This is a genomic window from Actinocrinis sp. (genome assembly GCF_035605935.1).
Lineage (GTDB): Bacteria > Actinomycetota > Actinomycetes > Streptomycetales > Catenulisporaceae > Actinocrinis.
Window position 1 is genome coordinate 1 of sequence record NZ_DATNGK010000322.1, and the last position, 41,685, is coordinate 41,685.

The window sequence follows — 41,685 nt, forward strand, 5'->3', positions numbered from 1 at the left end:
GAATGAGGAGCGCGAAGATGCTCCGGCGCCTTGCCAGGCCCGCCGCTTGGCCGATTCGCTGTGCCGTACCCGACAATTGCGGCAATCCGCCGCTGATAGTGCGTGACGTTAGACCCCAAAATGGGATCAGACGCCCTCTTAGGCGGCAAGGGCGTCTATGGCACCTACGTGCGGTGCGGCGGAGCAGTGCGCTCGAAGGAGCTGAGCAGCTGCAGCGTGTGCAGCGAGAGCTGGTCACGCACCCAGCCGACGGACGTGTCCCACTGCCGGCTGAACCCGGGTCGCCGCTCGAACCCCTCCCACACCTCTTCCAGCTCCGGTGGCACCCGTGCGGCGGGCATCCAGAGGTGAAGCAGGTTGCTGACGGTCGGATTCAGCTCACTGATCGATCGCGTCAGATCACCGGAGACGGAGCGGATCCGCTCGATGCGCTGGGTGAGCGTGGTGAGCACCCAGTCGTGCAGCGCGAGGTCGCGGACGAGTTCGAGCACTGCGTCGGCGCGATACGCCTCGCGCAGCTCGTAGGGCACGAGCAGACTGATCGCGCGGATGTTGTCATGGCGCAGCTCGAAGTTGGCCTGCGGGGTCTTGCGGTCATCGTTTTCCGCGACATACAGCGCGGTCCAGCGGGTGCGCGTCCACTGCGACTTGATCGGCGGGCGGCCGTCAAGCAACGGGGAGGACTGAAGCCGCCGGGCCAGTCGCTCGCACACCGCGCCCACGTCCAGGCATCCGGCCGGGCTTTCGGTCAGCCCGGCGAATCCCGCCGCTAGGTCACCGGCGTCCGCGCGGCCCAGGGTCTCGAGCCGGCCCGGATGAGCGGTGTAGTGCGACCACGGCTGGCGGCGTTGCGAACCGGTCGCGTCGATCCGGGTGAACGTCGAGGTCTGCAGGATGCGGCCGCCGGTGACCGCGGCGTGTGTGAGCAGCGTGCCCACCGCGCGCACCCGCGCCCCTTTCGACGTCAGGACATTGCAGTCCACGCCGTTGACGACGTCGGGGGAGAGCGCGTGGTCGATCGGCCGCTGCGACTCGAGCACCGGCTCGCCGGGCAGCAGATCGAGCAGCCGGGCCGTCGCGTCGCGGGTCAGGCTGGCGCCGTGGCGCAGCAGTCCGGTGCGGACCTCGCCGACCGCCACGGTCACCCGCGCCGCGGTATCGCCCGGCGCCGCGGGGTAACTGGGGCTAGCCTGCGTGCGCATGATCAGAAATCCGTCATGAACGTGTACGCGATCCGGCCGGTCACTTCCGGTGCGAGCTGCATGCCCTCCTGGTCCGCGCGTTGCAGCACCCGCTCCATCACCTCGTCGTCCTGGCCGACCTGGTCCAGGATCACCCGTACCGCGTGCTCGATGCCGAGGAAGCGGTTGTCCAGCAGGGAAAGCGTGCGGTAGCCGTGGAACGGCATCGCGCTCGGGTTGAGCTGCATCACCGCCGGCATCGCAGACCATTCACTCGGCAGTTCCTCCGGCAGCGGCCGCGGCTGGATGATCGTGCGGCCGTGATCGCGCAGCAGGCCGAGCCGGGAGAGCTGCCAGACCGCGGCCAGCATCGGACAGGACCACAGCCGCGAGCCGTCCTTCTCCTGCGACCACAGCTGCACGTCCACGAAGATCGAGTGCGTCCGCGCCTCGGCTTCGACCGGCGGCTGCCAGCGCTGAACGCGCAGCGCCTCGGCGGGACCGGCCGGGGAGCGCTGGCCGTTGGACAGCCAACCCGACTCGGCCACGGGCGGACGCGAGCCGTCGGTGCCCTCAACCGGAACCGAGACCAGCCGGCCCGCCACGATCGCCGCGACCTCGACCCCGTCGCTCACCGCGCAGGCCGATTCGCGCGCCACGTAGTCGACTCGCACCTCCTCCCGCGCCGCGGCCTCGCGCAGCATCGGAATCAGGTCGGCCGGTGGGATCAGCTCGCTGAAATAGTCGTCGACCAGGAAGCAGGTGCTGATGCGCGGGCGCTTGGTCAGGCCGCGCGAGGTGAAGGTGTGCACGGCGGTCTGGAACCACGGCGCGACCTGCGCTATCCGGGAGCGCAGATGCCGCTCGCCCAGTAGGAAGTCCTCCATGTAGAGGTGGTCGAGTTCGACGGACAGGTGCGAGTACGCGACGTCCTGCACCCGCCGCAGCGTCGTGGTCTCCCGGAAACTGGTGTCCATCGCGGTCAGATCGATTCCCAGACCGCGGGGTCGGTGATCGCCTGCGCCAGCGACTCGTACGCCTCGACGGTCTTCTTGTTCGCGATGCCCAGCGTGTTCACATCCCGATCGGTGATCAGCTGTTCGCGCCACTGGAGCACCGCGTCGAGGTTCACGCTGCCCAGCCGCACCGAGCGGCCCAGGTTCAGCCGCGCCGCCAGGCTCTCCAGGTCCCGGTCCATCTCGAACAGCCAGTTCTGCTGGGCCGGTTCCAGATAGGCGTTCGCGCTCGAATGCGGATCGATGTACGCCGTGCGCACGAACCGGATCAGGGTACGCATGACGTCTTTGTCATGGCCCGTGGACGTTGCCGAACTCAGCAGGCCGCGCTCGCCGTACACGAGGTCGGCCGCGGCCCGCACGTGCTGCCTGGTCCAGCGGTGGAAGACCAGCCAGCGGGCCGGGACCATGCTCAGCGCCGGCCGCGCGGTGCACTGCAGCGCCAGCTCCACGGCGAACGACCGGCCGGCGCTCAGGTCCACCAGGATCAGGTCGAACTCCTCGTCCAGTTTGATGAACAGCTGGGTGCACAGGTCCACCGTCGTCTTGTCCACGTTGAACTCGCCGCCGCCCCGGCTGCCCGGCAGCAGCACGAGCGAGCCCGCGCCTGGCGGCTGTCCCGAGCCGCCCACCTTCGACTCGGTCCAGACGTTGATGCGCTGCGCCTGGGCCGCGCGTCCGCCGAGGAAGTCGTGCAGCCCGTTGCCGATCACGCCGTCGATCGCGCTCTCCACGTCGAAGATGGTGCCGATCGTCGGGGAGCCGAAGTCGAAGTCGAGGTAGCAGGTGTTGTACCCGCGCAGTGCGGCACGGTAGGCGAGGTTCGTGCTGGTCACAGACCGGCCGGTCCCGCCTTTGTGCGACACGGAGAAGATGATCATCAGTTGGCTACTCCCGGCCGCCGCGGGCGTCGAGACGCGCTTGTGAGTTCTTATCCAGCTGTGCGACCGCGTTCACGCACAGCGCGATCGCCGTGGACGGCTGGGCGTCGATCAGGGCTCTGGCTCGTTGCAGCGAGGTGCGGATCTCTTCGAGGCCGCGCTGCATCGGCGAGGCGCTGAGCGCGGGCGTGCTCATCTGCTGCTGGTTGAGCAGGAACTCCGCCTCGCTGACCATTGCGGCGGCGGTATCGCTGAGCACCTCGCTGTGCGTCTGACGGGTGTTCAGCGCATTCGCCGAGGAGATCAGCGCGTCTACGATCCGCGCGTTCGTGGACCACAGCGGCTCGTCGTACCGCACGTTGATGCCGTCATAGGCCCGGCCGGGGTCGTCCCACAGCCCGGAAGCCTTACCGCCGTCGATCCGCCTGGAGGTCAGGTGGTTCCACAGCTGCGTGGCCAGGCCGAGGAGCCGGTCACGGGTCCTCGGGTCGATGGTCAGCTCGGCCAGCTGCGTGGTGCGCTTAAGCAGCACCGGCGCGAAGTCCGCGAGCTGATACGCCATCGGAGAGCCCATTTCCTCCGAGCCTTCGAGCTCGATCTTGAGGCCGGGCTCGTGCAGCGCGAGCGCCGGATCGTCACGCAGCGCGCGACGGGTGATCCGGGACCGGGTGGCCAGCTCGGCCAGCAGCGGTTCGACCCGCTGCAGATCCGCCTCGCTGGCGGTGCGCTGGCGCAGATCCTGGATCAGCAGGCCGGAGACCGCGAGGCTGTAGTAGTCGTTCTCGGTGTCGTCCACCGTGCGCCAGGGCAGGTCTTCCAGCGGCCAGCGGCCCTCGCCGAACCTGGCGAGCCGGGACCAGTAGATCTGGGTCAGGTCACGGCGCAGGCCGAGGGCCGTGGCCAGGCGGTCCTGCAGCGGATTCAGCAGGCCGAGCACGCGCACGCGGTCGCGGGTCAGCTGCTCGATCGCGTCCAGAGCCATCAACGTGAAGTAGAGGAAGGGCGCCGACAGCGCGATTCCATCGCGCTGAGTCGTCGCGATCCCGGCGGCCTCGTCCAGCTCGACCGGCGGCGCGTCCTTCGCGATGCCCCAGGTCCAGCCGAGCTCGAACAGCACGCTCGGGTCGTCGATCCCGGACTCGATGGTCACACCGAGCCGGGCCTCGCTCAGCCGGCCGCGCACCTCGTTCATCCGCCGGTTGAACCCGCTGATGACCAGCTGGGTGTCGCCGCTCTCGCCCTGATCGAGCATCCGGATCAGGTTGCGGCCTTCCGGCGTGTCCGGCTCGATCAGGTTGGTGGTGAAGCCTCGGGTCAAGCCGACCAGCGCGCCGGTCAGCCGCTCGTCGACCCGGCGGCGCAACTCCGTCGCGCGCTTGAGCCAGCTTCCGCGCGCGGTGGTGCGCTCGTAATCCTGCAGGAACTCCAGCGCGGACAGGCACAGGGTGATCGAGGTGGTGAACGAGACCAGCAGGTCCAGGTCGCGCTGCTCGGCGGAGAGCTTGTCGCCGGTCTTCCACGGGATGAACGCGCTGCCGCCGGCGAAGGAGGGCGGACCGTTGGGAACGGTGTAGCGGCCGAGGTAGTCCTCGAGGATCTCGATGATCGCGCGCGGGATCTGCGACTCGCTGCCGAAGCCGTGCAGCGCCGCCTTGGCGTCCTCGGAGGTCTCGTCCGGGTCCGCGAGCCGCAGCGCCGAGAGCGCCGTGGCCGGCTGGAGCACGCACAGCAGCTGTTCGGCGTCGGCGATCGAGTTCGGCTCCTGCCGGCCCTGCCAGCGCCATTTGCGATCCTGCATCGCGAAGTCGCCGACCGCGCTCCACACCTCAAGCAGCCGCCGGCGCGGTTCGATGTTCTCGACGTTCGCTCTCATCGGCGCTCCGAACGTGGCGTGGGCGGGAACGAAGTGCGGGTGAGCGTCCGGCCCGGCGGGTCCCTGCCCCGTCAGACCTCGAAGTCAGCGGCGAGAGTCTATCGGTTCGGCCCGGTCGGCTCGAAGCGCTCTGAATCATCGTACGTCGCGTGTCGGGGCGTCAGGTGGTCATTTGGATCAGGTCGTTATTCCCAGCGCCAGCAGCATTCCGCTGTAGCCGCGACGCAGCGGTTGGGCGCCGGTGGGGATCCGGTGGATGCACACCTCCGTCGCTCGGTTCGCGAGGCAGTCGCGCAACTCCGTTGCGCCGACGCCCACCGCGGGGAACGGGACGCCCGCTATCTCATAGCCCTGTGAATACTCCATGAAAGCGGCCGCGAACGGCGCGCCGGGACGCAGCGCCCGCAGGAATCGGGAGACCGCGCGGTCGAACTCGGCGTAGTCGGCCGTGATCGACTCGGCGACGAAGAACATCGTGCCCAGGTCCCAGGTCTGCGCTGGCAGGTCGAAGACGCTGCCGTGCTGTATCCGGCCGCGTTCGGCGAGCCAGCCGCGGGCCTGCTCGAAGCGGCCGCGGCAGTCCTGGGGGGAGATCCGCTCCCAGTAAGGCCGCCAGATCTCGCCGCAGTGCGCCAGGTGTGAGCGCAGCCAGGCGATGTTGCTGTGGGAGTAGTCGACGAGGGTGACGCTGCGGCACAGCGGCAGCATCGCGAGGCCGGGATACAAGTTAGGTCCGCAGCCGACGTCGATGCCGTGCGCTCCCGAGCCCTTCACTGCCGCCGCGCCGTTCACAGCGCCCGGGCGGCCGGCGTGTTCGGCGAACCAGGCCTGAGTCAGGGCCAGGATCTCCTCGTCGTCCGCGCGCAGGCGCGAATAGTTGTGTACGAGGTAGTCGAAGGGGTCGAACGCGTCCCACGGATATTCGGAGTTACGGGTCGGTGCCGCGCGCATCTGATCCATGGATGGTGGCCATCGCTCGCAGTCGCAGTGTCTGAGTGTGCGGTGTCGACGAGGATCGTGTCGACGAGTACTGATTGTCTCGGCACCATAGCAGATCTCGATCAGGCTCCGACGTCTCGCGCGGCGGGTCGGCAGGGTTGGGCCGCAGCTCAACGAGGTACATCGCTACCAGTACGAGCGCGGCGCCGAAGTACCCGCGCGCCGGTAAGTGCTCACCGGCGAGCCGGGCGGCCAACGCGCCGAACACCGGTTCCATCGTCATCACCACCGCGGTCCGGGTTGCCGAGATCCGCCGCTGCGCGAAGGTCTGCACGAAAAACGCGGCGGCTGTGCACAGCAGCGCGGTGTACCCGAGGGTGAGCCAATCTTGACCGCGGCTTGGCAACCCGATCGCGCCACGGCCGAGCGCCGACGGCAGCCCGACGAGGAGGCACACGGCCGTCGTCGTCGCGAGCTGCACGACGGCCAGCGCGTACGGATCGTGCTGCTCGGTCCACGCGCCGACCGCCGTGATGTGGGCGGCCCAGCCCACCGCGCAGAGCAGGGTGAGCAGCTCGCCGGTCCCGATCAGGCCGCTGCCCGGGAGATCGAGCGTCAGCAGGCCGAGGCCGATCGTGGCCAGCGCGGCCCCGGCCCAGGTGGCCGCCGCGATCCGGGTGCGCAGCACCAGCGCGCTGAGGGCCGGGGTGAAGACCACGAACAGGCCGGTGATGAATGCGGACACTGATGCCGGGGTGGTGCGCAGGCCATAGGTCTGGGTCAGGCAGCTGAACGCGAGGATCAGGCCGATGAGCACTCCGTGCCGCCAGCCGGTGCGGCCGAGTGCGCGCAGCGCGCGGGGCCGGATCGCGAGCAGCACGGCGGTCGCGAGCGCGAAGCGTTCGAACATCAGGTCCGCGACCGGCACCTCGGCGAGCGCGTCCTTGGTCAGCACGAAGGAGCCGCCCCAGACCAGCGTGACACCGAGCAGTCCGGCCGTGGCGGAAGCCGTTCCGCGCGATGGCGCGGAATACGGGTCTCGTCGCATCTAGAAGATGTACAGCGTGATCGTCGAGCCGTAGTCGACGCTGGAGCCGCCGCCTGGCGACTGCCGGCCGACGCTGTCGACGAACGGGAGCAGCCGCGTGGTCTGCACGCTGAAGCCCTGCGCCTCGAGCGCGGCAGTGGCGTCCTCGACCGTCATGCCGGTCACGTCACGCACCACGACCTGCTTCGGGCCGCTGGAGATGGTCAGCGTGATCGTGCTGCCCGCGGGCGCCGATCCCTTCGGCGTGTAGGAGACCACCGAGCCCTTCGGTACGGTGCCCGAGGAGGCTTGGTCCGTGGCCACGGCCACTGTGAAACCACGCTGCTTGAGCGCGTTGGTCGCGTCGTCCTGGTTCTGGCCGGACACGTTCGGGACCGTGATGTCCTGCTGCCCCTTCGACACGGTCAGCGTGATCACAGCGCCCTGCTTCACCGGCGTTCCGGGACTAGGCGAGACCGAGACCACGTCGCCGACCGCCACCTTGTCGCTGTACGTGGTGGCTATCGTGTACTTGAGCCCGTCGTTCGCCAGCGTGTTCGTAGCCTGAGACTGGGTGAGGCCGACCAGGTTCGGGGTGTTCTCGAACGCCAGGCGGCCGTACAGCCAGGCGCCTATTCCGGCCGCCGCGGCCAGGATCAGTATCACCACGAAGATGATCAGACCCTTGTGTGAGCGGCGCGGTGGTGCGTCATCCACGACATAACCCTGACGCGGCGATGTGCGCGGCCTGATATTCGGCTGGGCGGCGGCGAAGTTCCTCGTTGGCTCCGCGGTGCGGGTCGGTTCCGGGGGCAGCGGCAGCGTCGACTCGGGACCGGGGCGCGCGCCGAAGTTCAGCGCGGTGTCCGGCAGGTTCGCGTACACGGCGCGCACCTGCTCGCGGAACGCGGTCGCGTCGGCCGGCCGGACGTTCGGGTCGCGCGCGGTGGCCGAGGCGACCAGGGCGTCGAGCGCCGGGTCGAGACCCGGCAGCAGCAGGGAGGGCGCCGGGACCCGCTCGGTGACGTGCCGCCGCGCGATCTCCATCGGGCTGCCGCCGGTGAACGGCTTGCGCCCGGTGAGTAGCTCGAACAGCACGATCCCGGCCGAGTACACGTCGGAGCGCGCGTCGCAGGTCCCGCTCTGCACCAATTCCGGGGCGAGGTAGGAGACGGTGCCGATCAGGCCGCCGCCGGGTACTGCGCCGCCGAGCGAGGAAGCCAGGGTGGTCCCCGGCCCCTGGTCGGCGGTCGCGGTGCGGGCCAGGCCGAAGTCGGTGACCTTGACCGCTGCCGCGTAAGAGCCCTGCCGGCTGTTCAGCACCGCGTCGTTGAGCAGCACATTCTCCGGCTTGACGTCCCGGTGCACGATTCCGGCGCGGTGCGCCGCGGCCAGGCCGGCCAGCATCGCGTCCAGCACCTCAAGCGCCTCGCGCGGGGCCAGCCGGCCACGGCGGCCAAGCAGCTGGCGCAGCGTCTCGCCGGGGACGTACTCCATCGCCAGGTACGCCAGCGGCGGCTGACCGGACTGGTCGTAGACGGCGACAATGTTCGGGTGACTGAGCCGTGCGGCTGACTTCGCCTCGCGGATGAAGCGGGCGACGTACTCGGGGTGCCGGGCCAGCTCGGGGTCTATCACCTTGAGCGCGACGAGCCGGTCAAGCCGGTTGTCCCAGGCGCGATACACGGTCGCCATACCGCCTTGGGCAAGGCGGGACTGCACGGCGTACCGGCCGTCGAGCGTCCGCCCGATCAGCGCGCCGTCCAGCACCGATCCATGCCGCGAAGGAGCCTCCACGTTCACCGAGTGTAGGCGGTGCTTGCGACAGCGGGGTCTGCCGAAACGCGACTGTGTCGAAGCTGGTACGGCAGGGCTCGAACGCCCGCGGTCCGACGGGGGAAATGCCTGCTCAGAAGGCTGGAGTCTCGGCGAGGCCGGGGGAGGAGGCGCGGGCGTGGAAGCGCTGCGGGATGCGTCCGGCCAGGTGCGCGAGCCGCCCGGCGGTCACCGCGTGCCGCATCGCCGCCGCCATCCGGGCCGGGTTCTGGGCTCTGGTGACCGCCGAAGCCAGCAGCACGGCTGAGCAGCCCAGTTCCATCGCGAGCGCGGCGTCGGAGGCGGTACCGATTCCGGCGTCGAGGATCACCGGCACGCTCGCGCCGCGCACGATCAGTTCCAGGTTGTGCGGGTTGCGGATGCCCAGACCCGAGCCGATCGGTGCTCCGAGCGGCATCACAGCTACGCAGCCGGCCTGTTCGAGGCGGCGCGCGAGCACCGGATCGTCGTTCGTGTAGGGCAGCACGGTGAACCCATCGGCGACAAGGGTCTGTGCCGCGTCGAGCAGCTCGACGGGATCGGGTAGCAGCGTGTCCTCGTCGGCGACGACTTCGAGCTTCACCCAGTCGGTCTCCAGCGCCTCGCGCGCCATGCGTGCGGTACGCACAGCCTCGCGTGCGGTATGGCAACCGGCGGTGTTAGGCAGCACCTGGATTTTGAGCGCGGTGAGCAGATCAAGCACTGACCCGGCGGTACCCGGAGCTACGCGCCGTAGCGCGACGGTGGTCAGCTCGGTGCCTGAAGCGACGAGGGCATCCTCAAGAGCAACGAGGCTGGGAGCGCCGCCGGTGCCCATGATCAGCCGCGAGGCGAAGGACTTTCCGGCGAGCTCGAATGTGTCGGTGGCATGCGCGAGCGCTGCACTTTCAGGCACTGCTCCCCCTCGTTTTCGCCGCAGTTATCAACGCTGTCTTCATCCGCCCTGAACTGCCGTCAGGATTTCGATCTCGTCGCCGTCACGCAGGCGTCTGGAATCCCATTCGGTGCGCGGTACGACGGCGTCGCCGACCGCTACAGCGATACCTGTCCGGCTAGGGCGCAGTTGGCTGACGACCGCGCCGAGCGTGGTGTCCGCGGGATAGGACTCAGACTGTCCGTTCACCACGACACGTATGGGCGTCATGGTCATGCAAACGCGGCCTTCTTCGCGAACCGCCCGAGTTCCTTGCCGAAGCGCTGCGGTACGAAGGCGGCGGCCTCCTCAGGCAGCTGCCCGGTTACCAGGCACTCGGCGATCGCGTCAGCCGTGATTGGCGTGAGCAGCACGCCGTTGCGGAAGTGTCCAGTGGCCGCGATCAGGCCTGGCAGATCGGTGGCACCGAGAATCGGTGCGTTATCCGGTGAACCGGGCCGCAGGCCCGCACGTACTTCCGTGAGTGGCAGCTCACCGACATCAGGCACGAGACCGTGTGCGGCGCGCAGCAGTTCGTAGACGCCGCCCGCAGTCACCTGCGTGTCAAAGCCCTGCTCTTCAACGGTCGCGCCGATGACCAGTTCACCATGCTCGCGCGGCACCAAGTACACCTGCCGCCCGCGCACCACACCGCGTACCGCGTGGCTGAGGAAAGGCGCCGCGCTCGCGGGCACCGAGAGGCGCAGAATCTGGCCTTTGACCGGCCGGATCGGCGGCAGCACTCCGGAAGGCAGGCCCGGGATCGAGGTCGAGCGGCAACCGGCGGCCAGCACGACGCGCTGGGCGTGCAGGATCCGGCCGTCAGCCAGCCGCACACCGGCGGCCGCGTCGTGCTCGATCAGCAGTTCCGCGACGCGCTCGCGATGCAGTTGCACGTGCGCGCGGCCGATCGCGGTGAGCAGCGCCGCGATCAGCATCCGGTTGTCGATCTGATGATCACCCGAGACCAGCAGGCCCGACTGCACGTCCGGAGCCAGCAGCGGCTCATGGGCGCGGCACTCGCGGCCGGTCAGCGGCTCGGAGGCGAGCCCGAGGCGCTGGTGGAATTCGGCCAGATCGGCCAGGACCGCCCGGTCGCCGGAGTCGAACGCGACGGCGAGCGTGCCGCCGGCCGAAAAACCGGCCGAGGTGCCCGAGACCTCTTCCAGTTCGGCGACGAATTCGGGGTATCGGCGGGCCGAGGCGAGATTCAGCCGCAGCAGCTGTTCCTCGCCGTAATGGGCCTCGGTGACCGGGGCCAGCATTCCCGCCGCGGCATGCGAGGCGCCCGAACCGGGTTCGGGATCGACCAGCGCCACCCGAACTCCCCGTTGGGCAGCTCGCCAGGCGACCGCCAGTCCGATCACCCCGGCGCCGACGATCACCGCGTCGTAGTCGGTACGCGGCCGTGCGTGCGGGATGGCGATCTCAGGCGCATCCATCGTTCCGCTCCCTCCGCCCAGCTCCCAAAGGGCGCAGGGCCAGGTTCAAACGGTCGGGGGCCGCGTGCCCCCCTCTCAACCCGCCGCGGCGGGCTCCCGTGCTGCTGCTGTTCGTTACCGCAAGTCTATCCGGCGCCGCCCCGCGTAATCGGTCGCGTTGAAAAGCTCACGCGGGCAGGACGGCGCCGTGGACGTGCGGCATGGGTGCTCAGCCCGCGGCGGCCGGGGGTGCGGTCAGACCGGGGGCGATGATGTTGAACCAGGCCAGGATCGCCAGCAGCAGGCCGATCGCGCCGAGGATCAGGCCGCCGAGGGCGGTGGCGCGAGCCCAGCCGGGGGTCTTGCCGCTCAGCAGCAGCGCCGGGGAGGCCAGCACGCCGGCGCCGAACAGCAGCGCGGCGAGCGCGAAGATGCCGCCGAGCGCCGCCTGGCCGTGCCAGCTGCTGTGGAACGCGTCGAGCGAGGCCTGCGTGCTCTGCGTCTTGGTCTTGAGCTCGGCGACGTACTCGGCGCGCGCGCCGTACACGGTGCCGAGCCAGCCGCCGGTCAGCGAGACGATGGCGAGCACGAGAGAGGTGAGGCCGAAGGCTCCGGAGACGAAGCCGGAACCGACCGGCTCGTCGCCGTCGTCATCTCCCTCGTCGAACTCGGCGAGTTCCTCGGGCTGCTCCGGCTCCGCGATCTCGGGCTCGGAGACGGCGGTCGAGACGGTCTCCGTCTCGGACTCCTCGCCGTTCTGGGTCGTGGTGTTTTCCATAGGCCGACACCCTAGGGCTTTTTGCTGAGCGTGGGGTAAACCCGGGGCTGGAAGTTTCCGCCGATCGGCCGTCGTTGCGATTCCGGGCCGCGATCATCCCGTGGCGTGGCTATCCGTTGGGCTGTGTCGTATAGCCATGGCAATCTGGATACCGTGACATCCCTTTCCGCCGAGCTCGAAGAGCTCGTTCCCGCCTGGCTCACCCTGCCCGAGGTCGCCGAGCGCCTCTCCCTTCCGGTCAGCCGCGCCCGTCAGCTGCTCAAGGAGCGCCAGCTGCTGGCGGTGCGCCGGCCCGAATCGAAGGTCCTCTCGGTGCCTGCGGCCTTCCTCGACGGCCCGCAGATCCTCAAGGGGCTGCCCGGCACCCTCACCCTGCTGGCGGACAACCGCTTCTCCGAAGAGGAGGCGCTGCGCTGGCTGTTCACCCCGGATGAGTCGCTGCCCGGTACCCCGGTGGAGGCGCTGGCGCAGAATCGGGGCACCGAGGTGCGCCGCCGCGCGCACGCGCTCGGTTTCTGATCAGTGGCGATAGTTGACGGCGCCGCCCGCCTGTATCTGTGCACTGACGGCAGGCGGGCCCGCGGCGATCTGGCCGAATTCCTGGACGCGGTGCTCTCCCGGGGCGTCGACATCATCCAACTGCGCGAGAAGGGCCTGGAAGCGCGCCGCGAACTGGCCCTGCTCGAGCAGTTTGCCGAGGCCTGCGCGCGGCACGGCAAGCTGCTCGCGGTCAATGACCGGGCAGACGTGGCCGTCGCGGCGGGCGCACCGGTACTGCATCTCGGCCAGGACGACCTGCCGACGCCGTTCGCGCGCCGCATCGCCGGGCCGGGCGTCGTGCTCGGCCGCTCGACGCACAGCGAGCAGCAGGTCGACGCGGCGCTGGCTGACCCGCTGACCGGATATTTCTGCGTCGGCCCGTGCTGGCCGACACCGACCAAACCCGGTCGCGCGGCGCCCGGGCTGGGCCTAGTGCAATACGCAGCCAAGATGGCCCCGCCGCAAGACCCGTCGGCGCTGCCGTGGTTCGCGATCGGCGGCATCGACCTCGAGACGGTCGATCACGTCATCGCGGCGGGCGCGCGCAGGGTGGTCGTGGTCCGCGCGATCACCGAGGCGGCGGATCCCGGGGCCGCAGCGGCCGAACTCGCCGCCCGTGTCCGCGCCGCGGATCGGGTCGGTGGACCGTGACGGCTGCTAGGGCGCGTTTGAGAAGTATCGCCGGGGCCGCGGCGCCTGCCCCGCACGCTCGCTGTGTTGGCGAAGCACCCACAGACGACCCGGTATGAGGGTGCTCCGCCGCCTTGCGATCGCACGCGCCAGACGCCGCGGCCTTATCCGACGCTACTTCTCAAACGCGCCCTAGTCGCCGAGCGCCGGTCAGCCGCAGAAGATCAGGAAGCAGGTCCTGGTCGAGGAGGCACGCGGCGTCGGGCTTGGGCTGGCCGAGCGGGTAGCCGTCGCGCTGGCCGTGCCCGTCGCCGCCTTGGTCTGCGTCGCGCTCGGGGTGGGGGAGTGGCTCGGCGTAGCGGAGCGCGAAGGACTCGCGGTGACCGAGAGGCTGGTGCCGATAGTGCCGTTGGCTCGGCCGGTGGAGGTGGCGCCCGGCGAGGAAACCGGGATCACGTTGGCCGCCCCGCCCTTCGCCGTCGAGTCGCCGCCGCCCTGGAAAGTCATGAAACCGATCGCCCCGACGGCCACCGCCGCCGCGGTCGCGCCGCCGAGCAGGACGGAGCGCTTCTTGCGCCGCGCCGCCTTCGCGCGTGCCTGGCTCGCGGTGGACTGGCTCGCCCGGCCGGGCGAGCGGCGGTCCCGGCGACGCGCGCCCGGCCCAGTCGTCGCCGCGTGCGCCGGTGCCGGCTCCCAGACCGCCTTGATCGCAGGCCCCTGATCAGACGCTGCGTCAGGTCCGGCGGTCGGAATCAGTTCCGCCGAGCCCTGATAGTCCAGTCGGCGGCGGAATTCCGCGGCCTGGCCTGGATCGATTCCCAACTGCCGGGTACGCTGGCGCGGCTCAGAGCCCTGAGCCCACGGCTCGTCGTCCCGGTGTCTCTCGGATCGCCGGTATGCCTCGCTCACAGTGGGCGTGACCCTACCAAACCCCGTTGGCACGCAACACCAGCCCCACCCTTCATTGCCGACTCATTGCCTCGTCTTGAGCCGTCCGCTCCGCGCCCGGCTGCGTCGCCTTCGTGCAAAGATACGGAACGGTTGCGTATTGGAAAGTGGCAGGGTAGGCTCCCCGCATTACCGGGATTACGAAACGGAACGGTCCCGATTCATGCGGGGCCTGGGGAAACCTTGGAGGGGATCCCGTGGCACAGAACTCTCCCGCGGCGCGCGCCGCGGACGGGCCGCCCATCGCCGACGCCGGCCACCCGCGCCGCTGGCTGATCCTAGGCGTGCTGGTCTTCTCGCTACTCGTGGTCGTGCTCGACAACACGGTGCTCAACGTCGCGCTCAAGACCATCGCGCTGCCCAAGCCGGACGGCCTCGGCGCGAGCCAGTCCGACCTGGAATGGTCGATCAACTCCTACACGCTGATCTTCGCCGGACTGCTGTTCACCTGGGGCATCCTGGCCGACCGGCTGGGCCGCAAGCGGATCCTGATGCTCGGCATGGTGCTGTTCGGCATCACCTCGGTGCTGTGCGCCTATGCCGGCAGCCCCGGCGAACTGATCGCCGCGCGGGCCGCGATGGGCTTCGCCGGCGCCGCGATCATGCCCAGCACCCTCGCCGTGATCGCCAACGTCTTCCCCCGCCAGGAGCAGGGCAAGGCCATCGGCGTGTGGGCCGGCTCCGTCGGCCTCGCGGTCGCCATCGGCCCGGTGGTCGGCGGCGCGCTGCTGGACAGCTTCTGGTGGGGCTCGGTCTTCCTGATCAACGTGCCGATCATCATCATCGGCCTGATCGCGATGACCGTCATCGTCCCCGAGTCGCGCAATCCGAACCCGGGCAAGCTGGACCCGGCCGGCGTGCTGCTCTCCATGGCGGGCCTGGTCATCTTCGTCTACGGCGTCATCCACGGCGGCGACACCGGCGACTGGGGCAAGCCCGCGGTCTGGGGCCCGCTGGTGATCGGCGTGGCGCTGCTGGCGCTGTTCGTGGTCTGGGAACGCAACACCGACCACCCCGCGCTGGACGTGCGGTTGTTCAGCAACCGGCCGTTCTCCGCGGCCGTGATCTCCGTCGCGCTGTCCTTCTTCGCGATGATGGGCAGCCTGTTCTTCCTGACCTTCTACCTCCAGTCGGTGCGCGGATACACGCCGCTGCAGGCGGGCCTCTGGGTGCTGCCGTTCGCGGCCGCTCAGGTGATCTTCTCGCCACTGTCCGCGAATGTCGTCAACAGGTTCGGGGCGCGCTCGGTCTCCTTCAGCGGCCTGCTGCTGATCGCGGTCGCGCTGTCGCTGTATCAGTTCATCGGCGTGCACTCGGCGATGTGGGTCTACGGCGTGATCGCGGCGCTCCAAGGCGTCGCGATGGCGCTGGTCATGCCGCCGGCGACCACGACGGTCATGACCTCGCTGCCACGCGAGCGCGCCGGGATCGGCTCCTCGATCAACAACACGGTCCGTCAGGTCGGCGGCGCGCTCGGCGTCGCGGTCCTGGGCACGGTGCTCACCTCGGCGTACCGCAGCCGCATCGAGCCGGTGCTGACCGGATCCGGAGTGCCGTCGGGTGTCGCGCACAACGTCAGCAGCTCGATCGAGGCGACGCAGGGCTTTGTCGCGCAGTCCGCGGCGCAGCACCCGCAGGCCACCCAGCTGCTGGGCCCCGCCAACAACGCGTTCGTGCACGCGCTGCACGTCTCGACGCTGTGCGCCTCGGGGGTCGCCGTAGTGGCCGCGCTGCTGGTGCTCGCCTGGTTGCCGCGCCGCGGCGCGGGAAGTGGTTCCGGTGCCACTCATGGCGCGCCTCAGACCGCCCAAAGCGTGAGCGCATAGGGTCATGAGGTCAATCTTGGAGGACGGTTCCGAGCCGGATAGATGAGCACTCGACGATGAAGATGAAGGACGAGGTCCAGCCCGGTCCGCCCGCGCCCGCAGCAGCGGCGCGGCGGCCGGGTCGGCCGCGCAGCGACCAGGCCGAGGAGGCGATCCTCGACGCCGTGTTCACCCTGTTCTCCGAGGGCGCCACCTTCGACGCGCTCTCGATGGAGATGATCGCGGGCGAGGCGAAGGTCGGGAAGGCCACCATCTACCGGCGCTGGCCCAACAAGGAGGCGCTGGTCATCGACGCGATCTGCCGCCGCCTGCATCCGGACGCGGAGAAATTCGCGCCGCCCGGCGCCTCGGTGCGCGAGGATCTCATCTTCCTGCTCGAGAAGATGCGCCGGCACCTGCAGGAGGAGAGCAGTGGCTCGGCGTACAACGTGCTGACGAACGTGGGCAAGGCGAACCCGTTGCTGTACCGCCGGTACCACGAGGTGGTCATCGAGCCGCGCCGGGACCTGTATCGCAGGGTGCTGCAGCGCGGCATCGCGACCGGGGAACTGCGCGCCGACCTCGATGTCGAGCGCACGATGCTGATCCTGACCTCGACCATGCTGAACGTCACCCGCCACCCGCTGGGAGATCCGGTGGGCCGGGAGTTCAGCGTCGGCCTCACCGACGATCTGCTGCGCGGCGCGGCACCGAGGTCAACCGACGCGGACGCGGTACGCGTGGCAGGCGTCGACAAGCCGGTGAAGGTCAAGCGCGGCGGTACCGAGCCCGTCAGCGCGTAAGCACGGTGCCCAGACGCGCTTGAGCCGAACCTGACCAGAGGACCCGTCAGGCGCTCTCGCGCCACCGGGAGGTAATCGGCAGCCGCCGGTCCCGCCCGAAGGCCTTGGCCGAGATCTTGGTGCCCGGCGGGTACTGCCGGCGCTTGTACTCGGCCGTGTCGGTCAGTTTGAGCACCCGCTGCACCAGCTCCGGATCGAAGCCGCGCGCCTCGATCTCCTCGCGGCCGTGATCGCCGTTGACGTAAAGCTCCAGGATCTCGTCGAGCACCTCGTAGGGCGGCAGCGAGTCGGTGTCCCGCTGGCCCGGCCGTAGCTCGGCGCTCGGCTCCTTCTCGATCGAGTTGCGCGGGATCGGCGCAATCTCACCGCGCCGCTCCGCCTCCTCGTCGCGCCACCTGGCCAGCGCCCACACCAGCGTCTTCGACACGTCCTTGATCGGCCCGAACGCGCCGACCGCGTCCCCGTAAAGGGTCGAGTAGCCAACCGCGAGTTCCGACTTGTTGCCGGTCGCCAGCACCAGGTGCCCGCGTTGGTTCGAAAGCGCCATCAGCGCCGTGCCGCGCACCCGCGCCTGAAGGTTCTCCTCGGCGAGGCCGGTGAGCGCGGTGCCCGAGTCGGCGAGGGTCTTGAGGTACGCCTCGACCATCGGCGCGATCGGGACGGTCTCGTAGTGCAGGCCGGTGCGCCGGGCCATGTCCCCGGCGTCGTCCTTGGAGTGGTCCGAGGAGTAGCGGCTGGGCAGCGAGACGCCATACACGTTCTGCGGGCGGAGCGCGTCGCAGGCGATCGCCGCGACCAACGCCGAGTCGATGCCGCCGGAGAGCCCGAGCAACACAGTCGAGAAACCGTTCTTGCGCACGTAATCGCGCAGACCGGTGACGAGCGCCTGGTAGATCTCGCCGAGGTCGTCGAGGCGCGGGGCGATCACGGCCGGACGCGGCTCGTACGGTTCGGCGGGGCCGGTCGAGGCGACGACGCGGCGGATCGCCAGGCCATTGCTGGCGATCGCGTCCTGCGCCGGGCCTTCGGCCGCCGGGAGTTCGAGGTCGAGGACGAACAGCTCCTCAGTGAACTGACCCGCGCGGGCGAGCACCTGTCCGTCCGCCGCGACGACGAGGGTGTCACCGTCGAAGACCAGCTCGTCCTGGCCGCCGACCTGGTTCACGTAGACGACGGGGCAACCGGCCTCGGCGGCGCGCCTGGCCAGCAGGTCGTGCCGCACGTCGTCCTTGTTCAGTTCGTACGGCGAGGCGTTGATCGACAGCAGCAGCCCGGCGTTCGCCTCGGCCACCGCGGCGACCGGTCCGCCGTCCTGCCACAGGTCCTCGCAGATGACCAGCGCGACGTCGATCCCGCGCACGCGCACCACCGGCAGCACGTCGCCGGGCACGAAGTACCGGTACTCATCGAACACGCCGTAGTTCGGCAGGTGGTGCTTGGCCGAGCGCACCAGCACCGAGCCGCGGTGGATCACAGCGGCCGCGTCCAGCGGAGAGCCGGCGGGACGGCCGATGCGCGGCGCGTCGTCCGCGATGCCGTCGAGGTACCCGGCGATCACCACCAGCTCGCCGAGCCCTTCCTGCGCGAGCCGGGTAGCGAGCTGATCGAGGGCGGCGCGGGCGGCCTGCACGAACGAGGGGCGCAGCGCGAGGTCCTCGATCGGGTAGCCGGTGAGCGCCATCTCGGGCGCGGCCAGGATGTGCGCACCGTCCGCGGCCGCCTTGCGGGCCGAGTCGAGGATCAGTGCCGCGTTCCCGGCGAGGTCGCCGACGGTCGGGTTGATCTGTGCCAGAGCGATCCGCAGCTGCGCCATGACCCAAGCATACGCCCCTTCTCGTCGTACTGACGAGAAGGGGCGCTGTGCTCTGCGCCACGTGGCTGCGGATCTTAGCTGGCAATCAAGCGGAGCTCGCCGATGACGAGGTCGAACTCGAGGCGCCGCTGGCGGTGCATGCGTAGAGGCCTGATCCGGAGGTCGAAGTCGTCGTCGATGAGCCGCTGGACGAACCGCCGTACGCGCTGGCTGAGACCGCGGTGCAGTGCTGCGTCACCCAGGTCTGCACCTGGCTGGTCGCCGAGTTGCCGCCGCCGGGACCGCCGAAGCCGCCGCCTCCCATGCCGCCACCGAGCATCACGTACTTCAGCTCACCGGAGGCCACGAGCTGCTGAAGCTTGGCCGCGGTCATCGCCGGGTCGCTGCCGGTGAAGCCCCACATGGAGATCACGTCGCGCCCGGTCTGCAGCTCGATCGACGCGGCCGAGTTCGAGTTGGCCACCGCGATCAGCCACTTCGCCGAACCCTGATGCGCTTCGAGATAGCTGATCATCGCGGCGGAAAGCTGCGAGCCGCCGCCCGGCAGGCCACCCGAGAAGCCGCCGCTTCCGGCTCCTGAGCCGGATGACAGGCCGGGGAGGTCGCCGGGCAGGGCATCCTGGCTGCTTTGCCCGCCCTGGCTCTGTCCACTCTGCCCCGGTAGGCCGAACGGACCGCCGAAACCGCCTTGGCCGCTGCCGCTTCCGGGCGCGGAACCGGAGCCACCGCCGAACGACGGCAGCTCACCGGCCTGTCCGCCCGGCGCTCCTTGGCCGCCGAAGTCACCTCGTCCGAGGCCCGCGAACGCACCGCCGGGACCTCCCATCGAGCCGTTCGATGGACCGGCCAGTGGGTTGGTCCCGTTGACCGTGGAGTTCGCCGCGGAAGCCGCGAACGCCGCCGGCCCGGCAAGCCCGGCGACCAGCAGCGCCGCCAGACCCACCGCGCCGAGCCGCGCGCGCTGGCCTGGCCGCAGCCGCACGGCGATCAGCGCCGCGACCGCGACGATCGCCGCCAGCGCGATGATCGGCACCAGCCACGTCGCGTAGGAGGCTCGGTGCAGCAACGCGATCGACCACAGTGCACTGATACCGACCGCAATCGGGATCGCCAGCCATGCCCAGTTGCGTTCGTGCATCCGCTGCCAGACCACGGAGCCTCCGCCGCCGACGAGCGCACCGATCGCCGGAGCCAGCGTCGTGACGTAGTACGGGTGCATCGTGCCCTGTTGATATGAGAACACGACGAAGTGGACGGCCAGCCACAGCCCCCACAACAGCAGTGACGCACGAACCGGGTCCGTGCGCGGCGCCTTGCCGCGCAACACCAGCGCCGCGACGCCGAGGATCGCAGCCGCGGGCAGCAGCCAGGAGATCTGCGCGCCGAGGATGTCGTTGAACAGCCGGCCGAAGCCCGAGGTCCCGGAGAAGCTCGCGCCGCCGCCTGCGCCGCCGTTGCCGGACTCGTTCCCGGTGATGCGGCCCAAGCCGTTGTAGCCGATCACCAGGTCCCACACCGAGTTCGTCCACGAACCGCCGATGTACGGACGCGAACTCGCCGCAATGGCGTCGACGATCAACATCCACCAGAACGACGCGAGTGCGAGCACACCGGTGAAGATTGTCAGCTGCCTGATGCGGCGCCAGAACCCGCCCTCGGCCGCGAACAGGTACACCAGCACCAGCGCCGGCAGCACGATGTACGCCTGGAGCATCTTGGTGTTGAATGCGCAGCCGAGCATCACGGCCGCCCACAGCAAGGGGCGCAGCCGCTTGGTCCGCATCGCTTCCAGCGTGAACCACGCCCCGAGCGTCATCAACAGCACGAGCACCGGGTCCGGGTTGTTGTCCCGGTTGATCGCCACGGTGATCGGAGTCAGGGCCATGACGAGCGCGGCCACCGCGGCTGCGGCGTGCCCGAAGGTTCGGCGCACCGCCGAGTAGAGCACGCCGACTGCGGCAACGCCGCACACTGCGATAGGCGCCAGCATCGCGAAGCTGGAGAACCCGAAGATCCGGGTGGAGATCTCCATCACCCACAGCGCGAACGGCGGCTTGTCCACGGTGATGAAGTTCCCTGAGTCGAGCGAGCCGAAGAACATCGCGGACCAGCTCTTGGTCCCGCTCTGCACCGCGCCCGCGTAGAACTCGTTCGCGTATCCGTTGGCGGTCAGGCCCCAGAAGTACAGCATCGCGCTGAGCCCGAGGATCGCCAGCAATGCGGGTCTGGCCCATCGAGGGTCCTCGGGCCGGCCGAGGTAAGCGCGCCGCAACCGCGAGCGCTTGGCCTGCGGTCCTGGGATGGCAGCGAACGGCGCCGGCCAGGTGATTTCCTCCGGCACCACCGGAAGCTGGTCAGTCATCTGAGATACTCCGCTACGGGCGCTCGGGCTGACCGGTGCGCCGGGGATTGAATACCCAGGCCCGCATCAGCAGGAATCGGACGAGGGTGGCCATCGCGTTCGCCGCGATGAGAGTGGCCAGCTCGACCGCGTGGGACGTGGCCGGCGCGGCGGCGTGCAGCACCGCGAGCGCGCCATTGGTAAGGGCGAGACCGATGAGGAACGCGACGCCGCCTTCGACCTGGTGTCGCAGGGCGCTGGTACTGCCTCGCACGCCGAAGGTATAGCGCCGGTTGGCGGCCGTGTTGGCGATCGCGGTGAGCGCCAGCGCGAGGGTGTTGGCGAGGTAGGCCGGGCAGACGGCGCGCAGCACCCAATACAGCAGCAGGTAGGCGAGAGTGCTGGCGACGCCGATGACCGCGAAGCTCGGCAGCTGGTTTCGCATGCCCTGCGGCAGTTGTGCGGCCAGCACCCGCGCCTGGACCGGCGCCTTGACGCCGCCGCGAAGTGCCTGGCGGCCGACCCGCCACATGCCACGCAGGTCTTCGAGGGCGGTCTGCACGATGTCCACCCTGCTGTCCGGATCGTCAACCCAGTCCACCGGGACCTCATGGATGCGCAGCCCGCTGCGCTCGGCGAGCAGCAGCAGTTCGGTGTCGAAGAACCAGGCCTGATCCTGCACCTGCGGAAGCAGAGCCTTGATGATCTCGGTACGCCCGGCTTTGAAGCCGCACTGCGCGTCCGAGAAGCGGGCGGCCATCGCCGAGCGCAGCATCAGGTTGTAGGTGCGGGAGATGAACTCGCGCTTCGGCCCGCGCACCACGGCCGCGCCGCGCGCCAGCCGGGAGCCGATCGCCAGGTCTGAGTGCCCTGACATGAGTGGCGCGATCAGCGGGAGGAAGGCGTCAAGGCCGGTCGAGAGGTCGACGTCCATGTACGCGACGACTTCAGCGTCGCTGGCCTCCCAGACGGTGCGCAGCGCGCGGCCGCGGCCTTTCTGGTCGAGATGTACCGCGTCGACGTGCGGATAACGCTCCGACAGGTCGAGGGCTACCGCCCACGTTTCGTCTGTTGAGGCGTTGTCCGCGATCGTGATGCGAAAGGGGTAGGGCAGGCTCTCGGCAAGATAGGTGTGAAGGCGGTCGACGCTGTCGGCCAGCACCAGCTGCTCGTTGTAGACGGGGATCACGATCTCCACGAGGCGGGTGCGCTGCCGGGGCGGCAGGGCGCCGTCGTCGAGGCCGGGCGGTCGGTCGTAGATCACTTGGCTCATGTCGAACCACGGTTGTGCCGGCCCGTTCAGCTGCCGTGAGTCCTACCTGAGCCTTCGATGAAAATCGGCGCGCCGGCGGTGGACGGACCGCGCCGGAAAATGAGGCGGCCTCGTCGCACGGGGGAGCGACGAGGCCGCGGCGGAGAGTTGTCGAGGACTCTCCGCGGGCGTCGGAGGGGTTCGCCGCCACGGTCCCGGGGGAGGACACAACGGGCGGCGAGGGGCGGTTCCGACGCCGAGCGGTGCGGGGATCCCCACGGGGGGAGGGACCACGCACGCACCGTGGTTAGGCGTCTGACCCCCACGGGGGGAGGGGCCGACGCCCGGACGCGCTCCGGCATGATCCCCACGGGGGGAGGGACCCACCTGCACGCGTCACTCGGGGCGAGGCCCCATCGCACGGGGGGACGACGAGGCCTCGAAGAGGATTATTCATGGGCCTTCAGCGCTTGGCGACCCTTTCGACAAAACTTCTCGCTCGGGAGGCCGCCCTTCACCCAGCGTGACGGCAATTTGCCGGTTTTGCCGGATTTGAAGCTTTCAGACTTCAGCGGGGCGTGACTCTGAGTCGACGATTCGTCGGTAACCAAAAGTGGTCGAGTAGGCAGCGTATGTTCCCGGGCGAGTTTCCTTGCCGACCGCAATACCTCAGCTCGCGCAAGCAATCCAGTCGAACGTGGCGTAGTGGTCCGCGGTGTAGAAATCCTCGCCGCCGGCCCCGGTTACCACGCGGCGCGCGCCACGGGTACCGGAGCCTGGGGTCACGACGGTGAATTCGTGGTAGTAGCCGTAGCGCTCGCGGGGGAGCGCGCCGCTGTAGTTGCCGTAGACCGTGTCGTCTTCGGTGTAGGGGTAAGGGCCGCCCGCTGCGACCAGCCGCAGCGTCGCGATCGCCTGCGAAGGCAGCTGACTGACCGTGAGGACGGCCATCCCGGTGGGCGCAGTACCCGAGGCCGAACACGCGACGCCAGTTGGACCAGCCGATCCGACATGATGCGCCGGTGCAGCCCCGGCCGCGCTCGCACAGCCCGAGAGCACCAGCACGGCCGCAGCAACCGCGCCTGCGGCCACTTTCACCTGCGCTGCTGGTCCAACTCTCGACTCTCGCCAAGTATGTCCAGCTCCGGCGCCATCACTTCTCCGCAAACCCATACGCACGCGGACATTGTCGCCCGTCCGCGCGTCGCGTCACCCGTGCCGCGCCGTCGCCGCCACCGCCAGCTCGCCCAACACCTCGCGTGCTTCGGCGGTGACCGGTGCCTCGTCGAGCGCGGCCAGGGCGGTCTGTGTCAGTTCGCTGATCCTCGCCTCGACTTCGGCCAGCGCGCCCGTCTGCGCGATGACTGAGCGCAGGGTCTCGACGCCGGCTTCATCGAGCCGCGCATCGCCGAGCCCGGTGCGCAGCGCCTTGGTCTGTGCCCGCGTCGCTTGCTGCGCCGCGAGTGCGACCAGCACCGTCTGCTTGCCTTCGCGCAGGTCGTCGCCGGCTGGCTTCCCGGTCGCGGCCGGGTCGCCGAACACGCCGAGAACGTCGTCGCGCAGCTGGAACGCCTCGCCCAGCGGCAGTCCGTAGCGTGAGAGCGCGGCGGCGAGCGGGCTGTCCGCCGTGCCGGTCGCCAGCGCCGCGCCGAGCTGGAGCGGCCGCTCGATGGTGTACTTCGCCGACTTGAACCGCAGCACGGTACGCGCTCGCGCCAGCGACTCCTGCGGCGTCGAGACCGACAGCCCGCGCGCCTGCGCGAGCACGTCGAGGTACTGCCCCGCCATCACCTCGGAACGCATCAGATCGAACACGGGCCGGGCCGCCTGGATTCGGACCGCCTCGAGCCCGCACCGGGTGAACAGTTCGTCGCACCAGGTCAACGTGATATCCCCGAGGAGCACGGCCGCCGCGGCGCCGAATCGCTCCGGCTCACCCTCCCAGCCGCCGTCCCGATGCAAGCGCTCGAAGCGGCGGTGAATGGCAGGAGCACCGCGCCTGGTGTCTGAGCCGTCGATGTAGTCGTCGTGGATCAGCGCGGACGCCTGGAGCAGTTCCAGCGAGGCAGCGGCCCGCACCGCGGCAGCTTCAGCCGCCCCGGAGCCGGTGCCGAGCCGGTCGCCCTCGGCAACGCCGCCGTTGCCATCGCCGTAGTCACCGCCGTGGTCTCCGCCCGCCGCACGCCATCCCCAGTAGCAGAACGCCGGTCGCATCCGCTTTCCGCCCTCCAGGAACTCGCGCAGCGCCGCGATGACCGGAGCCAGGTCCGCGCTCACCTCGGCCAGCAGCGTCTCCTGGCGATCGAGGAAGACGGTCAGCTCGGCGCAGACCCGAGCGCGCAGGTCGTACCGGTCGAGCGCAGGAAGATCCTGGGGATCGCGCGGTCCGGCGGCAGGGGCGGGGGCAAGGCCGTTCACGTGCTCGTCTTTCACAAAACCCGAGCCTACGTCGTCTCATTCGCTGAAACGGCCCTGGTACCCCCTAGGCCGGCGGATACAGTGAACGTATGGCACTCGGCATCCCCAGCGTTCGTCCGGATCGGGCCGTGACCGTCCGCGAACTGCTTTCACGGGGCGCGCCGACGATGTCATTCGAATTCATGCCGGCCCGCACCCCCGAGCAGGAGCGGCAGCTGTGGAAGGCGCTGCGCCGGATCGAGTGCGTTGGCCCGGACTTCGTCTCGATCACCTATGGCGCCGGCGGCTCCACCAGGGAGAACACCGCGTCCGAGGCTGAGCGGGTCGCGACGGAGACCACGCTGACCCCGGTCGGCCACCTTACCGCGGTGAACCACTCGATCGGCGAGCTGCGCCGGATCATCGGCCGCTACGCCGATGCCGGGGTGCGCAACATCCTGGCGGTGCGCGGCGACCCGCCCGGCAACCCGCGAGGTGAGTGGGTCAAGCACCCGCAGGGCATCGAGTACGCGGCCGAGCTGGTGCGGCTGGTCAAGGAGTCCGGCGACTTCTGCGTCGGCGTGGCGGCGTTCCCGGAGAAGCATCCGCGCTCGGTGAACTGGGACGACGAGATCCGCAACTTCGTGGCCAAGTGCCGCGCCGGAGCCGATTTCGCGATCACCCAGATGGTCTTCGACGCGGAGCACTACCTGCGGCTGCGCGACCAGGTCGTCAAGGCCGGATGCGATATTCCGATCATCGCCGGGCTGATGCCGGTGACCCGGGCGGCGCAGATCGAGCGGATGGTCACGCTCAGCGGCGGCACGTTCCCGAAGCAGCTCGGCGAGCGCATCCACGCGGTAGCGGACGACAACGCCGCCGTGCGCCGCATCGGCATCGACCACGCGACGCAGCTGGGGGCGCGGCTCATCGCGGAGGGCGTGCCGGGCCTGCATTTCATCACGCTGAACACGTCCACGGCGACGCTTGAGGTACATCAGAATCTGCGCGAGGCACACGCTTCGGCGACTGGTCTCGCCGCTGTCTGAGGACCACGCGGCTAGCCATTAGGCCTCTAGCGCCGCGGCCGAATGAGTTCCGCGGCGTGCCAGCCTGACAGCGCAGTGAACGAGAGCCCGCTTCCCGGACGCGCCGAGGCGCCGACGTGGAAGAGTCCTGACACCGGCTGCCGTACCGGAGAGCGCAACAGCGCCGAACGCAGGCTGTTCACCGCCGGTCCATACGCCGCCCCGCCGGGCACACCAGTCGCCGCTGCTCGATCCGCTGCCCCGATCGTGTGCGCCACGCGCGCCTTTCCGCGCACGTCGATGCCACGAGCCGCCAGCAAGCCGAGGACCTCGTCGAACTCAGGCTGCTGATCGCTCGTCGCCGGGATGTGCACGGTCCAGGCCGACGGCTGCTCAGCGGCCACATGGACGCGCATCGCAGGACCGTTCTCCGCAAGCAGCACGGTCTCGTGCGGCATTGTCGGCGCATCGGCTTGGTCGACCACCAGGCACATCGTCGTCACCGCGGCCGAGTAAGAATGCTCACGCGCACTCCCGCCGAGCAGCCGCGCCAGCACTGCCTGGTCCACGCCCGCGACGACCACGTCCGCAGCGATCCGTTCGCCGCCCTCCAACACCACGCCGCTCGCCGCTCCGGACGCGGACCGCTCGATCCGCTCGACGCGCGCCCCGTAGCGGATCTCGGCGCCGCGATCCAGTACGCGCTGGCCCAGTTCCTCGGCGAGCGTGTGCATGCCGCCCACGATCCGCCACGCGCCGAACGCCTGCTCGAGGTAAACGCGGGCCGCGAGCGCTGCCGGGGCGCGACGAGGATCATCGGCTCCGGCCTGCCGCGCGTAGTCGTCGAGAAGGAGGAAGAGACCGGGCGTGGCGAACCAGCCGCTCGCCAACTGCCGCAGCGAGCGAAGGGGCGTCAGCGCGCGTCGCCCGGCCGTCGTGCGCAACAGGCGGACGAGCTCGCGCCCGCCCGCGCCGGGAGCCTCGATGAGCGCCGGCCGGATGGCGTCCCAGACCTGGCTTCCGTGATCGACGACTCGCAACCATGCCGCGCCGGCGCCGGCGCCGAGCGCTTCATCGAACGCCGCCACCAAGCGGCCGCGCGACGCGTTCGGCAGGTCGAGTCGGCTGCCCTCGGGGAAGAGGTAGCGCCGAACGGGATCGATCGGCCGCAGATCGAGCCGGTCTTCGAGCGTGGCCGCGGCGCTCTTCTTCCGCGAACCGGTCTTGATGAAGAGGTCGCGGTACGCGGCGGGCAGGGTCAGCGTGTAGGCGCCCGTGTCGAACACGAGGTCGTCGTCGTACCGCCACGAGCCGAGAGCGCCGCCGACTGTATCAGTGGCTTCACACACCAACACGCTGTTGTCGCGCGTTGCCAGGCGCGCTGCGGCCGCAAGCCCGGCCATTCCGGCCCCGACCACGATGATCCTTGCCACAGCGCACAGACTCTACCTGGCTGTGGCTGTCGTCCTACTCGCGGCCGCTGGCGGCGCGTCCGCTGCTGCCAGTGCAGACGGGCCGGGCGGTGCCTACGACCGCGCGCCGACCAGCGCCGCCAGGACACGCCGCGCGGTGCCGGTGATCGAGGCGCGGCTGCCGTGCTGGCTTTCCCACAGCGCCTCGGCCCTGGGATCCGGCGGCGGCAGGGGCTCCAACAACTGCGCAGGCGGGATGACCCGACGACCGTCGGCGACCGCGACACGACCGCTCGCGCGACGGACCGTGCGCAGCAGGGCGAGCGGATCGGGGTCCGTCGCCGCGGCGCGGTAGCCGCCGATCCGCCAGTAGGCGTCGGCGTCGACGGCCACAGTGAACCGGCCCGGGTGCGCGCGGCCTGCGCTGCCGTGTGGACGGCTGGAAAGGTGGGGAACGTGGTGACGGTGGCGCGCTACCGGCTGCGTGCGTGAGCCGCCGTCCTCTTTGGCAGCGTCTCGCCGACGCTCCGCCGGAGCCTGCGCTCGTGCGCTTGGCGACTGCGCCGCCTCCGCTTGTGACCGCGCCGCCGCGGTGGCGGTGACGGCGGCGCTACTTCGAGCGGATGGCGCGTCGGCCTGAGTCGGGGCTGGCCGGCCAGTGTCCAGCACGGCTAAGTCGAGCTGCGCGCCGCGCAGCAGCGCCGTCGCGGACGCGGCCGCGTGCGGTCCGAGCGGAGCGCAGGGCTCGGCAAAAATCAGCACTCTGCCACGGGCGGCAACCGCGAGCTGGTGGAACCGGTGCGCGTGCGGCGACCATCCGCGAGGCAGCGGCGCGGCGGCCAGCATTCGAACTCGCGGATCGTCGCCGTACTCCCGACGCAGGGCGGCTCTCGTCTCCTGTGGGCAGCCGTCATCGAGCACGACGATGTCGAGGTGGTCGACCCCGCGCTGACACAGCGCGGCGCGCACGGCCGCGACCGCGGTATCAGGCTTGTGCCGCATCGCGATCAGGACCGAGACGGGCTCACCGGCCTCGGGGGGTCGTGCGGGGGTGCTGCGCAGGTGAAGCGGAGCGGGACTGACGTGGACCTTGCGGCGGCGCGAGTCGCGCAGCATCGAGGCCGCAGCGGCAGATGTGGCGCTGACCAGGCCGGATGTGGCGACGGCAGTTGCTACGAGCCCCATCCCGACACCGATCGCGGACAGCGCCCACGGCGGCGTGGCGGGGAGTGAGGCCGCCCGGAAGCCGGATTCGAATGCTGAGACCCGCCGCCCCGAGATGGCCGGAGCGGACGCGCGCGCCATTCGGAAGGCCGACGCGTGCACCATTCGGGATAGCGGCCCGCGGGTCCGCTTAGCGGCCAAGCCCAGTGGTCCAGGGCTCGGTTCTCCGTCGAACAGTGCGATGGGGGTCACGTAAGGAGCATTACCCGGCCAAGTGCTAGACGCAGGATGAAGCACTCCATCTGGAGGATAAGCGGATAGTTAAACCGTATCGGCCCAACAAATCTGATGATCGGACAGGCGGGTTGCTCGGGACCGCCTGAGCCTGAGCCGGTGGGGCGCTGATGGGTGCTGGCGCCGCCTGGCGCGTTCGTGCGTGTGTGCGAAGGCTGGCATCCGGTGGTGCTGCTGCCAGCTTCCGGCGCGACGACACGGCGAGGCGGATCGCGCCGCGCGGGGCGGTCAGGTACCGCTTGGTTCCATGCTCGACGCGAGGTCGGGTCGAATGGAAATTGCGACGCGGCAATCACGCTCAGCACTCAGCGAAGCTTGTTCTGACAGCGAGTCGGAGTGCCTGTGACGCTCAGTAACGGGTGACGGGCGGGGTCCGAGCGCGCACCCCCACGACGCGCGCGCGGACCCCGCCGCACCCCCTCGGGCGCGCCGACACCACTCTCCCCTGCGGTGTCGGGCGGCGCCGACGTCCCCTCCCTGTGCACCCCACCCGGGCTAACCGGCGGCGCAAAGAGCTTGCAGCCAGCCGATCCACCAAGTAGGACCACCCGAGTCCCGGGATGGTTGTGGACGCAATTGGTCACGGTTTGGTAACCATCGGAGCCGAGACCGCATGATTTTTTGGTTTCGAACCCGGTTTTCCATGGTGGCGCAGGCTGAGCGCTAAGGGAAGAGCACGATCCGTAGTCGTTTCGACCGGATCGGCGCGACACGCCCGGGCCGCACGACTCGATCCGGGCCCTCATCGAGTAGCCGCGGCGTGGAGCTGCGATGACGTGGGCGCCGCACGAACGGTGTCACTGAATCGAGCGAATATTCGAGATTCGGCTGGATGGCGGGACCCGAGCGGGGTAGTGTTGGACTCGTTCGAACAAAGATTCGAACAGCGTCGCCGCCGTCCGCAGGGGGCGTCACCGCGCTCCCGCCCGAGTCGCACCGGGCTGGTCATCTGCTGTGAGCGCAGGGAGGCACCGGGGAAGCCTGCGGCCGGCGGCGACGTGGTCCCTCCCGGGGCCTGGGGGATTTGCCGGGACCCGCGTTCTTGTTCGCGGGTCCGCGACGGAACCTTCGGCGGTGCGCCGCACCTGGGCGGGTCCGCAACCGCCGTGTCCGTAACCACTGTGTCCGCACTCATACGGCAGGGGAGCCATGACGATCGCGATGTCAGAACAAGTCGACGCGGAACCCTGCGACGTCCTTCGCGGCGGCGATGGACCGGTGTATTTCCTGCTCGGTGGCCGGCTCTACGTGGTGCACGAAATCCTCGGCCGCTGGATCGAGCCCGATGTCGAACCACGGCGCGCGCGCCGCGTGGAGCCGCCAGAGGAGGCGGAAGGCGGGCAGCCCCGCGGGCGAGAACAACAGCAGCGGCAAGGGCACGGGCAGGGGATTGTCGGTCGAGGACCGAGCGAGGCCGCGGCGCCGACGCCTAGGCAACTCGAGCCGATCGAGCACGGCAAGGCGAATCGGGACCTGGAGCCGCTTGGGCAGGAGCAGAGCGCGCAGGTAGAGCACTGGCTCGTCATCGCTTCGGTCGGCCGGTTCGGCACGCCCGCCGTGTTCCGGCTGCAACGCCGTCCGGCACCGCCCTCGAACGGCCCGGATCGCTGGACGGTGCGCGCCGAGCGGCGGTGATGACTCAGGGAGCGGACGCGTCCGCCGCCGAAGGCCCTGGCCGTCGAAGCGCTGGCGATGGTTAGTGGCGCAGGCGCAATCCTTGCGGGGAGAGGGCGAACCCGGCTGCCGAGAGCGCCGCTACGACGGGAGTCGGCGCGGCGCTCGACCCGGCGGCGAGCACTGGAACGCCGTCCGTGGTGACGACAGTGAGCGCTCCGACGCGGCCATCCCGGACCGCTGCGGCAACCGCATTCGCAGCGCTGGCGAGGGTCTCCGGAGCGTGCGTCCAGGACAGTACCGTGCGGCCACCGCGCTCGATGTAGAGCACAAGTTCCCCGTCTACCAGCACCACCAGCGCGCCGGCCTTGCGACCGGGCTTGTGGCCCGGCGCGGCTGGTGCGGAGATGACCGGCGATGCTGGTGATGCAGAGGACGAGGCGGTGTCGGCGGTTGACGGGGGTGATGTGGGTGCGGGCCGGCCGTGGCTTAGCGGGCGGTCAGGCCACGGGACTGCCGCGCCGTACGGGTTCGCCGGATCGGCTGCCGCCAGCAGCAGGGTGCTTGGGGTGCGGCTTGAGGATGGCTGGTCGGAATCGCCGGACAGTGCGCGCAGGCGGTCCACCGCGCCGTCCGCCGCGAATTGCGCCGCGCCCAAGCCCTCCACGAAGTAGCCGCGGCGGCACTTGCCAGCCTCTTCGAACGCGGCCAGCACGCGGTACACCGCACTGAAACCGCCAGGCAACCGCTCCGCGGCAACCGATCCGCGGGTGACGATGCCGTATCGATCCAGCAGCACCTCACCGAGCACCTGGGCCGAGGCCGCTCTCGCTCGCGGGTCGGCCGACGGTATCGCGGTGCGCAGTCGAGACCAGCGGCCCACGGCGGTGGCCGCGACCGCGCTGGGTAGCACTGGCGTCGCGGCCGGGGCTGTCGCGGCAAAGCGCATCGCCGCGTACCGGCCGCGCGGGGTTGGGCGCTTCGCGCGGTGCGCCGTGCGGCCCGAGCCCAGCAGCGCGCGGACCGGGGCATAGGTGTCGTTGGTGACCCGGCCGGCCCAGACCAGATCCCAGAGCGCGGCGAGGACATCTGCGGGATCGGTGGGCGGGCTCGAGGAGTTGGGGCCGCTGCGCTGAACCGAGTCGGCGCCGTCCGCGCCCTGCACTTGCGCGCGGGCGGCCAGGCGTTGGGCTTCGGCCAGCGTCACCTGCTCAACCAGCGAACGGAAGAACAAACCGGCGTCCCGCTCCAACGCGGAGAGTAAGGCCCATTGAGCCGGTGAGGCGTCGTCGAGCGGCGTTGGCTCGGGCAGGACGAACGGGGCGATCGCGGCGGGAGCGAGCGCCACCCAACCGTCGTCCACGGCCAGCGCGCCGGCCCCGGCCCACACCACTTCGCCACCCGAGGTCAGCTCGTCCAGCATCGCGGGCTGATAGTCCGACACCCGGGAGGGCAGGACCAGTCGTTCGAGGGCCGATGCCGGTATCGGGACCCCGGCCAGCTGTTCGACGGCGCGCAGCACTCCGTCGACGCCGCGCATGCGCCGATCCGGTCGCTCGCCCGGTTGGCCGACCGACTGCCAGAGCGGCAGCATCCGGGCCAGCGCGGTGGGGCCGACCGGCTCGGCCTGCTGACGCAACGCAGCCACGGTCCGCCTGCGCAAGCGTCGCAGTACCCTGGCATCGCACCACTCGTCCCCGCTGCCGTCCGGCCGGAACGCGCCACGGATAACGCGCCGATCCGCGGCAAGTCGCTCCAGGACGCTGACGCATACTGCGACGCCGAGACCGAAGTGCTCGGCGGGCTGGCGGGCCGAGAACGGCGCGTGCGTGCGCGCGTAACGAGCCACCAGGTCGCCGAGCGGGTCGATGACCGGTTCGGTGAATGCCTCGGGAACGCCGACCGGCAGTGGCACGCCAAGCGCGTCGCGCAGCCGCCCAGCGTCCTCGATCGCGGCCCAGCGCTCCTCTCCGGCGATTCGAACTCGGATGACCCGGCGTGAGCGTTCCAGGCCGGAAAGCCAGGCGGCGTCTATGCCGCGCCGCGCTGCCTCCTCGGTGGACAGCGGGCCGAGCAGCCGCAGCAGGTCGGAGGCATCCTCGGCGTCGCGGGCCGGCCGGTCCGTGGTCAGATGTTGCAGTTCGGCCTCGAGCGCGGAAAGCACCTCCACGTCGAACAGGTCGCGCAGCTCCGGCTGGCCGAGCAGTTCGGCCAGCAGCGACGGGTCCACGCTCAGCGCGGCGGCCTGACGTTCGGCCAGCGGCGAGTCACCCTCGTAAAGGAACTGGGCGACGTAGCCGAACAGCAGCGACTTCGCGAACGGTGACGGGGCCGCGGTCTCGACCTGCACCACCTTGACTCGCCGTGCCTCGATGTCGCCGAGCAGTTCGACGAGCCCGGGCACGTCGAATACGTCTTGGAGGCACTCGCGCACCGTTTCCAGCACGATCGGGAACGAGGCGTACTTCGAGGCGACCGCGAGCAGGTGCGAGGCGCGCTGCCGCTGCTGCCACAGCGGCACCCGCTGGCCGGGGCGGCGGCGCGGAAGCAGCAACGCGCGGCCGGCGCACTCACGGAATCGCGCGGCGAACAGCGCCGAGCCGCCGACCTGGTCGGTCACCACCTGTTCGATTTCGTCGGCCGGGAAGCGCGCGCACGCATCGAACACGCTTTCGATATTTGCGCGACTGTCCGTGCCCGCGTTCACATCCCCGTCCAGTTCGGCCCACGGCTGCTCCCAGTCGGTCTCCGGCAGCCGCAGCACGATCCCGTCGTCGCCGTGCATCACCTGCGCGTCGAAGCCGAACTCCTCACGCAGCCTGGCGCCGATGGCCAGCGCCCACGGTGCGTGTACCTGCGCTCCGAAGGGCGAGTGGATGACCACGCGCCAATCGCCCAGCTCGTCGTGGAAACGCTCGACCACGATCGTGCGGTCATCCGGTACGTGCCGGGTGGCTTCGCGCTGCTCGGACACGTAAGCCAGCAGGTTGTCCGCCGCCCACTCGTCCAGCCCGGCAGCATGCAGCCGCTCGGTCGCCTGCTCTGGCTCCAGCGCGGTCAGCTCGCGGGTGAACGCACCAAGCGCCCGCCCCAGCTCCAGCGGTCGGCCGAGCGCGTCGCCCTTCCAGAAAGGCAGTCGGCCAGGCTGGCCCGGCGCCGGGGAGACCAGCACCTTCTCGTGCGTGATGTCCTCGATCCGCCAGGATGAGGTGCCGAGGGTGAACACGTCGCCGACCCGCGACTCGTACACCATCTCCTCGTCCAGTTCGCCAACCCGCCGCCCGCCGCGTTTCTCGTCCCCGCCGACCAGGAAGACCCCGAACAGGCCGCGGTCCGGAATCGTGCCGCCGGAGATGACGGCAAGCCGCTGCGCACCCGGTCGCCCGGAAATCGTGCCGGCCTGCCGATCCCACACGATGCGCGGCTTGAGTTCGGCGAATTCGTCGCTCGGATAGCGACCGGCCAGCATGTCGAGCACGGCTTCGAACACCGAGTCGGTGAGTGTGGCGAACGGCGCCGCCCGCCGCAGCAGGTCCAGCAACTCGCCGGTGTCCCAGCTGTCCACCGCGCACATCGCCACCAACTGTTGGGCCAGTACGTCCAAGGGGTTGCGCACCGGCGCGATCGCTTCGATCTTCCCGGCCCGCATCCTCTCGGCGACCACCGCCGCCTGAAGCAAATCGCCGCGGAACTTGGGGAAGATCACGCCGCGCGAGACTGCGCCCACCTGGTGCCCGGCTCGGCCGACCCGTTGCAGCCCGGAGGCCACCGAGGGCGGCGACTCGACCTGCACGACCAGGTCCACCGCGCCCATGTCGATGCCGAGTTCGAGGCTGGAGGTGGCGACCACCGCGGGCAACCGCCCGGCCTTCAGCGCCTCTTCCACCTCGGCCCGCTGTTCCTTGGACACCGAACCGTGGTGCGCTCGGGCCAGCAACGGCGGCGCTCCCGAGGCGGAACCGGACTGTCCCATGAGCTCGGCCGGAACGCGCGACGGCGCTGTGGCCGGACCGAAGTCGCGCGCTGGCGTCAGGTCGTCTGCGGACGCACCGGCGGGCACCAGCACGGGATCGGGCGCGAGCAGGTCGAGGCCGAGCCTCGCCGCGTGGATCTCGTTGAGCCGGTTGCACAGGCGTTCAGCTAGGCGCCGGGAGTTGGCGAAGACCAGGGTGGAGGTGTGCTGCTCGACCAGGTCGGCCACTCGGTTCTCCACGTGCGGCCAGATGGAGGCCTTGCGCCGACCCGCCTCGTCGGCCGGAACCGTCTCCGGGTCCGTGTCCACGGTTTCCAGCGCGGTCAGGTCCTCGACGGGGACCACGACGCGCAGGTCGAAGCTCTTGGTGCTCGGCGGTGCGACGATCGTGGCCGGCCGGGTGCCGCTGAGGAATCTGGCCACCTCTTCGGCCGGCCGCACCGTGGCGGACAGGCCGATCCGCTGCGCGGGCTTGGCCAGGATGTGGTCGAGCCGTTCCAGGCTCAGCGCCAGGTGCGCGCCACGCTTGGTCCCGGCGACCGCGTGCACCTCGTCCACGATCACCGTCTCGACCGAGCTCAGTGCCTCGCGCGCCTGCGAGGTGAGCAGCAGGAACAGTGATTCGGGGGTGGTGATGAGGATGTCTGCCGGGCTGGTTTGGAATTTTCGCCGCTGCTCTGACGGGGTGTCACCGGACCGCACGGCGATCCGTACGTCCGGTTCCGGCAGCCCGGAGCGCACCGCCGCCTGCCGCAACCCCGCCAGCGGTGCACGCAGGTTGCGCTCCACGTCCACGCCGAGCGCCTTGAGCGGTGATATGTACAGCACCCGGCAGCGCTGGCGGCCGCTTTCCGGCGGCGGCCCGAAGGCCAGCCGGTCGAGCGCGGCGAGGAAGGCAGCCAGGGTCTTACCCGAGCCGGTCGGTGCGATGACCAGCACGTTGTGACCCCCGCGAATCGCGTCCCAGGCGCCCGTCTGGGCGGCCGTGGGCTCGGCGAACGCGCCGTTGAACCATTGCCGCGTCGGCTCCGCGAACCCGTCTATAAGACCCATACAGACATCTTCCCTGCCCCCACTGACAGTTTGGCGCCGGATAGGCTTCCTGAGTGCGATTGACGGTGTTCTGGGAGCGGATGAGAGAGCAGTTCGGGTCCGCATATGTGGACTCGTTCGCGCGTGACCACGTGATGAGCGAGCTGGGTGGGCGCACCGTGGTGCAGGCTCTTGAGCAGGGTGTTTCGGCGAAAGAGGTATGGGCTGCGGTGCGCCGGTCGCTCGATTTGCACGATTGACGCGTGCGCGGCTGTTTACTTGGCCGCCTAGGCGGTTGACGGCGTCGGGCTTGGCCGCAATCCGGCGGCGAGGACGCGGCTGAGATAGGCGAAACTGGCGTCGGTGTCGGTCGGCGCTCGATATCCGAGGCCCTGTTCCAAGCTGACGAATCCGGTCACCGCGGCGCGCACGCTGCGAACCGCGTGTACGAGGTCTTCGCCTTCGAGCCCGAAGCCGCGCACGACCGCGTATGCGACATTGACCAGCCGTTCGGCGGCGGCGGCAAAAGTCGGATCGTCATAAGAAGCGCGCTCGGTCAGCGCATGCCGATGCGGGTACTGGCTGGCCAGCCTCCGATACTCAGTCAGATAAGCCTCCAGCGCGTCGTTTCCGGCGCGCCCCATGACCACAGAGCCCATCTGATCTGCCATCTCGTTGATGATGCGGATGGCGAGCAGCCGACGCAGTTCGGGTAGCCCGCGAACGTGCTTATAGAGCGACGGCGCGGCCACGCCGGTGGCGTCGGCGATCGCCTTGAGGGTCAAGCCGTCGGAGCCGCGCGCGTCGAGGATTTCGAGCGCCGCGTCGACGACCGCGTCAGGAGAGAGCCCCGCCCTCGGCATCCAGCCACCTCCGAACCCAGAATCGCCTACTAGCTGAAAAGCTAATTTGATTAGCCGAGGCGAGTCAAGGCGAGTCCCTATAGGCCCGCAAAAGGCGTTCGTCCCGGCGCGCGAGGCGGGCCGGGACGAACGGAGGGGGGAGGAACTGAACGGAAGCAGCGGCGCAGGAGGGACGGCGCCGCGCTCAGATCAGAGCGTGCCGCCTGAAGAGGTCAGGGCGCCGAGGCACTCATGCGAGCGGAGCCGTTAGTGCGAGCGGCTCGGGAAGCGCTTGCGCAGCAGGACGCCGCCGCCGATCAAGCCCGCACCGAGCGGCGCCACGACGAGCGCGCCCGAACCGGTGTGCGCGAGGACACCGGTCGGCGTGCCCGATGATCCGTTCCCGTTCGAGCCGCCGTTCGGCCCGCCGTGCGGGCTGGTGCTCGTCGGAGAGGCAGTGGACGACGAGGTGCTTGTGGAGGACGGGGTACCGGGCGCCGAACTGGTCGGCGTCGCGGTGCTCGTGCCGGACGGCGGGCACGGCGTGGTCGGCGGAGGCGGCGGGGGAGGAGTGCAGCCGCAGGTGGTCGGCGGGGGAGTCGGCTGAGTCGGGGTGGGGGTCGGCGGCGGCGGAGTGGTCGACCCGCCGCCGTTCGAGCAGGAGTTGCCGGTGACCGAGTCGAGGATGCCGATGACGTCGACCTGGTTGCCGCAGACGTTGACCGGCGCGTTGATCGGAACCTGGATCACATTGCCGGAACCGACACCAGGCGACCCCTTCGAGCTGCCTGACGCGGTGGTCGAGCCTGAGCCGCCGTTCGAGCAGGAGTTGCCGTGGTCGGTGTTTCCGACCCCGATCACGTCCACCTGGTTGCCGCACACGTTGATCGGCGCGTTGATCGGGATCTGAACCAGATTGCCGGATCCGATGCCGGGAGAGTGCTTGGCGCTGCCGGACGCCGATGTGCCGCCGTTCGGTCCGCCGGCCGCGCTCTCGCCGCCGTTTGAACAGGAGTTGCCGGTGACCGAGTCGAGGATGCCGATGACGTCGAGCTGGTTGCCACAGACATTGATCGGTGCGTTAACCGGCAGCTGGATCAGGTTGCCGGAGCCGATGCCAGGGGAGTGCGAAGTCTCCCCGCTCGCCGTCGTGTCGGCGTGCGCGCTGGCCATCCCCAGACCTGTCATGAGCAGGCCGCCTGTTGTCATCCCGAGCATGACGCGGCGTTTCGTCGAATAGTGCATACGTGAACCTCGTGTCTATCAATGCCAACCCGATTACCAAGGGAACGAGGTGTGACGATCGGGGTTACCGCAAATCCGACGAATCCTGCGGACGAGTGAATTCCGGTGCTGCGGTACAACCAACGGTCTTGTACGACAACCAAAAAACGGGCGGAGCCCGGCGCGCGCTAGGCGGGCCGGGCTCCAGTCGGCCGGGCTAAGCCGGCCGGCGGTCAGTTCTCGCTGTGGTTGTCGAAGACCGAGTCGAGCAGACCGATGATGTTGACCCCGTTGCCGGTCACGTTCACCGGGATGTGCACCGGAATCTGGGTGTTGTTGCCAGAGACGATGCCGGGGGAGTTGGTCGCCGAGCCGTCGGCCGAGGTGTCGGCCATGGCCGCGCCGGCGCCGGCCAGGACGACGCCGCTGGTGGCCGCGGTCAGCACGGCGAGCTTCTTGAGGTTCATCGGATTCCTCCTTGCCGCGGCCCGATTCCGGGACCCGCGGCGGCGGTTCGGTTTGTCACTACTCAGGGCACTGTGTCGTCCCGGTCAAGCCTGGCCCTCCGCGCAATGCCGTTCCCGGCAGTGCCTTCTTCGAACCCGGTCCCCCGGCGGCGTCACGTGCAGCCCAACGAGCCCTGTCCACGGGGAGGTACGGATGCGGTGTGTTGATCCTTCTTTCCGGCGAACCTACGATCAGCCAAATGTCCGTCGGTTGGACCTCCAGAGAACGCAACTCCCGCCGATCCGACTGGTCGACGGGAGTTCGTAGGCTGATCTGATTCAGTTCGATTTGCGGTCTCGCCGCTCGCGCGCGTGGCGTCCGCGTCAAAGCTGCGAGGCGCCGTCGCATTCGGCGCTCGGCGTGCCACTCGGCCGCGGACTGGCCGACACATCAGACTCCGTCGACTGCAGCAGCGGGTCGGAGGAGGCGTACGGGTCGACAGTCTTGCCTGGTATCCCCGCCCCAGCCGAGCCGAAGTCCGGATTGATGAAGCCGTTGTAGACGAAGCAGGTCGAGTTGGCGATGTTCACCGCGAAGCGGACGACCCAGCTGGTGCCAGGGGTGACGTTGTACTTGCCCGGTGTTGATATCGAGATCTGGTAGATCCGGTGGACGACCGAGCGGCTCGGCGAACCGTCGGTGGCGGCGGGGCCGACCGCGTACACGAAGCGATAGTCGCCGGTGATCTGTAGATCACCCTTCTTGTCGACGCTCGCCGACATTGTCCCGTTGACCTTGACGATGTGGCCGAGCAGGCGCGTGGTCTTCGGGTTGAAGCGGGTGACGAGGGAGACGGGATCGTCCTGGTAGCTCGGCGACCGCAGCCATTGCTCGAGTTCGCCGCCCAGCTTTTCCAGCGGGTCGATCAGCTTGGTGAAGTCGGTGACCGGGCCGCCGTCGAGGATCGTCGCGTCGAGGTTGCCGGCAGCGAGCAGCTTCGCCATCCGCGCGTAGCCGTCCGCGACCTGGGCGGCCGAGAAGGAGCCGACCTTTGCGGCGCTGGGCGTCACGATCCCGTTGGCGTTGTCGGCCCAGGCGAGCGACGGCGAGCCGCTGAAGTACTGGTCGTCGGGGTTCGTGAACGTCGCGGACGGCGTCGGGCCGGCGGACGCGCCCGATGCGCCAGCCCAGGGCTGTGCGGTGCCCGCGGGCGTTGTATTCAACGGAGCCGGGGCGTGGTGACGCGGATGGAACAAGAACACGGCTATGGCAACGGTGACGACGAATATCGCCGCGTTGCGGAGCATTATCCGCGACGAACCGCTCCCGCTTCGCTTGGTTTTGAGCTGCTTGGTCGCCTTCCGCGGCTCGCTTGGCGGCGGATTCGCAGCGCGGAAGGCAGACGGGCCGTCGGTGCGCCATCCGGTCTGCGTTGGCGGCTCCTTCGCCCATTTGGCCGCCAGTTCGCGGGTCCGCGCGCTCTGTTCTTTCGCGGCGGCCGCCTTGATGAAGTCCTCGTCGAGGACGATGTCGAACGGGTCTTCGGAGCCTGTCGCTGACGGCTGCTCCGGCTCAGACGTTCCCCCCGGGGTGTTATCCACCGGTGGATGCTAGCGGTTCGAAATCTTGTATGACAAACCTTTCGGCTTGCGCTTGACGCAGCGTCAGCGCCTAGCGTCTTGGGCGAAGGAGGAAAGACGGTGAGCTGGACTATTACGCAGGTCGCGCGGCTTTCGAGAATCACGCCGCGGACGCTGCGGCACTACGACGCGATCGGACTGCTGCGGCCGGCCGGCACCGCTGCGGGCGGCGTGCGCTTGTACGAGCGCGAACAGCTGCTGCGGCTGCAACGGATCCTGCTGCTGCGCGATCTCGGTCTCGGCCTCGACGCGATCGCGTCGGTGATCGACGACCAGGATCGGCGCGGTACCCGCGACGTGCTCGACCGGCACCGCACCTGGCTGCAGGCCGAGAGTGAGCGGCTCGCGCGGCTGGCGCGCACGGTCCAGCGAACGATCGATGGGATGTCGGGAGGAGAGGAAATGGACGTGGAGGAGTTGTTCGAGGGCTTTGACGCTTCGCGGTATGAGGCGGAGGCGCAGGAGCGGTGGCCGGAGGGTGTGGCCGAGTCGCGTAGGCGGACCGCGAACTGGAGCCGGGATGACTTCGCCGGCGCGGCGCAGCGTGGCGTCGACCTGGCGCAGCGGTTCGCGACGTTCGCGGCCGAGTCCGTGCCGGTCGACGACGAGCGCACGCAGGAAGCCGTGGCGGAGCACTACGAGTGGGTGTGCCTGTTCTGGACACCCAACGCCGCGGCGTACCGCGGGCTCGGCGAGATGTACGTGGCCGATGAGCGCTTTCGGCAGTACTACGACAAGCACGGCGAGGGCACGGCGCAGTACCTGAGCGATGCGATGGCGGCCTATGCCGCGGCGAACCTGGCGTAGCGCCAGGCGCGGCGAGCGGTCGAGGCGGCTGTCAGGCGTATACCACCTACCTCCGACAGATTCGGCGCGTCGCGAGTCGTCCAAGCGGAAAACCGGCTAGCGTAGACAGCTAAGAAGAGAAACACTCGAATGAGCGACCCGCTGACGGGGCATCACGCGCGTAATACGCCGTGATTCATGCACCGAAGGTGAGTGCTCGGCGTGGCAGATTGACAACTGGTCCAGAAGGGAGGCGTGCGATGGTTTCGAGCCGCAGGGCGACCGCCCCGCATTTGGTGCCGGTCGACGACGGCGAGCGGTGGTACGGCGAGGAGCTCGGAGCGCAGCCCGGCTACCGGATTGCGACCGTGCGCCCGCAGAGCTTCACCGACGCGAAGGTGATCGGCGAGTTCTTCCGGGACGGGATCCCGGTCATCATGAACCTCGCCGACTTGGAGGAGGCGGACGCGAAGCGGATCGTCGACTTCGCCTCGGGTCTGATCTTCTCCCTGCGCGGCGGAATAGAGCGGGTGGCATCCCGGGTCTTCCTGCTTTCGCCACAGGGCACTGAGCTGATGGACGGCGTGCACAGCCCGTCCGCCGACCCGGGCTTCTTCAACCAGGACTAACACCGGCTAACAAGCTTTAGGCCGCCGCCCACGGGATTGTGGGCGGCGGCCTACTGTTTCGGCTGCCACTACTGCTGCTAGGGCTGCGGCGGCTGCTGGTATGGATTCTGTTGCTGGTACGGGTTTTGCTGCTGGTACTGGTTCGGTTGCGAATAGGGCGGCTGGTATCCGCCGCCGCCGTACTGACCCGGCCCCGTAGGCGGCTTCGGCCCTCCCCGTCCGCGCCGGGAGAGCACGACGATGAGCAGAACGATGCCGATGAGGACGATCAAGCCGACCACCACGCCGATGATCAAGCCGGTGTGCGACGAGTTCGAGGAGGAAGCGGCGGCGGTAGGCGAGGCTGAGGCGTTTCCGTTCCCAGCCGAGCCGGAACTCGGAGTCGCGCTTGCGCCGGATGATGAGCCGAGCAGTGGGTTGGAGGTGTCGGACGGCGCGGCGGCTTGTAGTGCCTTGAGCGGGTCGATGATGCCGTAGCCGTACTGGTCGCTGCGTTGGCCGGCTGTCTGACCAGAGCCCGGGTCGGCTGTGCTGATCAGGGTACGAATCACCTGACCTGCGGTCCAGTCTGGATGCGCGCTGCGAATGAGCGCGGCCGTTGCGGAGACGTAGGCCGTGGCTTCAGAGGTGCCGGACGAGGTGCCTTGCTGACCGAAGTTGTTGTCGCGGTAGATCTGCACGCCCGGAGCGCCGACTGTGGTGCGCGATCCGTAGCTCGACTGCGCCCATAGCTGACCACTCTGGTCGATCGCCCCAACGGCGACAACGCCCGGGTAAGCGGCTGGATACTGCACGGCGGTGTTGCCGTTGTCCTGATTGCCGGTGGCGGCGACGACAACGATATTGGCCGCGACTGCCTGGGCGATCGCGCCGGACACGTCGGGGCCGAGATCGTTCGCGCCGCCGATCGACAAATTGATGACACCAACGTGCTGGCTCACGGCATAGCGAATTCCGGCGGCGATGTTGGGTCCGAACAATCCGCTGGCGCTGGAGGCGTCAATACGGACCGGAAGAATTTTCGCGGACGGCGCAAGGCCGGAGACGTGCGCGCCGTTACCTGCGATGACTGAGGCCATGCCAGTGCCGTGACCATCGTTATCGGTGTCGGTCCTACCGTTGCCGCCACTCGTCGTACCGTTGGCGTAGTCCGCGCCCGGGAGTACCTGACCACTCAAATCAGGGATCGACGCGACACCGGAGTCGAGAACTGCCACAGTGACGTTC

34 protein-coding genes are annotated in these 41,685 nt (G+C 69.5%); 9 read left to right on the forward strand and 25 right to left on the reverse strand.

Going from position 1 to position 41,685, the window contains the following annotated elements; genetic code table 11:
- Positions 1 to 164: 164 nt before the first annotated feature.
- From VN779_RS25865 to VN779_RS25915, 11 genes are all read right to left on the reverse strand, one after another.
- A complete protein-coding gene (locus VN779_RS25865; protein WP_325727902.1) occupies positions 165 to 1,202 on the reverse strand; it encodes an SCO2521 family protein in 1,038 nt (345 codons plus the stop codon).
- A 2-nt stretch (positions 1,203 to 1,204) separates the two neighbouring features.
- On the reverse strand, positions 1,205 to 2,158 hold the full coding sequence (locus VN779_RS25870; protein ID WP_325727904.1) for an SCO2522 family protein: 954 nt from the start codon (positions 2,156 to 2,158) through the stop codon (positions 1,205 to 1,207).
- Positions 2,159 to 2,163: 5 nt separating this feature from the next.
- On the reverse strand, positions 2,164 to 3,078 hold the full coding sequence (locus tag VN779_RS25875; protein WP_325727906.1) for an SCO2523 family variant P-loop protein: 915 nt from the start codon (positions 3,076 to 3,078) through the stop codon (positions 2,164 to 2,166).
- A gap of 7 nt (positions 3,079 to 3,085) precedes the next feature.
- The gene (locus tag VN779_RS25880; RefSeq protein WP_325727908.1) at positions 3,086 to 4,951 is read right to left on the reverse strand and encodes an SCO2524 family protein; all 1,866 of its coding nucleotides are present in this window, start codon (positions 4,949 to 4,951) and stop codon (positions 3,086 to 3,088) included.
- Between the two features lie 177 nt (positions 4,952 to 5,128).
- Positions 5,129 to 5,902: an SCO2525 family SAM-dependent methyltransferase gene (locus tag VN779_RS25885; RefSeq protein ID WP_325727910.1), complete on the reverse strand. Its 774-nt coding sequence runs from the start codon at positions 5,900 to 5,902 to the stop codon at positions 5,129 to 5,131.
- The gene (locus VN779_RS25890; protein WP_325727911.1) at positions 5,880 to 6,938 is read right to left on the reverse strand and encodes a DMT family transporter; all 1,059 of its coding nucleotides are present in this window, start codon (positions 6,936 to 6,938) and stop codon (positions 5,880 to 5,882) included. The genes VN779_RS25885 and VN779_RS25890 overlap by 23 nt, the downstream gene beginning before the upstream one ends.
- Positions 6,939 to 8,714, reverse strand: a complete 1,776-nt coding sequence (gene pknB / locus VN779_RS25895) for a Stk1 family PASTA domain-containing Ser/Thr kinase (RefSeq protein WP_325727913.1) — start codon at positions 8,712 to 8,714, stop codon at positions 6,939 to 6,941.
- Between the two features lie 112 nt (positions 8,715 to 8,826).
- Positions 8,827 to 9,627 carry a thiazole synthase gene (locus tag VN779_RS25900; RefSeq protein ID WP_325727915.1) on the reverse strand — a complete coding sequence of 267 codons (801 nt, stop codon included), beginning with the start codon at positions 9,625 to 9,627 and terminating at the stop codon, positions 8,827 to 8,829.
- A gap of 39 nt (positions 9,628 to 9,666) precedes the next feature.
- Positions 9,667 to 9,882, reverse strand: a complete 216-nt coding sequence (thiS, locus tag VN779_RS25905; RefSeq protein ID WP_325727917.1) for a sulfur carrier protein ThiS — start codon at positions 9,880 to 9,882, stop codon at positions 9,667 to 9,669.
- On the reverse strand, positions 9,879 to 11,087 hold the full coding sequence (thiO, locus tag VN779_RS25910; protein WP_325727919.1) for a glycine oxidase ThiO: 1,209 nt from the start codon (positions 11,085 to 11,087) through the stop codon (positions 9,879 to 9,881). Before thiO ends, thiS begins: the two co-directional genes overlap by 4 nt.
- Before the next feature lie 208 nt (positions 11,088 to 11,295).
- Positions 11,296 to 11,844: a hypothetical protein gene (locus tag VN779_RS25915; protein ID WP_325727921.1), complete on the reverse strand. Its 549-nt coding sequence runs from the start codon at positions 11,842 to 11,844 to the stop codon at positions 11,296 to 11,298.
- A 153-nt stretch (positions 11,845 to 11,997) separates the two neighbouring features.
- Here VN779_RS25915 and VN779_RS25920 point away from each other — a divergent pair, with 153 nt between their 5' ends.
- Both VN779_RS25920 and thiE read left to right on the forward strand, forming a co-directional pair.
- Entirely contained in the window at positions 11,998 to 12,363 is a 366-nt protein-coding gene (locus VN779_RS25920) for an Rv2175c family DNA-binding protein (protein WP_325727923.1), read from the forward strand.
- 3 nt (positions 12,364 to 12,366) lie between these two features.
- The gene (gene thiE, locus VN779_RS25925; RefSeq protein ID WP_325727925.1) at positions 12,367 to 13,035 is read left to right on the forward strand and encodes a thiamine phosphate synthase; all 669 of its coding nucleotides are present in this window, start codon (positions 12,367 to 12,369) and stop codon (positions 13,033 to 13,035) included.
- Between the two features lie 189 nt (positions 13,036 to 13,224).
- On the opposite strand, the gene VN779_RS25930 is transcribed toward thiE, so the two are convergent.
- On the reverse strand, positions 13,225 to 13,923 hold the full coding sequence (locus VN779_RS25930; protein ID WP_325727926.1) for a hypothetical protein: 699 nt from the start codon (positions 13,921 to 13,923) through the stop codon (positions 13,225 to 13,227).
- A gap of 236 nt (positions 13,924 to 14,159) precedes the next feature.
- Between VN779_RS25930 and VN779_RS25935 the strand changes: the two genes are divergently transcribed.
- Both VN779_RS25935 and VN779_RS25940 read left to right on the forward strand, forming a co-directional pair.
- A complete protein-coding gene (locus tag VN779_RS25935) occupies positions 14,160 to 15,788 on the forward strand; it encodes an MFS transporter (protein WP_325727928.1) in 1,629 nt (542 codons plus the stop codon).
- A 56-nt stretch (positions 15,789 to 15,844) separates the two neighbouring features.
- Positions 15,845 to 16,570: a TetR/AcrR family transcriptional regulator gene (locus VN779_RS25940; RefSeq protein ID WP_325727930.1), complete on the forward strand. Its 726-nt coding sequence runs from the start codon at positions 15,845 to 15,847 to the stop codon at positions 16,568 to 16,570.
- A 46-nt stretch (positions 16,571 to 16,616) separates the two neighbouring features.
- Here the strand turns inward: VN779_RS25940 and VN779_RS25945 are convergent, their stop codons facing one another.
- The 5 genes from VN779_RS25945 to VN779_RS25965 form a co-directional block, all read right to left on the reverse strand.
- Positions 16,617 to 18,383, reverse strand: coding sequence for an NAD+ synthase (locus VN779_RS25945; RefSeq protein WP_325727932.1), 1,767 nt, complete (start codon positions 18,381 to 18,383; stop codon positions 16,617 to 16,619).
- 85 nt (positions 18,384 to 18,468) lie between these two features.
- Positions 18,469 to 20,745 carry an ArnT family glycosyltransferase gene (locus VN779_RS25950; RefSeq protein ID WP_325727935.1) on the reverse strand — a complete coding sequence of 759 codons (2,277 nt, stop codon included), beginning with the start codon at positions 20,743 to 20,745 and terminating at the stop codon, positions 18,469 to 18,471.
- A 13-nt stretch (positions 20,746 to 20,758) separates the two neighbouring features.
- A complete protein-coding gene (locus VN779_RS25955; protein WP_325727937.1) occupies positions 20,759 to 21,997 on the reverse strand; it encodes a bifunctional glycosyltransferase family 2/GtrA family protein in 1,239 nt (412 codons plus the stop codon).
- Positions 21,998 to 22,645: 648 nt separating this feature from the next.
- Positions 22,646 to 23,149, reverse strand: coding sequence for a ribonuclease domain-containing protein (locus VN779_RS26730; protein ID WP_414639757.1), 504 nt, complete (start codon positions 23,147 to 23,149; stop codon positions 22,646 to 22,648).
- Positions 23,150 to 23,185: 36 nt separating this feature from the next.
- Entirely contained in the window at positions 23,186 to 24,319 is a 1,134-nt protein-coding gene (locus tag VN779_RS25965) for a polyprenyl synthetase family protein (RefSeq protein ID WP_349260946.1), read from the reverse strand.
- A gap of 164 nt (positions 24,320 to 24,483) precedes the next feature.
- Between VN779_RS25965 and metF the strand changes: the two genes are divergently transcribed.
- Positions 24,484 to 25,422 (forward strand): methylenetetrahydrofolate reductase [NAD(P)H], encoded by a 939-nt coding sequence (metF, locus tag VN779_RS25970; RefSeq protein ID WP_325727943.1) that lies wholly within the window; start codon positions 24,484 to 24,486, stop codon positions 25,420 to 25,422.
- A gap of 26 nt (positions 25,423 to 25,448) precedes the next feature.
- On the opposite strand, the gene VN779_RS25975 is transcribed toward metF, so the two are convergent.
- Both VN779_RS25975 and VN779_RS25980 read right to left on the reverse strand, forming a co-directional pair.
- On the reverse strand, positions 25,449 to 26,834 hold the full coding sequence (locus VN779_RS25975; RefSeq protein WP_325727945.1) for a phytoene desaturase family protein: 1,386 nt from the start codon (positions 26,832 to 26,834) through the stop codon (positions 25,449 to 25,451).
- A 93-nt stretch (positions 26,835 to 26,927) separates the two neighbouring features.
- Complete coding sequence (locus VN779_RS25980; RefSeq protein ID WP_325727947.1) at positions 26,928 to 28,118, reverse strand: hypothetical protein; 1,191 nt, start codon at positions 28,116 to 28,118, stop codon at positions 26,928 to 26,930.
- A 1,302-nt stretch (positions 28,119 to 29,420) separates the two neighbouring features.
- Here VN779_RS25980 and VN779_RS25985 point away from each other — a divergent pair.
- Positions 29,421 to 29,906 carry a hypothetical protein gene (locus tag VN779_RS25985; RefSeq protein ID WP_325727949.1) on the forward strand — a complete coding sequence of 162 codons (486 nt, stop codon included), beginning with the start codon at positions 29,421 to 29,423 and terminating at the stop codon, positions 29,904 to 29,906.
- 61 nt (positions 29,907 to 29,967) lie between these two features.
- On the opposite strand, the gene VN779_RS25990 is transcribed toward VN779_RS25985, so the two are convergent.
- Positions 29,968 to 34,911 (reverse strand): ATP-dependent helicase, encoded by a 4,944-nt coding sequence (locus VN779_RS25990; RefSeq protein WP_325727951.1) that lies wholly within the window; start codon positions 34,909 to 34,911, stop codon positions 29,968 to 29,970.
- 53 nt (positions 34,912 to 34,964) lie between these two features.
- Here VN779_RS25990 and VN779_RS25995 point away from each other — a divergent pair, with 53 nt between their 5' ends.
- The gene (locus tag VN779_RS25995; RefSeq protein ID WP_325727953.1) at positions 34,965 to 35,150 is read left to right on the forward strand and encodes a DUF3046 domain-containing protein; all 186 of its coding nucleotides are present in this window, start codon (positions 34,965 to 34,967) and stop codon (positions 35,148 to 35,150) included.
- Positions 35,151 to 35,177: 27 nt separating this feature from the next.
- Here the strand turns inward: VN779_RS25995 and VN779_RS26000 are convergent, their stop codons facing one another.
- The 4 genes from VN779_RS26000 to VN779_RS26015 form a co-directional block, all read right to left on the reverse strand.
- Positions 35,178 to 35,753 (reverse strand): TetR/AcrR family transcriptional regulator, encoded by a 576-nt coding sequence (locus tag VN779_RS26000; protein WP_325727955.1) that lies wholly within the window; start codon positions 35,751 to 35,753, stop codon positions 35,178 to 35,180.
- A 246-nt stretch (positions 35,754 to 35,999) separates the two neighbouring features.
- A complete protein-coding gene (locus VN779_RS26005) occupies positions 36,000 to 36,920 on the reverse strand; it encodes a chaplin (RefSeq protein ID WP_325727957.1) in 921 nt (306 codons plus the stop codon).
- A 269-nt stretch (positions 36,921 to 37,189) separates the two neighbouring features.
- Positions 37,190 to 37,423 (reverse strand): chaplin, encoded by a 234-nt coding sequence (locus VN779_RS26010; protein ID WP_324840934.1) that lies wholly within the window; start codon positions 37,421 to 37,423, stop codon positions 37,190 to 37,192.
- Positions 37,424 to 37,786: 363 nt separating this feature from the next.
- On the reverse strand, positions 37,787 to 39,004 hold the full coding sequence (locus tag VN779_RS26015; RefSeq protein ID WP_325727959.1) for a hypothetical protein: 1,218 nt from the start codon (positions 39,002 to 39,004) through the stop codon (positions 37,787 to 37,789).
- Between the two features lie 99 nt (positions 39,005 to 39,103).
- Between VN779_RS26015 and VN779_RS26020 the strand changes: the two genes are divergently transcribed.
- Complete coding sequence (locus VN779_RS26020) at positions 39,104 to 39,850, forward strand: MerR family transcriptional regulator (RefSeq protein ID WP_325727960.1); 747 nt, start codon at positions 39,104 to 39,106, stop codon at positions 39,848 to 39,850.
- A 239-nt stretch (positions 39,851 to 40,089) separates the two neighbouring features.
- Positions 40,090 to 40,458, forward strand: coding sequence for a cell division protein SepF (locus VN779_RS26025; protein WP_325727962.1), 369 nt, complete (start codon positions 40,090 to 40,092; stop codon positions 40,456 to 40,458).
- A gap of 77 nt (positions 40,459 to 40,535) precedes the next feature.
- On the opposite strand, the gene VN779_RS26030 is transcribed toward VN779_RS26025, so the two are convergent.
- Positions 40,536 to 41,685: S8 family serine peptidase (locus tag VN779_RS26030; RefSeq protein ID WP_325727965.1), on the reverse strand; the 1,150-nt coding region annotated here is incomplete at its 5' end.

Bases quoted from the DNA above. Each gene is read 5' to 3' on its own strand.
- VN779_RS25865 (WP_325727902.1), bottom strand. From the start codon at position 1,202: ATGCGCACGCAGGCTAGCCCCAGTTACCCCGCGGCGCCGGGCGATACC.
- VN779_RS25870 (WP_325727904.1), bottom strand. From the start codon at position 2,158: ATGGACACCAGTTTCCGGGAGACCACGACGCTGCGGCGGGTGCAGGAC.
- VN779_RS25875 (WP_325727906.1), bottom strand. From the start codon at position 3,078: ATGATCATCTTCTCCGTGTCGCACAAAGGCGGGACCGGCCGGTCTGTG.
- VN779_RS25880 (WP_325727908.1), bottom strand. From the start codon at position 4,951: ATGAGAGCGAACGTCGAGAACATCGAACCGCGCCGGCGGCTGCTTGAG.
- VN779_RS25885 (WP_325727910.1), bottom strand. From the start codon at position 5,902: ATGCGCGCGGCACCGACCCGTAACTCCGAATATCCGTGGGACGCGTTC.
- VN779_RS25890 (WP_325727911.1), bottom strand. From the start codon at position 6,938: ATGCGACGAGACCCGTATTCCGCGCCATCGCGCGGAACGGCTTCCGCC.
- thiS (WP_325727917.1), bottom strand. From the start codon at position 9,882: ATGACCATGACGCCCATACGTGTCGTGGTGAACGGACAGTCTGAGTCC.
- thiO (WP_325727919.1), bottom strand. From the start codon at position 11,087: ATGGATGCGCCTGAGATCGCCATCCCGCACGCACGGCCGCGTACCGAC.
- VN779_RS25915 (WP_325727921.1), bottom strand. From the start codon at position 11,844: ATGGAAAACACCACGACCCAGAACGGCGAGGAGTCCGAGACGGAGACC.
- VN779_RS25940 (WP_325727930.1), top strand. From the start codon at position 15,845: ATGAAGATGAAGGACGAGGTCCAGCCCGGTCCGCCCGCGCCCGCAGCA.
- VN779_RS25945 (WP_325727932.1), bottom strand. From the start codon at position 18,383: ATGGCGCAGCTGCGGATCGCTCTGGCACAGATCAACCCGACCGTCGGC.
- VN779_RS25950 (WP_325727935.1), bottom strand. From the start codon at position 20,745: ATGACTGACCAGCTTCCGGTGGTGCCGGAGGAAATCACCTGGCCGGCG.
- VN779_RS25955 (WP_325727937.1), bottom strand. From the start codon at position 21,997: ATGAGCCAAGTGATCTACGACCGACCGCCCGGCCTCGACGACGGCGCC.
- VN779_RS26730 (WP_414639757.1), bottom strand. From the start codon at position 23,149: ATGGGTTTGCGGAGAAGTGATGGCGCCGGAGCTGGACATACTTGGCGA.
- metF (WP_325727943.1), top strand. From the start codon at position 24,484: ATGGCACTCGGCATCCCCAGCGTTCGTCCGGATCGGGCCGTGACCGTC.
- VN779_RS25980 (WP_325727947.1), bottom strand. From the start codon at position 28,118: ATGGCGCGCGCGTCCGCTCCGGCCATCTCGGGGCGGCGGGTCTCAGCA.
- VN779_RS25985 (WP_325727949.1), top strand. From the start codon at position 29,421: ATGACGATCGCGATGTCAGAACAAGTCGACGCGGAACCCTGCGACGTC.
- VN779_RS25990 (WP_325727951.1), bottom strand. From the start codon at position 34,911: ATGGGTCTTATAGACGGGTTCGCGGAGCCGACGCGGCAATGGTTCAAC.
- VN779_RS26000 (WP_325727955.1), bottom strand. From the start codon at position 35,753: ATGCCGAGGGCGGGGCTCTCTCCTGACGCGGTCGTCGACGCGGCGCTC.
- VN779_RS26005 (WP_325727957.1), bottom strand. From the start codon at position 36,920: ATGACAGGTCTGGGGATGGCCAGCGCGCACGCCGACACGACGGCGAGC.
- VN779_RS26010 (WP_324840934.1), bottom strand. From the start codon at position 37,423: ATGAACCTCAAGAAGCTCGCCGTGCTGACCGCGGCCACCAGCGGCGTC.
- VN779_RS26025 (WP_325727962.1), top strand. From the start codon at position 40,090: ATGGTTTCGAGCCGCAGGGCGACCGCCCCGCATTTGGTGCCGGTCGAC.